Genomic DNA, 57,215 nt, shown 5'->3' on the forward strand with positions numbered 1-57,215 from the left:
CACGCCGTACGCGGCGCACGTAGGGGTCGGGTTCGACGTCGGCGGGCAGGGCCCGGGTGACCATCAGCGGCTGGTGGGCGCGGATCTCACGGGCCGGTCCCCAGCTCCGTTCGAGCAGCGACCACAGCGCGCCGGTGGACTCGGCGGGGCCGACGATGGACGAGCAGCGGCGGCCGGAGCGCAGCGCCCGGTCGGCGAAGGCGCGGACGGCCTCGGGTCCGGCGCAGATGGGGACGAGGTTGGCGCCCGCGTAGCACAGGGCCTCCAGCCGGCCGCCGAAGTACCAGCCCCACAACTCGCCGCCGAGCCGCCAGGGGTCGAGCCCTGCGACGGCGACCCGGGAGGCGACGAAGGCGTTGGCCACCGGGTCCCGGTCGAGCACCGCGAGTACGGCGTCGAGTTCTCCGGGTTCCAGAACCTTGGTCGTCGTGGTCGTCAACACGTGGGCGCCTCACCGTACGGGCAGCGGTGGTCGGGGAAGTCCCAGAACCTTACCCCGCCGCGACGTGTTCCGCCCCTGCCGCCCGGATCCCGGACCGGGAGGGGCGACAGGGGCGGGACGGAACGCGTGTGCGCGGGGGTCAGCTGACGGAGACGGAGGGCTCGCCGGAGGTGATGCCGTCGGCCTCCATCTGCTCGGCGAGCTTCATGGCCTCCTCGATGAGGGTCTCCACGATCTTCGACTCCGGCACGGTCTTGATGACCTCGCCCTTCACGAAGATCTGCCCCTTGCCGTTGCCCGAGGCCACCCCCAGGTCCGCCTCGCGCGCCTCACCCGGACCGTTGACGACACAGCCCATCACCGCGACCCGCAGCGGGACCTCCATGCCCTCCAGACCCGCCGTCACCTGATCGGCCAGCTTGTACACATCCACCTGCGCACGACCGCACGACGGGCACGAGACGATCTCCAGCCGCCGCTGCCGCAGGTTCAGCGACTCCAGGATCTGGATGCCGACCTTGACCTCCTCCGCCGGAGGGGCCGACAGCGACACCCGGATCGTGTCCCCGATACCCTCGCTCAGCAGCGCGCCGAACGCCACCGCCGACTTGATCGTGCCCTGGAACGCCGGACCCGCCTCGGTCACACCCAGGTGCAGCGGGTAGTCGCACTGCGCCGCCAGCTGACGGTAGGCGTTGACCATCACCACCGGGTCGTTGTGCTTCACCGAGATCTTGATGTCCCGGAACCCGTGCTCCTCGAACAGCGAGCACTCCCACAGCGCCGACTCCACCAGCGCCTCGGGCGTCGCCTTGCCGTACTTCTCCAGCAGACGCCGGTCCAAAGACCCGGCGTTCACCCCGATCCGGATCGGCGTACCGGCGTCGGAGGCCGCCTTCGCGATCTCCTTCACCTTGTCGTCGAACTGCCGGATGTTGCCCGGGTTCACCCGCACCGCCGCGCAGCCCGCGTCGATCGCCGCGAACACGTACTTCGGCTGGAAGTGGATGTCGGCGATCACCGGGATCTGCGACTTCTTGGCGATGGTGGCGAGGGCGTCCGCGTCGTCCTGCGAAGGGCAGGCGACCCGCACGATCTGGCAGCCGGAGGCGGTGAGCTCGGCGATCTGCTGCAGCGTCGCGCCGATGTCCGCGGTGACGGTGGTGGTCATGGACTGGACGGAGACCGGTGCGTCGCCGCCGACGGCCACGGATCCGACCTGGATCTGGCGGCTCTTGCGGCGGTCGGCGAGCTTGATCGGAACGGACGGCATCCCGAGCGAAATCGCGGTCATGTGCGTGGCATCCCCAAAGTACGCGGATCGAGGTCCCGGCGGCATGGGCGGGCTCCGTTGAACGAGACTACGTCACCCCACCCATGCCGAGGACATCGCGCTAGGTCAAACGCACCGGATTGATGAGATCCGCGGCCATGACCAGGGCCGTGAAGCAGATGAAGACGCCCGCGATCACGTAGGCGACCGGCATCAGCTTCGCCACGTCGAACGGGCCCGGGTCGGGGCGCCGGAAGACACGGGCGAGGTTGCGCCGCAGGGACTCCCACAGGGCGCCCGCGATGTGGCCGCCGTCCAGCGGGAGCAGCGGCAGCATGTTGAACAGGAACAGGGCCAGGTTGACCCCGGCGAGCAGGTTCACCATCAGGGCGATCTTCTGCGTGGCCGGCAGCGGCAGGGAGAAGACGTCGCCGCCCAGACGGGCCGCGCCGATCATGCCGACCGGGGAGTCGGGCTGGCGTTCGGCGCCGTTGAAGACCGAGTTCCACAGGGCGGGGATCTTGCCGGGGAGCGCGCCGAGCGACCGGACGCCCTCCTCCGCCGTGGTGGCCATGTGGTCGACCGACTGGCCGAAGCCCAGCCGCACGACGCCGGTGGCGGGCGTGAAGCCGAGGAAACCGGCCTGGACGTACTTGCCCTTGACAACGAGGCCGTCGCTGTCGGTCTTGACGACCTTGTTGGCGATCAGGTTCGCGTGCAGGTCGACGGTCTTCCCGTCGCGCAGCACGGTGATGGTGGCGGGGCCGATGGTCTTGCGGATCTGCTGCTGGAGCAGCGACCACTGGGTGTCGTCGACCTTGACGCCGTTGAGCGCCACGATCCGGTCGCGCTTCTGCAGTCCGGCCGCCTTGGCGGGCGCCGCCGGGTACGAGCCCTGGGCGCAGGGGTCCTTGGAGTCCAGGGCCTTGGTGTCGGAGGCGGGGATGACGCAGTCGGAGACCGAGCCGACCGTCGTGGTCTGCGTCTGGAAACCGAAGACCATGAAGAGCATCAGGAAGAGCCCGAACGCCAGGATCAGGTTCATGAAGGGCCCGGCGAACATCACGATCACGCGCTTCCACGGCTTGCGCGTGTAGAACATCCGGGTCTCGTCGCCGGGCTGCAGCTCCTCGTAGGCGGCCGAGCGCGCGTCCTCGATCATGCCCCGGAACGGCGAGGTGGAGCGGGCGGTGACCCGGCCGTCGTCGCCGGGCGGGAACATGCCGATCATGCGGATGTAGCCGCCGAGCGGGACGGCCTTGACGCCGTACTCGGTCTCGCCCTTGTGCCGGGACCAGATGGTCGGCCCGAAGCCGACCATGTACTGGGGCACGCGGATCTTGAAGAGCTTGGCGGTGGAGAGGTGGCCGAGTTCGTGCCAGGCGATGGAGAACAGCAGGCCCACGAAAAACACCGCGAGCCCCAGGACCCACATGAGTGCCGTCATACGCGTGCCGCCTCCGTAGTCGCCTGCTCCGCTTGTTCCGCTGCCAGTTCCCGGGCACGGGACCGTGCCCAGCTCTCCGCCTCGAGGACGTCCTCGACGGTGAGAGAAGTTCCCGCCGTGGGGGTGCCGTGCTCCTCCACCACCCGCGCGACAGTGTCCACGATGCCGGTGAAGGGCAGCGAACCCGCGAGGAACGCGGCCACGCACTCCTCGTTGGCCGCGTTGAACACCGCGGGCGCGGTACCGCCGAGGGTACCGACGTGGCGCGCGAGCGCCACCGCCGGGAACGCCTCGTCGTCGAGCGGGAAGAAGGTCCAGGTGGCCGCCTTCGTCCAGTCGCACCCCGGCGCGGCGCCGGGCACGCGCTCGGGCCAGCCCAGCCCCAGCGAGATCGGCATCCGCATGTCCGGCGGGCTGGCCTGGGCCAGGGTCGAACCGTCCGTGAACTCCACCATCGAGTGGACATACGACTGCGGGTGGACGACGACCTCAATGCGGTCGAAGGGAATGTCGAAGAGCAGGTGGGCCTCGATGACTTCCAGGCCCTTGTTGACCAGGGTGGCGGAGTTGATGGTCACCACCGGTCCCATGTCCCACGTGGGGTGGGCCAGCGCCTGCCGCGGGGTGACCCCGGCCAGTTCCTCCCTCGTCCGCCCGCGGAAGGGGCCGCCGGAGGCGGTGACGACGAGCTTGCGGACCTCGGAGCGGGCGCCGCCCATGAGGGCCTGGAAGAGCGCGGAGTGCTCGGAGTCCACGGGCACGATCTGACCGGGCGCGGCCACGGCCTTCACCAGGGGGCCGCCGACGATCAGCGACTCCTTGTTGGCGAGGATCAGGATCCGGCCCGCCTCCAGGGCGGCCAGCGTCGGGCGCAGCCCGATCGAGCCGGTGATGCCGTTCAGCACCGAGTGGCAGGGCCGCCCGGCCAGCTCGGTCGCCGCGTCCGGGCCGACGAGCACCTCGGGCAGCGGCTCGCTCCCGTACCGCTCGGCCAGGGCCTCGCGGAGCGGGCCCTCGGCCTTCTCGTCGGCGACGGCGACGGCCTCGACGCCCAGCTGCAGGGCCTGGTCGGCGAGCAGCCCGACCCGGCCGCCGGCGGCGGACAGGGCGACCACCCGGAAGCGGTCGGGGTTGCGCAGGACGACGTCGATGGCCTGGGTGCCGATCGAGCCGGTCGAGCCGAGGATCACGATGTCGCGCGGGCCGTCGTGGGCGGCGCTGCCCGTGTCCGGTCCGGTCGGCCGCAGGTGCGGGTCGGCGAGAGAGTCGGTCATCCCCCCATTGTGTCCGGTCGGCGGCAGGCCGAGGGCACCGCCTCCGGGAAGCGGTGCCCTCGGCCGCGGCCTGCCGTTCAGCGGATCGGCCGGTGGACGTTCTCCTTGCCGGAGGGTCCGGGGTCGGTGGCGGCGATCCACGGTCCGTCGCCCGAGGGGTCGACGATGCCGGATTCGAGCCAGGTGTACGCGCCGCCGAGGACGCCGCGGACCACCTTGCGGTCGATGGTGTCGGTATTGGCCCACAGGCGGCCGAACAGCTCCTCCACCCGCAGCCGCGACTGGCGGCAGAAGGCGTCGGCGAGCTGGTAGGCCTCGCGTCCGTTCTCGCCGCGGGTGCGCAGCATCTCGGCGCGGACGCAGGCGGCGCTCATCGCGAACAGCTCGGCGCCGATGTCGACCACACGGCCGAGGAAGCCCTGCTTGGTCTCCATACGGCCCTGCCAGCGGGACATCGCGTAGAAGGTCGAGCGGGCGAGCTTGCGCGCGCTGCGCTCCACGTAGCGCAGGTGCGCCGCGAGGTCCGGATGGCCCGAGGGGTGGAAGGTGCCGTAGGCGGAGGGCAGTTGACCGGGACCGGCGACCAGCTTCGGCAGCCAGCGGGCGTAGAAGCCGCCGGCCTTCATGCCGGCCCTGGCCTTGTCTCCGAGGGCCTTGTCGGGGTCGATGAGGTCGCCGGCCACCGACAGGTGGGCGTCGACGGCCTCGCGGGCGATCAGCAGGTGCATGATCTCCGTCGAACCCTCGAAGATCCGGTTGATGCGCAGGTCGCGCAGCAACTGCTCCGCGGGCACAGCGCGTTCGCCGCGCGCCGCCAGCGACTCCGCGGTCTCGAAGCCGCGGCCGCCGCGGATCTGGACGAGCTCGTCGGCCATCACCCAGCCCATCTCGGACGCGAAGAGCTTGGCGAGCGCGCCCTCGATGCGGATGTCGTTGCGGTTCTCGTCGGCCATCTGGCTGGACAGCTCCATGACGGCCTCGAGGGCGAACGTCGTCGCCGCGATGAAGGCGATCTTCGATCCGACGGCCTCGTGCTCGGCGATCGGCTTGCCCCACTGCTCACGGGCCACCGACCACTCGCGGGCGACCTTCAGGCACCACTTGCCGGCCGCGACGCAGGACGCGGGCAGCGACAGGCGGCCGGTGTTGAGGGTGGTCAGGGCGATCTTCAGACCCGAGCCCTCGGGGCCGATGCGGTTCTCGGCGGGGACCCTCACCCGGTGGAAGCGGGTGACACCGTTCTCGATACCGCGCAGCCCCATGAAGGAGTTGCGGTTCTCGACGGTGATGCCCTCCGAGCCGGCCTCGACCACAAAGGCGGTGATGCCGCCCTTGTGGCCCTCGCTCCTCGGCACCCGGGCCATGACGACCAGCAGATCGGCCACGACACCGTTGGTCGTCCACAGCTTGACGCCGTCGAGGATGTACGAGTCCCCGTCCGGGACGGCCGTGGTGGCCAGGCGCGCCGGGTCGGAGCCCACATCGGGCTCGGTGAGCAGGAAGGCGGAGATGTCGGTGCGGGCGCAGCGCGGCAGGAACCGCTCCTTCTGCTCCGGGGTGCCGAACATCTTCAGCGGCTGGGGCACGCCGATCGACTGGTGCGCGGAGAGCAGCACACCGACGGCGGGGCTGGCGGACCCGACCAGGGCCAGCGCCTTGTTGTAGTAGACCTGTGTGAGACCGAGACCGCCGTACTTGGGGTCGATCTTCATGCCGAGGGCGCCGAGCTCCTTGAGCCCGGTGATGACCTCGTCGGGGATGCGCGCCTCGCGTTCGATCAGCGCGCCGTCCACCTTCGTCTCGACGAAGTCGCGGAGCTTGGCCAGGAACTCCTCGCCACGCTGGACCTGTTCGGTCGACGGGGTGGGGTGGGGGTGGATCAGGTCGAGCCGGAAGCGGCCCAGGAACAGTTCCTTGGCGAAGCTGGGCTTGCGCCATTCCTGTTCGCGGGCCGCCTCGGCGACCTGGCGTGCTTCGCGTTCCGAGACGGTGGGGCGGGCTGAACTTGCGGACATGGGGGCATCACCTCGTGTCGTTACCGACCGGTGCTACGTGTTCGTTAGTACCCCGGTTCCGGCATGGTCACCAGCCCTCGCGCGCCGCCGGCCGGGTCCGCGGTGCCCGGTGCCCCCTCCCGGCGACGCGGGGAGCGGGGCGGGCGCGCACGTCCCGGCGGCCCGGAGGGGGTGCCGCGGCGGGCCGGGCCTGCGGGGCGCCGGTGGCGGGTGATGCGACGTCAGGAGGGTTTCCGCGGTGTGCTCTTCGCATCCCGGGCCGGCGGCGCGGACACGGCCGGGAACCCGTACGGGACGCCGCGGGCCGGGCTCACGCGCGGCTGACGGCCGGGAGGACACGGGGCACCGGAAGCGGCCCGGCGGGATTCGCCGCGGCGTCCGGCTCCACCCGGGTGAACGCCCGGACCGCCGCGCCGGGCGGACGCCAGGGGCCAGCGCTTCACGGAGCGTCGGGTGGGGACAACGCGGCCGGGGCGCACCGCACATGCGCCCCGGCCGCTGGAGAAGGGTGGTCTACAGGGCGAGCCCGGTCAGCACGAGGACGCGCTCGTAGGTGTAGTCCTCCATCGCGTACTTGACGCCCTCACGGCCGACGCCGGAGTCCTTGACGCCGCCGTAGGGCATCTGGTCGGCGCGGTAGGAGGGCGCGTCGCCGATGACGACCCCGCCGACCTCCAGCTCCCGGTGGGCGCGGAACGCCGTCTGCAGGTCGTGCGTGAAGACACCGCTCTGCAGGCCGAACTTGGAGTCGTTGACGACGGCGAACGCCTCGTCGGCGCCGTCGACCCTGTGCAGCGACAGCACCGGGCCGAAGACCTCCTCGGTGGCGATGATCGCGTCGGCCGGCAGGTCGGCCAGCACGGTCGGCTCGTACGCGGCGGCGTCGCGCACCCCGCCGGTCAGCAGCTTCGCGCCCTTGGCCACGGCGTCCTCGACCCAGGACTCGACACGCCGGGCGGCGTTCTCGTCGACCAGCGGGCCGACGTCGGTCGCCTCGTCCGACGGGTCACCGGTGACCTGCGCCCGGACCTTGGCCACGACCTTCTCCGCCAGCCGGTCGTAGACCGCCGTGTCCGCGACGACCCGCTGCACGGAGATGCAGGACTGGCCGCCCTGGTAGTTGGCGAAGGTCGCGATGCGGTTCGCGGCCCACTCCAGGTCCTCCTCGGACGACCAGTCCGCGAGGACGACCGCGGCGGCGTTGCCGCCCAGCTCCAAGGTGATGTGCTTGCGCGGCACCGAGTCCATGATCTGGTAGCCGACCCGGTCCGAGCCGGTGAAGGAGACGACGGGCAGGCGCGTGTCCTGCACCAGCGCGGGCATCCGGTCGTTGGGGACCGTCAGCACGCTCCAGGAACCGGCCGGCAGGCCGGTCTCGGCCAGGATCTCGCCCAGGACGAGGGCCGAGAGCGGGGTGGACGGCGCCGGCTTGAGGACGATCGGGGTGCCGACGGCGATCGCCGGGGCCACCTTGTGCGCCACCAGGTTGAGCGGGAAGTTGAAGGGCGCTATGCCGAGCACGCTGCCGCGCGGGAAGCGGCGGGTCAGCGCGAGACGGCCCACGCCGCCTGCGTCGGTGTCCAGGCGCTGCGCCTCACCGCTGTTGAAGCGGCGAGCCTCCTCCGCCGCCCAGCGGAACACCGAGACGGCACGGCCGACCTCGCCGCGCGCCCACTTGATCGGCTTGCCGTTCTCGGCGGTGATCAGGCGCGCGATCTCCTCGGTGCGCTCGGCCAGCCGCTTGGACACATGGTCCAGGGCGGCGGCGCGCACATGCGCGGGGGTGGCGGCGAACTCGGCCTCGACGGCCTTGGCGGCCGCGACCGCCTCCTCGACCTGCTCCTCGGTCGGCACGGCGACCGAGGCCACGACGCTGCCGTCGTACGGGTTCACGACATCGAAGCTGTCCTCGCCGGTGACCGGGCGGCCGGCGAGCCAGAAGGCGGTGGAGGTGCTCATGCGGACACCGTAGGACGGGCGGCACCCGGACGGGCTTGTCCACAGCGGAGCACGGCCCCGCACCGATGCGCCGTTTCGGCAGATGCCGTCAGCGGCCGGCCGCCTTCAGGGCCAGCCACAACTCCATCCGCACGTCCGGGTCGTCCAGCGAGCGGCCCAGGATCTCCTCCACGCGCCGCATGCGGTAGCGCAGCGTGTGCCGGTGCACCCCCAGCTCGGCCGCGGCCGCGTCCCACTGGCCGTGCCGCGACAGCCACGCCTGGAGCGAGGCGACGAGATCGCCGCGGGCGGTGGCGTCGTGCTCCCGCAGCGGGCGCAGCAGCCCGTCGGAGAACGCCCGCACGGCGTCCTCGCTCAGCAGCGGCAGCACCGAGCCGGAACCCACCTCGTCGTGCTCGACCAGGCCGGCGCCGCGGCGTCGCGCGACCGCCAGCGCGCGCTCCGCCTGCTCGTGGGCGGCCGGGACGGCGGCGGAGCCGACCGCTGCGGACAGCCCCGCCACCAGGTCGTCGTCGCTGTCGAGCGCCGCCAGGCACGCGGCGAGCACCGCGCCCCCGGCCGAGGCCAGGACCGTCAGCCGGTTGCCCTCGCGCACCGCGAGCACCGGCTCCGCCGCGCGCAGCGCCGCCGCCTCCACCCGCTCGGCCAGCAGGCCCACCGCCTCGGCCGCGGACTCCGCGGGCTCGGCCACCAGCACGCGCACGGGCGCCTCCAGCAGCCCGCCGTACAGCCGCCCCGCCACCGTGCGGGCGTGCTCGGCCTCCCCCACGAGCAGCATCCGCAGCAGCGCGCCGCCGAGCCGCTGCTCGGTGTCCTGCAACGTGCGGGACTGCTCCAGGGAGAGCGTCAGCAGGGCCACGGCCGCGTGCACGATCCAGCGGGCGGAGGTGTCCAGGCGCTCCTCCGTCCCCACGGCGAGGAAGCCGCGCGGGCGCCGGCCCGTGCCCAGCGACTGCAACTGCACCCGGTCCTCCGTGCCCGCCGGGCCCGCCACGGCCGCGCTCGCCGGCGCCGGCTTGCCCCGCAGCCGGTCCACCTCCCCGGCCAGCCGTGCGGCACGCCGTCCCGCCCAGTCCGGGGCGGCGGCCACCACCGCGCCGGACGCGTCGTACAGCGCCGCCCAGCCGTCCAGATGCGCCGCCAACCGGGCCAGCAGCGCGGTCGTCCCGTCCGGCGCCAGTGCGGCCCGGGTCAGCTCGCGCTGCGCCTCGAAACCCGCCGTCACCGCCTTGTACTGGTCCGCGGCTATCGCCGCCGACACGGCCTTGCTGATCGCGATGAACGGCGTCTTGCGCGGCACCTCCAGCAGCGGCAGCCCGTGCGCCTCCGCCGCCTCCACGAGGGCCTCCGGCACGGTGTCGTGACTCAGCCCCACGCCGAAGCCCAGCCCCACGACGCCGGCCCGCGCCAGGCGCCCCACGTACGCCGCGAGGGCGTCGGGCGACCCCATGTCCAGCTTCAGGCCCGTCGTCAGCAGCAGTTCCCCGCCCTCCAGGTACGGCGCGGGGTCGTCCAGCTCGCTGGTGTGCACCCAGCGGACCGTTGCCTCGTCCACGTGCTCGCCTGCGGCGAGGACGGTCAGCCTCAGGGTGGGGTTCCGGAGGAGGGAGGTGAGGGTGGGGGGCACGGGCTTTTTCTCCATCGTGGAGTACGGTCTCATCCGATTCTGCCTCACCGTATACCTGCGGCGCCGCCAGGGTTTTTCCCCCGCCCTCCCGCCCGATTGCCCGGCACGATAAGTGCGGGCCCTGCGCCGCGTGCGTTGTGGGGTCGGCGCCGCTCCGGCGCCCGTCCTCGGGGCTCGCGGGTTACCCCTGCAAGTCGTGTACCGCGGTCTCCGCTCGTCGCCTGCGGGCGGACCCCGGCGCACCCCCTCCCGGGCTCGTTGGAGCGACTGACGGCCGGTGGGGGTGCTGTAGGCGGTGACGGCTGCGCACTCGGACAGCTCTGCGCCAACGGGTGCCCGAGCACGGTGCCGTCTCTGACCACCCACCGGGGATCAGGCGCGAGAGCTCACGGAGGGGGCGGGGTCGTAGGGGTGGCGTTCTGGACTGTGGAGCATATTTGGGTGCACAACCCGGAGCGATCAAGCCGGGTACCTGAGGCACCTAAATGTGCTGTCCAGAATGGCAGCCCCGGAGGCCCCGCACCCGGCCCCCCAACAACTGGCGTCGGGGCGCCCTGACTTCACAGGGCACACGGGAGGGCGGGCGGGGAAAAAGAGGCCTACGACCGGAGGTCGACGAGGACCGGGGGTGCGTGCTCACCGTTGACGGCAGTCAACGACAGCACCGCATGCCCCGCAGGCACCACATGCGCCAGGTCCGACGCGGACCACCGCTCCCGCTCGACCTTCCGCACCGTCACGGACTCCGCCGTGACCGCCTTCCCCGTGACAAGCCGCCGCACCGTGTGCAGCACACGCGTGAGCGGCTCGTCCGCGATGATCTGGCGGTTCGTGACGTCCTGGACGTCCACCCACTCCTTGCCCCAGACCTCCGCGAAGCGGGCCCCGTCCCAGGCGGTGACGCCGGAGAGCGCGGCCCGGCAGCCCACCGCGCCGAGGAGGGCGGCGCGCAGGGGCTCGGGGACGTCGTCGAGGGTGCGGAGGGTGAGGACGGCCCCGGCGTTCGCGGAGCGCATCCGCTGGAGGCCGCGCACCGATTCCGCGGTGACCGTGTGGGACGCGTCGTCGAGGACGAGGCAGGCGAAGAGGGAACGGTCCTGCCGGGCCACGGCGCACTCCGCGAACTGGGCGAGGACGAGCCGCGCGAGGATGCGGGAGACCTCGGCGTGGCCGCGTTCGGGGAGGTCGATGCGGACCCGGAGGGGGTGTTCGAGGCCGCGCAGGGAGAAGGGGTGGCTGCCGCCGGTGGTGTCGAAGAAGCCGGCGAACGCGGGACGGTCCAGGAGCGCGATGCGGTCGGCGAGCAGGGGCCCCGCGTCGCCGGGGCGGGCGGACTGGCGCTCGCGGGCGTCGAGTTCGCGCAGCTGGGCCTGGGCGGCGGGGCCGCGCTCCTGGAGGGCGGCGCGGAGCGCGGCCAGGGCCGCGGGCGTGCCGTCGAGGAGTTCGCGCAGTTCGGGGACGGAGGGGAAGCGGCCGTGGCCGGCGTGGAAGGGCCCGAGCAGTTGGGCCAGGGCCGTGGCGGCGCGCCGGCTGTCGCCGCCGGGGAGGGCGGCGGCGAGGTCGCCGACGAGGGCTTCGGCGAGGAAGCCGGCGGCTTCGTCGGGGTCGCCGGCGCCGCCGTACAGGTCGAGGTCGTACGCGGAGTCGGGGCGGCCGATCTTGACGACGACGTCGAAGGACTCGTCGGGGGCGAGCCGTGCCCCGTCCGTGCCGACGGCGACGACCGCCGCCCGCCCGGCGAGGGCCTGGAGGCACAGGAACTCCAGGACCGGCCGCACGATGCGGACGGTCTTGCCCGAGCCGGGCGGGCCCACGGCGAGCAGGGAGGTGCCGAGGACGGAGGTGTCGAGGGCGAAGCCGGCGCCGCGGTGGCTGCGGGGGTTGCGTTCGTCCTCGGAGGCGGTGCCGATGCGGACCTGTCCGGCGGACAGGTCGTGCGCGGCGGCGCGCACCGGCAGGTCGCGGGCGCCGCTGGGGTGGGCGCAGGCGGCGGCGCCGTAGCGGAGCACGGTGTCGGTGAAGGCGGGGAGCCGGCCGGGCTCGGAGCGTACCGACTGCCAGGCGCGGGTGAGCCGCGCGAAGTCGACGTCGTTCATGCGCCCGGCGCGCGCGTCGCCGGCGAGCCGGTCCGCGGCGTCGGCCGCGCCGCCGTCGCGCAGCGCGGGGAATTCGGCCGGGTCCTGCCGCGGGTCGGCGGGCGGGCGGGCGGAGGCGGCCGGGTCCTCCTCGCGGGCCCGCCGGAGCGGGGCGGAGATGTAGCGGCGCCACATCTCGGGCCAGCGGCCGAGCCGGGCGAAGAAGACCAGCAGGGCCCCGCCGACGAGCGCGTAGTACAGGTACGAGGCATAGGCGTAGGCGGTCTGGTTGCCGCCGGCCTGGCGCCAGGAGTCGGGGGTGACGGCGAGCAGGGGCCAGAGCCAGTAGCTGCCGAGGTAGCCGTTCCACAGCAGCGACCACAGCAGCCAGCCGCCGAGGAAGGCGATGACGGCGCCGCTGATCAGCTGGCGGCCCGGCACGGCCTCTGGATCGTCCGCGGGTCGCGCGCGGTGGCCGTGGCGCCACACGCCGGGCTCGGCGGCTGGGCGCGGCGCGCGCAGCCAGGCGATGAACCCGGCGCCGTCGGGGCCGGCGGGCGGGGCGCCCTCCGGGGGCGCGGGCCAGGTGCCGGTGACCGGGCGGGCGCCGGGGGCGGCGGTGGGCGGCGGGGGCGTGCCGGTGCGGCCCTTGTCGCCGGCCGGACCGCGGCCGCCGGGGTCGCCGGGTCCGGGCCGTGCGCCGGGGACCGGGGGCGGTCCCGAGGGCACGGGTGGGACGCCCGGCACCGGCCGGGCGCCCGGAACGGGCGGTGTGCCCGGGCCCGTACCGCCGGGCGGAGGCGCCGCAGGCCTCCCGTGCGTACCGTCGATGTCCATCGCGTGTGCCACCCCTCGCAGGTCCGCACTCAATGTAGTCGAGCGGCCACCCGGGTCCGAAGGATCTTGGCACGCTCATGTCCGTCACGTCGAAGAGAGTTCGTAGAGTGCGCCCCCGCGGCGTGTGCGGGGTACCGCCGTACGGGCTTAGCCTGCGGGAAAGGACACCGGTTCGAAGGAGAACGCCCGCCATGACCGATCTGGCCCAGGAGCGCCGCCTCGTCACCCCGATCCCCGGCCCCAAGTCGCAGGAGCTGCTGGCGCGCAAGGCTGCTGCGGTCGCGAACGGCGTCGGTGTGACCCTGCCCGTCTTCGTCACCCGGGCCGGCGGCGCCGTGCTGGAGGACGTGGACGGCAACTCGCTGATCGACTTCGGTTCCGGTATCGCGGTGACCTCGGTCGGCAACAGCGCGGAGGCGGTCGTGCGCCGTGCCTCGGCGCAGCTCGCCGACTTCACGCACACCTGCTTCATGGTGACGCCGTACGAGGGCTACGTGGAGGTCGCCGAGGCCCTCAACGAGCTGACGCCGGGCGACCACGAGAAGCGCACGGCGCTGTTCAACTCCGGTGCCGAGGCGGTCGAGAACGCGGTGAAGATCGCCCGCGCGTACACCGGGCGCCAGGCCGTCGTGGTCTTCGACCACGGCTACCACGGCCGCACCAACCTGACGATGGCGCTGACGGCGAAGAACATGCCGTACAAGCACTCGTTCGGCCCCTTCGCGCCCGAGGTCTACCGGGTGCCGCTGGCCTACCCCTTCCGCTGGCTGACGGGTGCGGAGAACTGCGCGGAGGAGGCGGCCGCCCAGGCGATCGACATGATCACCAAGCAGGTCGGCCCGGAGAACGTGGCCGCGATCGTGATCGAGCCGATCGCGGGCGAGGGCGGCTTCATCGAGCCGGCCAAGGGCTTCCTGCCGAAGATCGTGGAGTTCGCGCGCGAGAACGGCATCGTCTTCGTCGCGGACGAGATCCAGACCGGTTTCTGCCGCACCGGCCAGTGGTTCGCCTGCGAGGACGAGGGCATCGTCCCGGACCTGATCACCACGGCCAAGGGCATCGCCGGCGGTCTGCCGCTGGCTGCCGTGACGGGCCGCGCGGAGATCATGGACGCCGCGCACTCGGGCGGTCTCGGCGGCACCTACGGCGGCAACCCGGTGGCCTGCGCGGCCGCGCTGGGGGCCATCGAGACAATGAAGGAGCTGGACCTCAACACCAGGGCCCGCCGCATCGGCGAGATCATGCTGGGCCGGCTGCGCGGTATGCAGGAGAAGTTCGACGTCATCGGCGAGGTCCGCGGCCGCGGCGCCATGATCGCGGTGGAGCTGGTGGAGCCCGGGAGCAAGAACCCGAACGCGGCCGCCACGGCCGCCCTGGCGAAGGCCTGCCACGCGGAGGGCCTGGTGGTCCTGACCTGTGGCACCTACGGCAACGTGCTGCGCTTCCTGCCGCCGCTGGTGATCGGCGAGGACCTGCTGAACGAGGGTCTGGACATCATCGAGAGCGCGTTCACCCGCCTGTGACCAGGTATTTCCCTGGTGCTGGGGAACCCCCGGCACCCGCAGTGAAGAAGGTGTGCGGGCCTGATGGCGGGAGGGTGCAACCCCTGTCCGGCCCTCCGCCCGTGACGTACGGTTTCCGCAGATGGAAGAAACACCCCGTCTGCGGAAGTCCGCGGGCGACACTTTGCCGGTGACTCCCCATCACCGGTGCAGCTGTGCCCTCGCGCACACCGCCGAAGCCGCAGGCTCCGGCAATCCTCGCCGATCGGTCGGCCGCTTGTCCCAAACCCCCCGGGGCGGGCGGCACGGCGATCGTTCTGGCCGCCCCGGAACTCTCCCCCCTGTTCCGGGGCGGCCAACTTCTCTGCTGATCGTCGTGTGCACGGCGCTCTTCGGACTGCTGACCTGGCAGGAAGCGGTTCATGGGCGCCTGCTGGCGTGGGACGGTCCCCTTCGCGGCGCGCTCGCAGGTCCCGCCGCGCACCCGGCCGGGGCCGGTTCGCCCGTCGCGCAGTTCTTCGCCGACCTGGGCAACGCGCAGATCGCCGTGCCGGCACTGATGGCAGCAATGGTCTGGACCACCTGGCGGCTACGGCGGGCCGGAAGGCCCCGCTGGTGGCTGCCGGCGCTCGCCTACGCCGCGGCGACGGCCGCGGTCCCCCTGCTGGTGAGCCTGCTCAAGCCGCTGATCGGCCGGGCGGGTCCCGGTTCGCTGACGCTCTCCCCCGGCTACCCGGGGCTCTACCCCTCCGGCCATGCCGCCACCGCCGCCGTCGCGTACGGGGGCGCGGCGCTGCTGCTGGCGCACCTCGTCGTACGCACGGCGGCACGGCGGCTGCTGGGCGCGGCCGCCGTGCTGCTGAACGCCGCGGTGGGGGTCTTCCTCGTCCGGTGCGGCTACCACTGGCCGCTCGACGTCGTGGGGAGCTGGCTGCTGTGCGGCGCCCTGCTGGCGGGCGCCGCCCTCGCGGTCAGTTGTTGGTCGGGAAACCGAGGTTGATGCCGCCGTGGCTCGGGTCGAGCCACCGCTGGGTGACGGCCTTGCCGCGGGTGAAGAAGTGGACGCCGTCGGGGCCGTAGGCGTGGGTGTCGCCGAAGAGCGAGGCCTTCCAGCCGCCGAAGGAGTAGTACGCCACCGGCACCGGGATCGGCACGTTGATGCCGACCATGCCGACCTCGACCTCGTGCTGGAAGCGGCGCGCCGCACCCCCGTCGTTGGTGAAGATGGCCGTGCCGTTGCCGTACGGGTTGGAGTTGATCAGCTCCAGGCCCTCGTCGTAGGAGCCCACCCGGACCACGGACAGGACCGGGCCGAAGATCTCGTCGTTGTAGACCGACATGCCGGGCTTGACGTCGTCGAAGAGGGTCGGGCCGAGCCAGAAGCCGCCCTCGGTGGCGTCGCCGGTGACGGCGTGCTCGCGGCCGTCGACGGCGAGGGTCGCGCCGTCGGCGAGGCCCGCGTCGAGGTAGGACGTCACCTTGTCGCGGTGCGCGCCGGTGACCAGGGGGCCCATCTCGGACGTGGCGCTGCAGCCGGGGCCGACGGTGAGGCCGGCCATCCGCTCCTTGATCTTCCCGACCAGCTCGTCGCCGACGGGGTCGACCGCGACCAGGACGGAGACGGCCATGCAGCGCTCGCCGGCCGCGCCGAAACCGGCGTTGACGGCGGCGTCGGCGGCCAGGTCCAGGTCGGCGTCGGGCAGCACCAGCATGTGGTTCTTGGCGCCGCCGAGTGCCTGGACCCGCTTCCCGTAGCGGGTGCCGGTCTCGTAGACGTAGCGGGCGATCGGGGTGGAGCCGACGAACGAGACGGACTTGATGTCCGGGTGCTCCAGGAGGCGGTCGACGGCGACCTTGTCACCGTGCACGACGTTGAAGACGCCGTCGGGCAGCCCGGCCCGCTTCCACAGCTCCGCGAGGAAGTTGGCGGCGGAGGGGTCCTTCTCGGAGGGCTTGACGACGACGGTGTTGCCCGCGGCGATGGCGATCGGGAAGAACCACATCGGCACCATGGCCGGGAAGTTGAACGGCGAGATGATCGCGACCGGGCCGAGCGGCTGGCGGATGGAGTAGACGTCGATGCCGGTCGAGGCCTGCTCGGTGAAGCCGCCCTTGATCAACTGCGGGATGCCGCAGGCGTACTCGACGACCTCGATGCCGCGGGCGATCTCGCCCAGGGCGTCGGAGTGCACCTTGCCGTGCTCGGAGACAATGATCGCGGCCAGCTCGTCGCGCTGGGCGTTCAGCAGCTCCCGGAAGGCGAAGAGCACCGCGGTGCGCTTGGCGACGGAGGCGTTGCGCCACTCCTTGAACGCGGCGGCGGCCGCGCCGACGGCCTGGTCGACCTCGGCGATCGCCGCGAAGTCCACCCGCCCGGTGACGGCGCCGGTCGCCGGGTCGTACACGTCGCCGTGGCGCTCCGCGGTACCGGCCCACGCCTGCCCGGCGATCCAGTGCGTGATGTGCTTGTCGGTCACGGCTGTTCTCCCTGTCGTCCCGCACGTCCTTCGCTGCCAGTCTCACCAGTGCGGGAGGCGGTTCCAAGCACCAAGGTGTCGGCGACCGCGGCGTTCGCTTTACATGTCGTACAGATCGTCGGGCCGCTCCATGCCCTCCATGAGGTCGAGCCGGATGTCCTGGGCCCAGGCGAAGGCCCAGCGCTTGAGTTCGGCGACCTCTGCGGCCTCCAGGCCGCGGGCGGCGTAGGCGCGGTCGTCGGCCCCGACCAGTTTGTCCAGGCGGTCGGCGAGCGCGCCGGGCTCGAAGTCCTCGTCGCGGCGCACCGCCATGGACAGCAGCTCCCCGGGGGCGAACCACGCGGCCATGGCCCGGACGTCGACGAGGTCGCCGGGCTGGGCCCGGTCGACGAGCGCGGCCACCTTCAGCGCGGCGCAGTCCTCCAGGGCGACGACCGGAACCGGCCGCGACAGCCCCAGGCCGATCGGGACCGGCGGGTGCGACAGCGGCTCCTTGGCGATGTGCACGGTGTACGCGAGCGATCCCGGCAGCGCCGCGGTGAACTGCGCGGACAGCGGGGTGCGGGGCAGGTCGGCGACCTCGTACCCGGCCGCGGTGCACGCGCCCTCCAGCGCCGCGGCGATCCGCCCGACGGAGGTGGAGCTGAAGGTCACCAGGTCCAGGTGGCGGGAGGGGGCGCCGCGCAGCCCGTGGGCGTGCACCGCGTGACCGCCGGCGAGCACCAGGCCGAGCTGCTCGCAGACGGGCAGCACGGTCTCCAGGAACGCGGCGTGGCCCGGCGCGAGCCCCACGTCAGGCCGCCGCCGTCGGGTGTCCGGAACGGATCATGGAACCAGTGTCGCGCACCGGGCCCGCGGCCCCCCGCCTCACTCCTCCGTGTCGCGGGGCCGGTGCACCGCGAGATGGGCGGCGGCCTCGTGCATGGCGAGTTCGAGGACGCCGGGGTCGGTGAGGTGGCCGGTGCCGTCCGGCGGGACGAGCCAGCGCACACCGCCGGTCGCCCGGCCCGGGTAGGGCACGACGATCCACGTGCCGTTGCCCGCGGTGCGCACGCCGGTGCCGATCCAGCGGGCGGCGGTGCCCGGCGGTACGAGGAAGCCCATGCGGGAGTCGCCGAAGTCGGCCAGGACGGGTCCGGTCCGGTCGACGAGCCGGGTCAGCACGTCGAGGGTGGGGTAGCCGAGCTCGCCGGTGAGGATGAGGACGTCCCAGAGCCGCCCGGCGGGCAGGAGCGTCACCCCGAGGGGGTTGCGCTCCCATTCCCACCGGGTGGTCTCGGGGTCGGGTGCCACGGAAACCAGCCATTCGACCGCGCCGCGCGCGCCGGTGCCGACCATGCCGGTTCCTCCGTTCCGTGTGTGTGTTCATGCCTGTCACACGGTGAGAGGGGCGCGGGGGCCGATCATTACGCGAGTTTTCGGATCTTTCGCCGGTGATTCCCGTCACAGGCCGCCGGGAGGGGCCCGCCGGGTGCTCCGGCCTCAGCTGTCGAAGCCGAGCCCGAGCCGGTCCATCGCTTTGAGCCACAGGTTGCGGCGGCCCGCGTTGCGGTCGGCGCGGCCCATCGACCACTTGGTCAGCCCGATCCCGGCCCAGGCCAGCGGCTCGGGCGGGAAGGGCATCGGCTTGCTGCGCACCATCTCCAGCGCCGTGCGCCCGGTGGTCTCCCCCGCCAGCAGGTCGAGCATCACGTCGGCGCCGAAGCGGGTCGCGCCGACGCCGAGGCCGGTGTAGCCGGCGGCGTAGGCCACCCGTCCGCCGTGGGCGGTGCCGAAGAAGGCCGAGAAGCGCGAGCAGGTGTCGATCGCGCCGCCCCAGGCATGGGTGAAGCGGACACCCTCCAGCTGGGGGAAGCAGCGGAAGAAGTGCCCGGCGAGCTTCAGGTAGGTCTCCGGGCGCTCGTCGCGCGCGGCGTCCAGGCGCCCGCCGTAGGGGTAGATGGCGTCGTAGCCGCCCCACAGGATGCGGTGGTCCGCCGTCAGCCGGAAGTAGTGGAACTGGTTGGCGCTGTCGCCGAGTCCCTGGCGCCGCTTCCAGCCGATCGCGCCGAGCTGGCCGGCGTTGAGCGGCTCGGTCATCAGGGCGTAGTCGTAGACCGGGACGACGTAGTGGCGTACGCGCTTGACCAGCGAGGGGAAGACGTTGGTGCCGAGCGCGACGTGCCGGGCGAAGATCCGTCCGTACGGGGTGCGGACGGCCATGCCCGAGCCGTTGCGGGCCAGTCCGGTGGCGCGGGTGTGCTCGTAGACCCGTACGCCCAGTTCCTCGCAGGCGCGTTTGAGGCCCCAGGCCAGTTTGGCGGGATGGAGCATGGCGACGCCGGTGCGGTCCCACAGGCCGCCGACGAAGGTGGGCGAGTCGACCTCGGCGCGCACCTGCTCGCGGTCGAGCACCTCCAGTTCGACGCCGTGCCGGGCCGCCTCCTCGGCGGCGGCGCGCAGGGCGTCGAACTGGTAGGGCTCGGTGGCCACGTCGATCTCGCCGGTCCGCTCGAAGTCGCAGTCGATGGCGTAGCGGGCGACCGCCTCCTCGATGCCGTCGAGGTTGCGGTTGCCGAGCTCGTGCAGTGCGGCGAACTCGCCCGGCCAGCGGGCGAGTCCGTTGGCCAGGCCGTGGGTGAGGCTGGCGGCGCAGAAGCCGCCGTTGCGGCCGGACGCCGCCCAGCCCACCTCCTTGCCCTCGACGAGGACGACATCGCGCCGCGGGTCGCGCTCCTTGGCCAGCAGCGCGGTCCACAGCCCGGTGTAGCCGCCGCCGACCACCAGCAGGTCGCAGTGCTCGTCGCCGACGAGCGCGGATCCGGCCCGCGGCCTGCCGGGGTCCTCCAGCCAGTACGGTGTCGGCTGCGCGTCGGCGAGCGAACGGGCTGGATCCATGGGTTCTCACACCTTTGGGGATGCGGGGGGTCGGGGCCGACACATGTCGTGTCCGGCCTACGTATGGGCCTTCCTGCGGCGCCCCAGCAGCTGTCCGGCGACCACGCAGAGCACGGCCACCACGAACATCAGCGTGCCGATGACGTTGACCTGGACGGGCAGTCCCTTCTGGGCGGCGCCCCAGACGAACATCGGGAAAGTCACCGTGGTGGGGCCCGCGTTGAACTGCGTGATGATGAAGTCGTCGATGGAGATGGCGAAGCTCAGCAGGGCGCCGGCCGCGATGCCGGGCGCGGCGATCGGGAAGGTGATCCGCCAGAACGTGGACCACGGTGTGGCGTACAGGTCCTGGGCGGCCTGCTCCAGCCGGGGGTCCATGCTCATCACGCGCGCCTTGACCGCCGTCACCACGAAGCTGAGGCAGAACATGATGTGCGCGATGAGGATGGTCCAGAAGCCGAACTGGATGCGCATGTTGAGGAAGAGGGTGCCGAGCGAGGCACCCATGACGATCTCGGGCATCGCCATCGGCAGCCAGATCAGCCCGGTGACCGGCGCGCGGCCGCGGAAGCGGTGGCGGGCGAGCGCGAAGGCGACCATGGTGCCCAGCACGGTGGCGCCGATCGTGGCGAGGACGGCGATCTCCAGGGACAGCGACACCGAGTCGCACATGTCGCCGACGCCGCAGGGGTTCTGCCAGGCGTCGAGCGAGAAGTGGTTCCAGGAGTAGTTGAAGCGGCCCTTGGGCTGGTTGAAGGAGAAGATCAGGACGATGACGTTGGGGAGCGTCATGTACGCCAGGGCGGCGACGCCGGCGAAGACGACCAGGTGGCGGCGCACCCAGGTGAGAACGGGCATCAGACCAGCTCCTCCGTTCCCGCCTTGCGGATGTACACCGAGACGATCACCAGGATCACGGCCATGAGCATGAACGACAGCGCGGCGGCCGTCGGGTAGTCGAGCACCGTCAGGAACTTCGACTGGATGACGTTGCCGATCATCTGCTCGCTGGGGCTGCCGAGCAGTTCGGCGTTGATGTAGTCGCCCGAGGCCGGGATGAAGGTGAGCAGCGTGCCGGCCACGACGCCGGGCAGCGAGATCGGGAACGTCACCTTGCGGAAGGTGGTGAACGGGCGGGCGTACAGGTCGCCGGCCGCTTCGTGCAGCCGCGGGTCGATGCGTTCGAGCGAGGTGTACAGCGGAAGGATCATGAAGGGCAGGAAGTTGTAGGTCAGTCCGCACACCACCGCCAGCGGCGTGGCGAGCACGCGGTCGTCGGCGGTGAGGCCGAGCGCGGCGGTCGCGTTGAGTATGTGCAGCTTGTCCAGCACCGAGACCACGACGCCGTCGTCGGCCAGGATCGTCTTCCAGGCCAGGGTCCGGATCAGGAAGCTGGTGAAGAACGGCGCGATGACCATCACCAGCAGCACATTGCGCCAGCGGCCGGCCTTGAAGGCGATGGTGTACGCGAGCGGGTAGCCGACGGCCAGGCACAGCACGGTGGCGATGCCCGCGTAGACCAGCGACCGCAGGTAGAAGACGTCGTACTCCTGGAAGGCGTCCCAGTAGGTCGCGAAGTGCCAGGTGACGCGGTAGCCGGTCTCCAGTGAACCGGTCTGCACGGAGGTCGAGGCCTGGTAGACCATCGGGGCCACGAAGAAGACCAGCAGCCACAGGATGCCGGGCAGCAGCAGCCAGTACGGGACGAGTTTGCGGCGTCCGGCGGCCGCGGCGGGGGGTGCCGGCGGGAGCTGCGCGGGCGCGCCCGCGGGTGCCGGGGAGAGGGCGGCCATTACGCGCTGACCTCCCCCGCCTCGATGTCCTGGGCGGCGTCGAGGCCGAAGGTGTGGGCCGGGCTCCAGTGCAGGACGACGTCGGCGCCGGGCACCAGGCGGCCGTCGCGCTCCACGTTCTGCGCGAAGACGGCGAGTTCGGGGCACCAGGGGCTGTTGACGACGTACTGCGTGGAGACCCCGATGAAGCTCGCGTCCACGATCCGGCCGGTCATGGAGTTGCGTCCGGAGGGGATGCCCTCGGCGTCGTCGGCGTGCACGATGGTGATCTTCTCGGGCCGCACCCCGGCGAGGACCTTGTCGCCGGACTGCGCGCTCCTGGCGGCGCAGCGCGCGGCGGGCATGACCAGCCGCCGGTCGCCGACGCTGAGCAGCAGGTCGTCGCCACTGGTGCCGGAGATCTGGGCCTCGATCAGATTGGACTGGCCGAGGAAGTTCGCGACGAAGGTGGTACGCGGGTTCTCGTACAGGTCGGTGGGGGCGCCGAGTTGCTCGATGCGGCCGGCGTTCATCACCGCGATGGTGTCGGCCATGGTCATGGCCTCTTCCTGGTCGTGCGTGACGTGCACGAAGGTGATGCCGACGTCGGTCTGGATGCGCTTGAGCTCCAGCTGCATCTGGCGCCGGAGCTTGAGGTCCAGGGCGCCCAGCGGCTCGTCGAGCAGCAGCACCTTGGGGTGGTTGATCAGGGCGCGGGCGACGGCGACGCGCTGCTGCTGGCCGCCGGAGAGCTGGTGCGGCTTGCGGCGGGCGAGGTGGCCGAGCTCGACCAGGTCGAGCATGGACTCGACCTGGCTCTTCACGGACTTGATGCCGCGGCGGCGCAGGCCGAAGGCGACGTTCTCGTGGATGTCCAGGTGCGGGAAGAGGGCGTAGTTCTGGAAGACGGTGTTGACCGGGCGCTTGTAGGGCGGCAGTGCGGTGACGTCCTGGTCCCCGATGCGGACGGTGCCGGAGGTCGGGTCCTCCAGTCCGGCGACCATGCGCAAGGTGGTGGTCTTGCCGCAGCCGGAGGCGCCCAGGAGGGCGAAGAAGGAGCCCTCGGGGATGGTCAGGTCGAGCGGGTGCACGGCGGTGAAGTCGCCGTAGGTCTTGCCGAGGCCGGTCAGTGTCACGGCGCCGCCGGCGGGGCCGCCGGGTCCGGCCGGCTTGTCGGTGGGCGATGCGGTCTGCTGGGTCATGTCGTCGAGTCCCTGTCTGCGTGGCCGGTCAGGCGCCGATGAGCTTGGCGAACTTGCCCTCGAAGGCGGTCTCCTCGTCGGCGGTGAGGGACCGGAAGGGATGGGCCTTCGCCTTCATCTCCGCGTTGGGAATGATCAGCGGGTTGTCGGCCACGTCCTTGTCGATCTTGAGCAGCTCCTCGTACACGCCGGCGCAGGGCGTGATGTAGTTGACCCATGCCGACAGTTCGGCGGCGATCGCGGGCCGGTAGTACCAGTCCATGAGCAGCTCGGCGTTCTTGCGGTGCTTGGAGCCCGCCGGGACCAGCATGTTGTCCGTCGAGTACAGGTAGCCGGCGTCGGGGATCACGAACTTGATCTCGGGGTTGTCGGCCTGGAGCTGGACCAGGTCACCGGCCCACGCCACGCAGGCCGCGATGTTCCCCGAGGCCAGGCCGTCGGTGTACTCGTTGCCGGTGAACTGGCGGATCTGCTTGCTGTCCACGGCCTTCTGGACCCGGGCGACGGCGGCGTCGAAGTCGTCGGCGGTGAAGGACTCCGGCTGCTTGCCGAGGTCGAGCAGCGTCATGCCGATGGTGTCGCGCATCTCGCTCAGCATCGCGACCCGGCCCTTGAGGGAGGGGTCGTCGAGCAGCTGGGAGATGCTGGCGACCTTCTTCCCCTTGGTGGCCTTCTCGTTGTACGCGATGACCGTCGCGATGCCCTGCCAGGGGTAGGAGTGGGCGCGCCCGGGGTCCCAGTCCGGGTTGCGGAAGCGCTGCTCCAGGTTGGTGAAGGCGTTCGGCAGGTACGTGGGGTCCAGCGGCTGCGCCCAGCCCAGCCGGATCATCCGGGCCGCCATCCAGTCGGTGAGGACGACCAGGTCGCGCCCGGTGGACTGGCCGGCCGCGAGCTGCGGCTTGATCTTGGCGAAGAACTCGACGTTGTCGGTGATGTCGTCGGTGTACTTGACCTTGATCCCGGTCTTCTTCTCGAAGGCCTCCAGGGTCGGCATGTGCTTCTCGTCGTCGCTCATGTCGATGTAGAGCTGCCAGTTGGAGAAGACCAGCGACTTGTCCTTGTCGGACAGGTCGTCGCTCTTCACTCCGCCCCGGTTGCCGGCGGCGGCCGGGATGCCGCACGCGGTCAGCGCCCCGGCGCCCGCGACACCGAGACCGGCGCCCAGCACCCGGCGCCGGCTGAGGGAGGCCCTCCCGCCGGCCAGGCTGCGTTCCCACGCGGTGCGTACGGGCTCGGACAGGCCCTCGAACATCTCCATGGCGGTGCTGCCTCCAGAGGCGGAATTGCGTGGGACGGACGGGCGTACGGGCCGGTGGGGGCGGTCCTGGGGCCGGCGGCGGGGTCAGCGGTCGCCGAAGACGGTACGGTGCCACTCCTTGCGGGCCACCGCGGTGTTGTCGTACATCACATGCTTGACCTGGGTGTACTCGTCGAAGGAGTACGCGGACATGTCCTTGCCGTAGCCGGAGGCCTTGGAGCCGCCGTGCGGCATCTCGCTGATGATCGGGATGTGGTCGTTCACCCAGACGCAGCCCGCCTTGATCTCGCGGGTGGCGCGTCCGGCGCGGAAGACGTCGCGGGTCCACGCGGACGCCGCCAGGCCGTAGGGCGAGTCGTTGGCCAGATCCAGACCCTCATCATCGCTGTCGAACGGCAGCACGACCAGTACCGGGCCGAAGATCTCCGACTGGACGATCTCGCTGTCCTGGGCGGCGCCGGTGATCAACGTGGGCCGGTAGAACGCGCCCGCCGCCGCGGGGGTCTCGCCGCCGGTGACGACCGTGGCGTAGGACCGGGCGCGGTCCACGAAGCCGGCGACGCGGTCGCGCTGGGCGTGCGAGATCAGCGGCCCGAGGTCGGTCGCGGCGTCGAAGGGGTCGCCCACGCGGATGCCGGCGAAGAGGTCGGCGACCCCGGCGACGAAGGCGTCGTACAGGGGCCGCTGCACATAGGCGCGGGTCGCCGCCGTGCAGTCCTGGCCGGTGTTGATCAGGGCGCCGGCGACGGCGCCGTGCACGGCGGCCTCCAGGTCGGCGTCGTCGAAGACGACGAAGGGCGCCTTGCCGCCGAGTTCCAGGTGCAGGCGCTTGACGGTGGCGGTCGCGATCTCGGCGACGCGCCTGCCGACGGCGGTGGAGCCGGTGAAGGACGTCATCGCGACGTCGGGGTGCCCGACCAGGTGCTCGCCCGCGGGCCGGCCGGCGCCGGTGACGATGTTGACCACGCCGTCCGGGATGCCGGCCTCGCCGGCCGCCTGCGCGAACATCAGCGAGGTCAGCGGCGTCAGTTCGGCGGGCTTGAGCACGATGGTGTTGCCCGCGGCGACGGCCGGGAGGATCTTCCAGGCGGCCATCTGCAGCGGGTAGTTCCACGGCGCGACGGACCCGACGACGCCGACCGGCTCGCGGCGCACATAGGACGTGTGGTCGCCGGAGTACTCGGCCGCGGCCCTGCCCTCCAGATGGCGGGCGGCCCCGGCGAAGAAGGCGGTGTTGTCGATCGTGCCGGGCACGTCGAACTCGGTGGTCAGCCGCAGCGGCTTGCCGCACTGCAGCGACTCCGCCCAGGCGAACTCCGCCGCCCGCTCCGCCAGTACGGCCGCCAAGCGGTGCAGGGCGTCGGAACGGGCCGCGGGGGTGGCGCCCGCCCAGCCGGGCAGGGCGGCCTTCGCGGCGGCGACGGCCGCGTCCACGTCGGCGGTGCCGGCCAGCGCATACTGGTGCACGGCCTTGCCGGTGGCGGGGTCGATCACGGTGTGGTCGTGGCCGGACGTGCCCGGGCGGAGTTCTCCGGCGATGTACTGGGCCCCCTCGGCGAACCGTTCCTGCACATCGAACGCGCCATGCGCACTGAGGGCCATCGTCTTCTCCTCGGATCCGCTCGGGCTGCGTGGCCAAAGCCTGGATTGGTGGACGATCCTGACAGAGTAGGCTCGCCCCAACAAGTGATTCCGTTGTTTCCTTTTGGTTACGCGACGAAATCTGTCTTCATCGGCGACCGCTGACGATCCGGTGGCGCCGCTGACGTGGACAATGCCGAACGCCGGCCGCGCCCGGCAACCGACACATCGCATGCCGTGCCCCGGCCGCCCTTACACCCTGCGGGCTACGGTGGCAGTGGCGCCCGCGGGCGCGCCTCCCCGTCAGCCCGCCGATCCTGTCCTTCCCTCCACCGGAGGTCGCACCGTGTTCCCCACCGTCGCCGAGGTCCTGCAGCTCGACGCGCTCCGGCGCGGGTCGCCGCAGGTCGTCGCGGGCGCCGACGGCCTCGGCCGGCCGGTGCGCTGGGTGCACGTCAGCGAACTCGCCGACATCGCCGGCATGCTGCACGGCGGCGAACTGGTGCTGACCACGGGCGTCATGCTCCCCGAGGACAAGGAACCGCTCGCCCGGTACATCGACGACCTCGCCGACGTCGGCGCCGCGGGCCTGGTCGTCGAACTCGGCCGCCGGTACGCCGACACCCTGCCGCGGCCGCTGGTGCGGGCCGCCGAGCGGCGCGGGCTGACACTCGTCGCGCTCCGCAACGAGGTGCGGTTCGTCGCCGTCACCGAAGCCGTGCACGCGCACGTCGTGGACGCCCAGCTCAGCGAGTTGCGGGCCTCCGAGGCGATCCACCAGACCTTCAACGAGCTGTCCGTGGAGGGCGCCGAGGCCGACGAGATCGTCCGCGAGGTCGCGCGCATCGCGGGCGCGCCCGTCGTCCTGGAGAACCTCTCCCACCAGGTGCTCGCCTTCGACCCGGCGGGCCACGACCCGCAGGCCCTGCTCGACGGCTGGGAGCGGCGCAGCCGCGGCGTCGCCCCGGCCGGGCGCACCGGCCACGACCCCCGCACCGGCTGGCTGGTCACCGGGGTCGGCGCCCGCGGCCGCGACTGGGGGCGGCTGGTCGTCGTGGGGGAACCGCTGCCGGACCCCGCGCCGGCGGCGGACCAGCGCCCGCACCCGCACACCGTGCTGCTGGAACGCGGCGCCGCCACCCTCGCCCTGAACCGCCTGCTGGAACGCGACCGCGAGTCGCTGGAACGCCAGACCCACCGCACGCTGCTGTCCGGAATCCTCACCCACGCCCTCACCGTCTCCGACGTCGCCCTGCGCGCCCGGGCGATCGGCGTGCCCCTGGAAGGGCGCCGCCTCGTCGGCGTCATGCTGCGGCTGCGCGGCGCGGGCGTCGCCGCGGCCCTGGAGGCGCAGGCCAGGTTGCGGGACTTCACCGAGACCGCCGGCCAGGCCGTGCGCGACCGGGGGCTGACCGCGCTCACCGGCACCCTCGACGACGGCGCGGTCGGCGTCCTGGTCTCCCTCGGCCCCGCCGACGACGAGCACAGCGCGCTGGAGGGCTTCGCCGCGGCCCTCACCCGGCTCACCGAGCCCGCCCCCGACGGCGGCCCGGCCTTCGTCATGGCCGCGGGCTCCTCCGTCGGATCGCTGCGCGACGCCCGCCGGACCCTGCTGGAGGCCGCCCAGGTCGCGGACGCCGCACTGCACGGCGCCCGGCAGGAGGGGGGCAGGACGGGCGGCGGACGCGCCTACTACCGGCTGCCCGACGTACGGCTGCGCGGACTGCTGCACCTGCTGCGCGACGACGCCCGCCTCCAGACGTACGTCGAGCGCGAACTCGGCCCGCTGCTGGCGCACGACGCCGAGCACGGCACGGACCTCGTGCGCATCCTCGCCGTCTACCTGGAGAGCGGCCGCAACAAGTCCGCGGCGGCGGACGCCGCGCACCTGTCACGGCCCTCCTTCTACGACCGGTTGCACCGCGTCGAGCGCGTCCTCGGCGTCGACCTGGACCAGGTGGAGTCCTGCCTGTCGCTGCACGTGGCGCTGCTCGCGCTGGAGGCGGTGCGGCGGTAGGCCGGCCGCGGCGGCAGGTCAGGGAAGCGGCAACTCCCAGTAGGTGTAGTCGTAGTCGTAGCCCGGGGCGATCTCGACCTGGAACCTGCCGTCCGGGTCGTCGTCGGGCACGATCACGGTGACGTCGGACGTCACCGTCGCGCCGGAACGCAGTTCGGAGGGCAGCCCGCGTCCCCGCGTGACGTCCTCCAGGGTGTCGTCGTCCTCCTCCTCGGCGTACGCGTTGGCCTCGGAGTCCTCCATGTCGGCGGTCTGGTCGCCGGTGTTCTCCACGGTCACGGTGAACGTCACCGCCGTACCGTCGGAGACCGCGTCCGCGGGCGCGCCGCCGGCCGCGTGGGCGGCGGACACCGTCACCACCACGCCGTCGTCGTACGTCACGGGGCTGCCGGCCGCCATCGGCGTGCCGTACGCGCCCTGGTCCGCGCTGATCAGCTCGTCGTCCATCGTGTCGAACCAGCCGCCGGCGATCCCGCCGACCACCAGCGCGATCATCGCTCCGGAGACCACCACGGACACGATGCCGAGGATCAGGCCGGTCAGCGCCTGGCCGCGGTTGGTCGCCTCGCCGCGGCGCACGATCCGCAGGCCGACGATGCCGAAGACGAGCGCCGCCAGCCCGAGGGGAAGGCCGAGGAACGCCCCGAAGCACGCGATGCCGAGGATCGACCCGATGATGCCGAGCACCATCGCGGTGACCCCGAACCCGTTGCGCGGGGCGGGCTGCCCCCAGGCCCCGTACGGGCCGCCGGGGTAGGCCGGGTGGCCCGGGTAGCCCGGGTAGTCGGCGTACCCCGGGTATCCGGGGTAGCCCGGGTACTGCCCCTGCGGCGGGACGGCTCCCCACGGGCCGTACGGGTACGGCTGCGTCGGAGCCTGCGGCGCGGGCGCGTCGGCGGGCACGGGCCGCTTCGTCATCTCCACGCCGGGCGCCTGCGGTATGGGCGGCGGCGCCCACGGATCCCCCGCCCCCTGCGCCTGCGCCGGTGCGGCGGCCAGGGGGTACCCCCACGGCCCCGACTGCGGCACGGCCGGCTGCCCGGCCCCGGGCACCGGCGGGGCCCACGGGTTGCCGACCTGTGCCGCTGCCTGCGGCTCCCCCGCACCGAACTCCCGCACGGGGACAGCCTCGACGGGACCGGCAGGCCGTCCGGCCCCGGGCACCGGCGGGGCCCACGGGTTGTCAGCCGGGGCCGGGGCCTGCGGCTCCGCCGCGCCGAACCCCTGCGCGGGAACGCCGTCGACCGCACCGGCGGGCGGCACGTTCTCGACGGCCGGGCCGACCGGCTCCGCCGCACCCAACTCACGCGTGGGAACGCCCTCGACCGGACCGGCGGGCGACACGCCCTCGGCCGCCGGGCCGACCGGCTCCGGTGCCGCCGGCTGCGGCTCCGCCGGGGAACGGCGGAAGGCCCGGGTGCGGTCGTCGGGGGTGTCGTCCGGCGGCGGGACGGGGGGCTGGGCGGGGGCGGCGTCGTGGGGCGCCGGGGTCTCGCGGTCGTCGGACATGCGGTGATCCTCCTGGCTACGTCGGGCAATGCTATGGCCTGCGAAGACTGCGGACCGCAACAATTTCGCGTCTACGATGGCCGTTGCCGCCGACCGCTCAGGAGGATCACCGCATGTCCGACACCGTGCCCGCCCTCGACGCCTTCATCGCGGGGCTGCCGAAGGCCGAACTCCACGTCCACCACGTGGGTTCCGCCTCGCCCCGCATCGTCGCCGAGCTGGCCGCGCGGCACCCGGATTCCAAGGTGCCCTCCGACCCCGCCGCACTCGCCGAGTACTTCAGCTTCCGTGACTTCGCCCACTTCATCGAGGTCTACCTGTCCGTCGTGGACCTGATCCGCGACGCGGAGGACGTGCGCCTGCTGACGTACGAGGTCGCCCGCGACATGGTGCGCCAGAACATCCGCTACGCCGAGCTGACGGTGACCCCGTACAGCTCGGTGCGGCGCGGCATCCCGGACCGGGCGTTCGTGGAGGCGATCGAGGACGCGCGCACGGCGGCCGAGAAGGAACTGGGCATCGTGCTGCGCTGGTGCTTCGACATCCCCGGTGAGGCCGGACTCGCCTCCGCGGAGGAGACCGCGCGGATCGCGACCGAACTGCGCCCGGAGGGCCTGGTGAGCTTCGGCCTGGGCGGTCCGGAGATCGGCGTGCCCCGCCCGCAGTTCAAGCCGTACTTCGACCGTGCCCGCGCGGCGGGCCTGCACAGCGTGCCGCACGCGGGCGAGACCACCGGCCCGCAGACGATCTGGGACGCGCTGAACGAGCTGGGCGCCGAGCGCATCGGCCACGGCACCAGCGCCACCCAGGACCCGCGGCTGCTGGAGCACCTGGCCGAGCACCGCATCCCGTTGGAGGTCTGCCCGACCTCCAACATCGCCACCCGCGCGGTGGCCGACCTCGACGAGCACCCGATCAAGCAGATGGTCGCGGCGGGCGTGCTCGTCACGGTCAACAGCGACGACCCGCCGATGTTCGGCACCGACCTCAACTCCGAGTACGCGGTCGCCGCCCGGCTGCTGGAGCTGGACGAGGCGGGCGTGGCCGCGCTGGCCCGGAACGCCGTCGAGGCGTCCTTCCTCGACGCCGGCGGCAAGGCGCGGCTGTCCGCCGAGATCGACGCGTACCTGGCCGGATGGCAGCGCTAGCCGTCGCCCATCGCGGCGACCCGTACCGCCACCGCGAGAACACCCTGCCCTCGCTGCGCAGCGCGCTGCGCGCGGGGGCGTACGCGGTGGAGATGGACGTGCGGGTGACCCGCGACGGCGTGCCGGTGCTGCTGCACGATCCCACCCTCACGCGGCTGTGGGGGGTGGACGCCGCTCTCGCCGGACTGCCCGCGGCCGCCCTGCCGCCGGGGATCCCGACGCTGTACGAGGCGCTGGGCGCGGTCGAGGGGTGCCGGGCGCTGGTCGACATGACGGTGCCGGAGTCGGCGCCCGCGGTCCTGGCCGCGGTGCGGGACGCGGGCGCGGAGGACCGGACGTACTACTGCGGCGAGGCCGCGGTGATGCTCGCCGTCCGGGACCGCGACCCGGCCGCGGAGATCGCGCTCACCTGGAAGACCGCCGCGCCGGTGCCCCCGCTGCTGCTCACGGAGTTGCGGCCGCGCTGGGTCAATCTGCGCTTCGGGCTGGTGCGCAGACCGCTGGTGGCGTGGGCGCGCGGCGAGGGCCTGCTGGTGGGCGCGTGGACGGCGGACCTGCGCCGTACGATGCGCCGGCTGGAGCGGCTCGGCGTGGACGCCGTCACCTCCAACCGCATCGAGGTGCTGCTCGACGAGCTCGGCGGCCGGCCGGACCCTGCCGCCCGCCGGTGACGGCGGGCGGGGCGTCCGGCCGGGTGCTCAGGCCGGGGCGCCCGCGCCCGACAGGGGCCCGGACGGCGCGGCGGGCACCGGAGGCATCGCCTCCAGCCGCTTGATCATGCGGCGCAGGATCAGCAGCGGGACGACACCGAAGACGCCGAACGCCATGTCGACCGGCATCCACCACAGCGGCAGGCCCCGCAGCGGGATGCAGATCGCCGCGAGCGGGACGACCCCGGCGCAGGCGATCATGGCCCACTCCACGATCCAGATGTTCCGCACCGCGTCGCGCCAGACGCCGTAGAAGGCGGTGGCGATCACCAAGTGGGCGAAGGCCAGCCAGTCGGTTCCGTAGAACAGGAACGGGTAGTGGGCGTCGGTGGCGTCCAGCCCCTCCCGCACCCGGGAGATCCAGTCGTCGGCGAAGCCGGGAAGGTCCCAGCCGTCCAGCCACCGCACCTCGTGGACGAGCGGGAACGCGGTCACGCCGCTCAGCACCAGGCACACCACGAAGACAACGAGCCATGCGCGTATGCGCTGTTCAAGAGATCTTCGATCCTCCATGGTCCGGAGCGTACGCGCACGTGCCGCGGCCCCGGACGCGGGGTCGCGCCGGGGCCGTGGCGGAGGCTGGTGCCGGTGGTGTCAGCCGTCGAGCGAGGTCATGACGTGCTTGACGCGGGTGTAGTCCTCGAAGCCGTAGGCGGAGAGGTCCTTGCCGTAGCCGGACTTCTTGAAGCCGCCGTGCGGCATCTCGGCGACGAGCGGGATGTGGGTGTTGATCCACACGCAGCCGAAGTCGAGGCGCTTGGACATGCGCATCGCGCGCGCGTGGTCCTTGGTCCACACCGAGGACGCCAGGGCGTACTCGACGCCGTTCGCCCACTCGACGGCCTGGTCCTCGTCGGTGAAGGACTGGACGGTGATGACCGGGCCGAAGACCTCGTTCTGGATGATCTCGTCGTCCTGCTTGAGGCCGGACACCACGGTCGGGGCGTAGAAGTAGCCCTTGTCGCCGACCCGGTGGCCGCCGGTCTCGACCTTGGCGTGCGCGGGCAGGCGCTCGATGAAGCCGGTGACCTGGGCGAGCTGGTTGGCGTTGTTGAGCGGGCCGTACAGCACGTCCTCGTCGTCCGGGGCGCCGGTCTTGGTGTCGGAGGCGGCCTTGGCGAGCTGGGCGACGAACTCGTCGTGGATGGACTCGTGCACCAGGACGCGGGTGGCGGCGGTGCAGTCCTGGCCGGCGTTGAAGTAGCCGGCGACGGAGATGTCCTCGACGGCCTTGGCGATGTCGGTGTCCTGGAAGACCACGACCGGTGCCTTGCCGCCCAGTTCCAGGTGGACCCGCTTGACGTCCTTGGCGGCGCTGGCGGCGACCTGCATGCCGGCCCGCACCGAGCCGGTGATGGAGGCCATCGCGGGCGTGGCGTGCTCGACCATCAGCCGGCCGGTGTCGCGGTCGCCGCAGACCACGTTGAAGATGCCCTGGGGCAGGTCCAGTTCGGCGAGGACGCCACCGATGATCCCCGCGATCAGCACGGTGGAGGCGGGCGTGGTGTCCGAGGGCTTCAGGACGACCGTGTTGCCCGCGGCGAGCGCCGGGGCGAACTTCCACACGGCCATCATCATCGGGTAGTTCCACGGCGCCACCTGGGCGCAGACGCCGACCGGCTCACGGCGGACGATGGAGGTCATCCCGTCCATGTACTCGCCGGCGGAACGGCCCTCCAGCATGCGGGCGGCGCCCGCGAAGAAGCGGATCTGGTCGACCATCGGCGGGATTTCCTCGCTCGCGGTCAGCCCGATCGGCTTGCCGGTGTTCTCGCTCTCGACGGCCACCAGCTCGTCCGCGCGCGCCTCGAAGGCGTCGGCGATCTTCAGCAGCGCCTTCTGGCGCTCGGAGGGCGTCTTGTCGCGCCAGACCGGGAAGGCGGCCGCGGCCGCCGCCATGGCGGCGTCGACGTCGGCGGCACCGGACAGCGGGGCGGTCGCGTAAGCCTCGCCGGTGACCGGGTTGACCACGTCCGTGGTGCGCCCGTCAGTGGCGTCGCGGAATTCTCCGTTGATGTAGTTGCGCAAGATACGGAGCTCGCTCACTGCACCTCTCCCTGTCCTGTCCGATGTGTGAGACGCCCCCAGAGTACCCACAGCACTGCGGTATTCGACATAGCCGAAACTCCGCGACAATGGATTCCGTGAGTTTGAGGCCTCAAAACTGCGGATTTCATTGATTGGGGCTTGCGCGACTGCTGACCTCTCATGCACAGTGTGTCCGTGGCCACTCGTACTCCGGATCCCAGGGGCGCCAACGGCACCTTTGTGATCGACTCCGTCTCCAAGGCGATCATCGAGCAGCTCCAGGAGGACGGCAGGCGTCCGTACGCCGCCATCGGCAAGGCCGTGGGCCTGTCCGAGGCGGCCGTGCGCCAGCGCGTCCAGAAGCTGCTCGACCAGGGCGTCATGCAGATCGTCGCCGTCACCGACCCGCTCACCGTGGGATTCCGGCGGCAGGCCATGGTCGGCATCACCGTCGACGGCGACATCGACCCCGTCGCCGACGCGCTCGCCGCGATGACGGAGGTCGAGTACGTCGTCGTCACCGCGGGCTCCTTCGATCTGCTGATCGAGATCGTCTGCGAGGACGACGACCACCTCCTGGAGACGATCAACAAGCGAATCCGCACGCTGCCCGGCGTGCGGTCCACCGAGAGCTTCGTCTACCTCAAGCTCCGGAAGCAGACCTACACCTGGGGAACCAGATAGTCATGAGCGCGGACCATTCAAAGACCGCGTACGACCACCTGTGGATGCATTTCACCCGCATGTCGTCGTACGAGAACGCCCCTGTGCCGACCATCGTGCGCGGCGAGGGCACGTACATCTACGACGACAAGGGCAAGCGGTACATCGACGGCCTCGCGGGCCTCTTTGTGGTCAACGCCGGCCACGGACGGGTCGAGCTCGCCGAGACGGCCTACAAGCAGGCGCAGGAACTCGCCTTCTTCCCGGTGTGGAGCTACGCCCACCCCAAGGCCGTGGAGCTCGCCGAACGACTCGCGGACTACGCCCCCGGCGACCTGAACAAGGTCTTCTTCACCACCGGCGGCGGCGAGGCGGTCGAGACCGCGTGGAAGCTGGCCAAGCAGTACTTCAAGCTCAAGGGCAAGCCGAGCAAGTACAAGGTCATCTCGCGCGCCGTCGCCTACCACGGCACCCCGCAGGGCGCCCTGTCCATCACGGGCCTCCCCGGCCTGCGGGCGCCCTTCGAGCCGCTGGTCCCCGGCGCGTTCAAGGTGCCCAACACCAACATCTACCGCGCCCCGATCTTCGGCGACGACCCCGAGGCCTTCGGCCGCTGGGCGGCCGACCAGATCGAGCAGCAGATCCTCTTCGAGGGCCCCGACACCGTGGCGGCCGTCTTCCTGGAGCCGGTGCAGAACGCGGGCGGCTGCTTCCCGCCGCCGCCCGGCTACTTCCAGCGCGTGCGCGAGATCTGCGACCGCTACGACGTGCTGCTCGTCTCCGACGAGGTCATCTGCGCCTTCGGCCGGCTCGGCACCATGTTCGCCTGCGACAAGTTCGGCTACGTCCCGGACATGATCACCTGCGCCAAGGGCATGACCTCGGGCTACTCCCCCATCGGCGCCTGCGTCATCTCCGACCGCATCGCCGAGCCCTTCTACAAGGGCGGCAACACCTTCCTGCACGGCTACACCTTCGGCGGCCACCCCGTGTCGTCCGCGGTCGCCCTCGCCAACTTCGACATCTTCGAGCGCGAGCAGCTCAACCAGCACGTGCTCGACAACGAGGACGCCTTCCGCGCCACCCTGGAGCGGCTCCACGACCTGCCGATCGTCGGCGACGTCCGCGGCAACGGCTTCTTCTACGGCATCGAACTCGTGAAGGACAAGGTCACCAAGGAGACCTTCACCGACGAGGAGACCGAGCGCGTCCTGTACGGCTTCCTCAGCAAGGCGCTCTTCGAGAACGGCCTGTACTGCCGCGCCGACGACCGCGGCGACCCGGTCGTCCAGCTCGCGCCGCCGCTGATCGCCGACCAGTCGACGTTCGACGAGATCGAGGGCGTGCTGCGCACGGTGCTGACGGAGGCCTGGACCAAGCTCTGACGTCTTCTCAGGGCTCGGTTCGCCTCCGGGGCGCTCCAGCCGGTGTCGGGGGCACCCCCAGCCTGACGGCTGGGGGTGCCCCCGCCTTTCGGCACCGCCGGGCCCCTTCGGCCCACTCACCGGCGGCCGGCGTAGGCCGCACGGGTGGCCGCGTGCGGGAACAGCCCTCGGGAAGCGCGGCCCCGGGGGTCCTGGCGCGTAGCGTGCCCGCAGTGACCCGGACTCCCCGCGTTCGTTAGAGGCCAACGTGAACCCACCCGACAACGACGTGCTGTGGGCCCGCGGCCTGCGCCACACGCACGACCGCTCACCCGCCCTGCTCGGTGTGTCCCTGGGCGTGCGGGAGGGCGAGATCCTCGGCATCCTCGGCCCGCACGGCGCCGGGAAGACGACCCTGCTGCGCTGCCTGTCCGGCGAACTGCTGCCGGAGCAGGGCGAGGTGTGGTTCAACAGCGCACCCGTGCACACCCTGGGCAGCGCCGCACGCGAGCGGTTGCGCCGCGAGCGGTTCGGCTGGGTCGAGAGCACCCCGCAACTGCTGCCCGAGCTGACGGTCCGTGAGAACGCGGCGCTGCCGCTGCTGCTGGCCGGCATCCCCTACCGCACGGCCCGCACCGCCGCCCAGGACTGGCTGGACCGCCTCGACATCGGCGGCGCCGCCCGCAAGCGCCCCGGCCAGCTGCTGCAGGCCGAACGGCAGCGCGTCGCGATCGCCAGGGCCCTGGTCAACCGGCCGGCCGTGGTCTTCGCGGACGAGCCGACCGCCCCGCTGCACCGCGCCGACCGCTCCCAGGTGCTGCGCATGCTGACCAGCGCGGCGCGCTCGCACGGCATCACCGTCGTCCTGGCGTCCAACGAACCCGAGGTCGTCTCGCTCGCCGACCGGGTCATCACCCTTGTCGACGGGCGCCCCGTCGCGGGCATGCCGCAGCAGGACCGAGAGGGCGCCGACTCGTGCTCAGCCTCCGTGTAGCGCTCGGCTCGCGGCCGGCCGTCCTCGCCCGCCGGGCCCTTGTCGTCGCGGCGGCCGCCGGCACCGGCTTCCTGCTGCTCGCCACCTTGGGCCACGCCCTCGTCCACCCCGGGGACACCGGCCGCGGGCTGATCCGGCTCGCGTGGTGCGCCGTGCCGTTCGCCGCCACCGTCCACCTGTCGGTGTTCGTCGCGCGCACCGAGCCCAGCGGGCGGCTGCACGCCGGCCTGTCCGCGGCCGGGCTCGGACGGCACGGGCTGCCGCTGCTGGGCGCGGCGAGCACCGCCCTCAGCACCGGGCTCGGGGTCCTGCTCGCGCTGCTGGCCTTCCTGCACCTGCGCGGCGACCTGCCCGGCTCCCCGCTGGGCGGCGCCCTCGCCGGGCCGCTGGGCGCGGACCGCCCGCTGCCGCTGGTGGGGGCGCTCACCCTGATCGCCCTGGTGCCGGTGGTCTGCGCCGTGGCGACCGCGTACTGCCTGCGGGCGGCGCGCACCGCGGCCACCGACGAGACGGTCGTGCGCACGCCGCCCACCGGACTGCCCTGGGGCGCGGCGCTCACCACGATCGGCCTCGCCGTCGAGATCACCGCCGCCCACGACGCGCGCCGGACCCCGGCGGGCACGCTCCTCCCGCTGCCGGGCGGACTCGGCGGGATCGCCCCGGCCGTGGCGGGCGGCTGGATCCTCATCGCCATCGGCCTGGTCCTGGCCATGCCGGGGCTGCTCCACGAGTGCGGCCGCCTGCTGGCCTCCTGCCGGCCGACCGCGCTGCGCCTGCTCGCCGGGCGCGCCCTTCAGGAGGAGGCCCCGCGCGTCGGCCGGCCGCTCGGTGTGCTGTGCGCCGTGTGCGCCGCCGGGCTCGCCACGACGGCCCGGCTCGACGCGGGTGTCCGGCCGCTGGGGCCGCTGACCGTCCTCGGCGCCACGCTCGTCGCCGTCGCGGCCGCCGCCACCGCTCTCACCGCGACGGTCGACGCCCGGCGGGCCCGGCGCCCCTCGACGTCGGCGCTGACCCGCCTCGGCGCCCCCGCCTCCCTGCTGCGTTCCGCCGCCACCCTGCGGACGACCACCGCGCTCGTCCTGGTGGCCCCGGTCACCTGGCTGGTCTCCCACCTCGGCACTCTCCCCCTGCCGTAGTGGGCCCCGGGCCCGGCACCGTCCGGGCCCCATTGGACCGGGGCGCCCGATTCCCCTCCTCGAACCGGGCGCCCCCATCCCCCGCCCCCGACCCGTCCGCGGGCGCTCGCTAGGGTGGCGGGCGTGCAACAGCCGCCCCGCGACACCGAGATCGAGACCCTGGACGAGTTCGACCGCGTCGCCGCGTCGGGCTCCCTGCGCGGACACCGCGTGCAGTCGGTCGATCTGACGACCCGTACCTTCGCCCTGCTCTCCGCGGACACCGCCGAGGCCGTGTTCCTCGGCTGCCCGATGGAGCCCGAGGCCGCCGCCCATGTGCGTTCCACCGGCGCCCTGGTCTTCCCGCCCGTGCCGGAGCTGCCCTTCGACCCGTACCGGGGCTCGCTCTACACCCCGGACGCCCTGTACGAGGGCCTGACCGGCCCCGACGGGTACGACGCGACGCCCGACGCGCACGCGTACCAGTGGTTCCTGCGCACCCGCGGCACGGGCGACATCTTCGCCTCGATGCTCCGCAGCATCCACGACGACGCCGTCTCCGACGCCTTCGACGAACTCCTCGCCGGATCCCGTGTCGTCGGCGTGATGGGCGGCCACGCCATGGCCCGCGGCACCGACGCCTACGCGGGCGCCGCCCGGCTCGGCAGGGCGCTGGCCCGCGAGGGCCTGACCGTGGCGACCGGCGGCGGTCCCGGCGCCATGGAGGCGGCCAACCTCGGCGCGTACGCGGCCCCCTTCGACGACGCGATGCTCAAGGACGCCCTGGACACCCTCGCCCAGGTCCCCTCCTTCCGGCCCTCCATCACCGACTGGGCCCGCGCGGTCTTCGCCGTGCGCGACCGCTACCCCGGAGGGGGCGTCTCCGTCGGCGTGCCGACCTGGTTCTACGGCCACGAGCCGCCGAACGCCTTCGCCGCGCACATCGCCAAGTACTTCGCCAACGCCACCCGCGAGGACGGCCTGCTGGCCCGCTGCACGGCGGGCGTGGTCTTCCTCCCGGGCGCGGCCGGCACCGTGCAGGAGATCTTCGACAACACCACGCCCAACTACTACGAGTCGAACGGCGTCCCGCGCCCCATGGTGCTGGTCGACGAGGAGCACTGGACGACCCGCCTCCCGGCCTGGCCGCTGCTCCAGGCCCTCGCCGAGGGCCGCAGCATGGCGCCGCGCATCGCCCTGGTGGACTCCATCGAGGACGCCCCGAGGGCGCTGGCCCGCCTCTCGGCGGACGGCAACCAGTAGGCCCGCGTCCCGGCCCCCGCGACGCGGGGGCCGGGGCCCTCTCCCGGGTGGGCGCGGCCGTACGGCGGCCGGCGGACGCCATCGAGCCGGGCCTGCCCGGTGAGAGCGGGCCGCCCGGCTTGCGCAAGGCGCTCACAGCCCTGCGGCGCCGGGCACGGGATCCCGACGGCCGGCGGCTCCGTACCGCCACCTCACGGCCCGAAGGGCACGCGCTCGGCCGCCGCCCAACGCACCGCTGCGGCGCCCGCTTCAACACGCCCGTCCCGCACGGCGAACCCGGCGCGCGGGCGCGAGCTGCGCCACCACATCAGGGCTGTCCGACGGGGCACGGCCCCAAGGACACGCGCTCGGCCACCCGCCGAACGCACCGATGCAACGCCCGCTTCAACACGTCCGTCCCGCACGGCGAACCCGGCACCGGTCCTGGCCGCGAGGGCAGTTGCGCCCATGGGCCGCCGGTTCCCGACGAGGACCGGCCCGGGCGCTGGCACGCGCGCGGCGCCGGAGACGAACACCGCCTCGCGCCGACGGCGGCGCACCCGGGATCCGGGTCCCCATCGGGGCCGGCGCCCCGGGCCTCACGTCCCGAGGAGCACGACCTCGTCGGGGGCGAAGGCGATGCCGACCGTCGCGCCCTCGGACGGCGCGTCGCGCAGGGCGCACGAGGCCTCCAGGCGCGGCCCGTCGGCGGGCTCCAGCAGCAGCGTGACCTGGTCGCCGCGGAAGGTGCGGGCGGCCACCGCGCAGGGCAGCCCCTCCTCGACCGGCACGAGCCGCACCCCGGCCGGGCGCACCAGGAGCCGGCCGGGCCCCTGCGGTGATCCGGGCGGTACGGGGATCTTGCCCCAGGGGGTGTCGGCGGCGTCGCCGGTGACGGTCACGGCCGGTACGTTGCCGAAGCCGAGGAAGCGGGCCACGAACTCCGACGCGGGCCGCCGCCACACCTCCAGCGGCGTCCCGGCCTGTTCGACGTGCCCGTCGCGCATGACGACGACCCGGTCGGCGAGCGCGAAGGCCTCGCCCTGGTCATGGGTGACGGCCAGCACGGTCGTGCCGAGCCGGCGGAAGAGCTGGCGCAGTTCGACCACGAGGTGCTCGCGCAGGCCCCGGTCGAGCTGCCCGAGCGGCTCGTCCAGCATCAGCAGCCGCGGCTCCGGCGCGAGCGCGCGGGCCAGCGCGACCCGCTGCTGCTCACCGCCCGACAGGGAGGCCACGGCGCGCCGCTGCGCGCCGGGGAGCCCCACCAGTTCCAGCAACTCCCCTACCATGCGTTCGCGTTCGTCCCGTCCCGTGCCGCGCATCCGCAGGCCGAAGCCGACGTTGCCCGCCACGTCGTGCTGCGGGAAGAGCTGGTGGTCCTGGAACATCAGGCCCACCCCGCGGCGGTGCGCCGGAACGCCCGTCTGGTCCCGGCCGCCGAGCAGGACGCGCCCGGCGTCCAGCGGTTGCAGCCCGGCCACGGCGCGCAGCATCGTGGACTTGCCGCCGCCGCTGGGCCCGAGCACGCACACCGTCTCGTGCTCGGCGACCTCCAGGTCCACGGCGTCCAGGACGGGCCGTCCGCCGAAGCGCACTGTGGCGCCGTCCAGTCGCAGCAGGGCCATCAGAACTCCCCCGGCCTCTCGTCGCCGCGGATCGTGCGGACCCGCAGTCGTTCCAGCGCCAGCAGCGCACCCGCGCACACCAGCATCAGCACGGTGCTCAGCGCCATCGCCTGCCCGTAGTTGAGCTCGCCGGCCCGCCCCAGCAGCCGGGCCACCGCGACCGGCAGCGTGGGGTTGTCGGGCCGCGCGATGAAGACCGTCGCCCCGAACTCGCCGAGGGACACCGCGAAGGCGAAGCCGGCCGCCACCAGCAGGGCCCGCCGCACCAGCGGCAGATCCACCTCGCGCCAGACGCGCGGGGGCGACGCCCCGAGCACCGCGGCGGCCTCGCGCAGCCGCTCGTCCACGGCACGCAGCACCGGCAGCATGGTGCGCACCACGAAGGGCACCCCGACCAGGGCCTGGGCGAGCGGCACGAGGATCCACGAGGACCGCAGGTCCAGCGGGGGTTCGTCGAGGGTGATGAGGAAGCCGAAGCCGATGGTGACGGCGGAGGTGCCCAGCGGCAGCATCAGCAGCGCGTCGAAGCCGCGGACGAACCGCCCGGCGCGCCGGGTGAGCGCGGCCGCCGCCAGACCGCCGACGGCCAGGGCGATCGCGGTGGCCGCGGCCGCGTACTCCAGCGAGTTCCACACGGCGTTCACGGGCGCGACCACGAAGGTGCCGGCGCTGCCGTCCGAGGAGCCGAGCGCGCGGTAGAAGTCCAGGCCGTATCCCGTAGGCCCGTCCAGTGACCGTTCGGCCAGGACGCCGAGCGGCACCAGGATCAGCAGCGCGGCCACCGCGAGCGTCCCGGCCAGCAGCCCCCACTCGCCCGCGCCGCGCGGCCGCCGGGCCGTCCCGGCCGGGTCGACCAGCCGCAGCGCGCTCTCGCGGCGGCGTACCGTCCGTGCGTGCACGGCCAGGATGCCGACGACGGCGGCGAACTGGACGATCGTCAGCACGGCCGCGGTCGGCAGGTCGAGCAGCTGCGCGGTCTCGCGGTAGATCTCCACCTCCAGGGTGGAGTAGGCGGGTCCGCCGAGGATCTGCACGACCCCGAAGGACGTGAAGGTGAAGAGGAACACCATGACCGCGGCCGCCGCCACGGCCGGCGCGAGCGCGGGCAGCGTCACGCGCCGCCACGCGGCGAACCGCCCGGCGCCCAGCACGCGCGCGGCCTCCTCCTGCCGCGGGTCGAGCTGCGCCCACAGGCCGCCCACGGTCCGTACGACCACGGCGTAGTTGAAGAAGACGTGCGCCAGCAGGATCGCCCACACCGTGGTGTCCAGGCGCACCCCCCACAGCTCGTCCAGCAGCCCTCCCCGCCCCAGCAGCGCGAGGAACGCCGACCCGGCGACGACCGTCGGCAGCACGAAGGGCACGGTCACCACCGCCCGCAGCAGATGCCGTCCGGGGAAGTCGAAGCGCGCGAACACATAGGCGCCCGGCAGGGCCACCGCCAGGGTCAGCGCGGTCGAGGCGGCCGCCTGCCAGCAGGTGAACCACAGCACGTGCAGGATGTCGGGATCGCCCAGCACGTCCGCGAAGCGGTCCAGGCGCCAGTGGCCGCCCTCGCGGAGCCCGCGGGTGACGATGGCGGCGACCGGGTAGCCGAAGAACACCGCGAAGAAGGCGGCCGGCACGGCCATCAGGCCGAGCCGCACGGCGTGCGGCCGCAGGGCGGCCGCCCTGCGCCGGGCCGCTCCGGTCACTTCAGCACGAGCGAGGACCACGTCTTGACCCACTGCTCACGGTTCGCGGCGATCTTCTTCGGCTCGACGGTGGCCGAACCGCTGATCACGGGCGCGTACTTGGTGAAGACCTCGGGCAGCTTCGCGTCGTCCCGGGCGGGGTTGACGAACATGCTGAGCGGCATGTCCTCCTGGAAGGCGCGGCTCAGCAGGAAGTCGATCAGCGCCTTGCCGCCCTCGCTGTTCTTCGCGCCGTCCAGCAGCCCGGCGAACTCGATCTGCCGGAAGCAGGTGGCCGTCGCCACGCCGGTCGGGCCCTGCGCGGGCTGCTCCTTCAGCGCGAGCACCTCGGCGGGCGGGCTGGAGGCGTAGGACACGACCAGCGGCTTGTCGCCCTTGCCGCCGCCCGCGCCCGAGAAGTTGTCGTAGTAGGCCTGCTCCCAGCCGTCGACGACCTGGACGCCGTTGGCCTTCAGCTTGGTCCAGTAGTCCTGCCAGCCCCCGTCGCCGTACTTGGCGGTGGTCGCGAGCAGGAAGGCCAGGCCCGGGGAGGAGGTCGCGGCGTTCTCCGTGACCAGCAGGTCCTTGTACTCCGGCTTGACCAGGTCGTCGAAGGTCTCGGGAACGGGCACCTTGTGCGCGGTGAACCAGGCGCGGTCGTAGTTGACGCACACGTCGCCGAAGTCGACGGGCGTGACACGGTGCTGCGCGGCGTCGAGCTGCAGGGCGGCGGGCACCTTGTCCAGGTCCTTCGCCTCGTACGGGGTGAACAGGCCGTTGTCCAGGGCGCGGGAGAGCAGGGTGTTGTCGACGCCGAAGAAGACGTCGCCCTGCGGGTTGCCCTTGGACAGCACGGCCTGGTTGACCGCCGCGCCCGCGTCGCCGCCGCGCAGGACCTTGACCGTGTAGCCGGTCTGCCGCGTGAACTCCTTCAGCACGGCCTTCGAGGCGGCGAAGGAGTCGTGGCTGACGAGGGTGACGGTCTTGGAACCGCCGCCGGCGGAATCGCCGCCTTCGCCGCAGGCCGCGAGGGACGCCGCGCCGAGCGCGACAACGAGGGCGGTGCCGGCGGCACGCCGACGGATGGTGCTCATCAAGTGACTCCCTACGCCGGTATGACCCGGATCAGGTTCGAGGGTCTGCGGCCGTGCCGCACTCTCAGCGCTGTGTGCGCTCCCCTGTCGGATGTTCTGTTGTCGATCGTTCAGGCCGTTCAGGGCAAACGGCCGCAAACGACCGCCACCCTAGCAAGCGCCGCTCAGCGCTCGGAAGCCGCCAGCTGCCCGCAGGCCCCGTCGATCTCCTGGCCGCGGGTGTCCCGCACGGTCACCGGGACGCCGTGCGCCTCCAGCGCCGCGACGAACGCCCGCTCGTCCTCGGGCCGCGACGCCGTCCACTTCGAGCCCGGCGTCGGGTTGAGCGGGATCAGGTTGACGTGCACGCGCTTGCCCTTGAGCAGCCGCCCCAGCAGATCGGCGCGCCACGCCTGGTCGTTGATGTCCCGGATCAGGGCGTACTCGATCGACACGCGGCGCCCGGACACGTCCGCGTAGTGCCACGCGGCGTCCAGCACCTCGCGCACCTTCCAGCGCGTGTTGACCGGCACCAGGGTGTCGCGGAGCTCGTCGTCGGGCGCGTGCAGCGACACCGCGAGGCGGCACTTGAAGCCCTCGTCCGCGAAACGCAGCATCGCCGGCACGAGGCCGACCGTGGAGACGGTAATGCCCCGCTGCGACAGCCCCAGCCCGTCCGGCTCGGGGTCGGTCAGCCGGCGGATGGCGCCGACCACACGCTTGTAGTTGGCCAGCGGCTCGCCCATGCCCATGAAGACGATGTTCGACAGGCGCGCCGGGCCGCCCGGGATCTCCCCGTCACGCAGCGCGCGCATGCCCGCGACGATCTGGTGCACGATCTCGCCGGTGGACAGGTTCCGGTCCAGGCCGGCCTGCCCGGTCGCACAGAAGGGGCAGTTCATGCCGCAGCCCGCCTGCGAGCTGATGCACATCGTCACGCGGTCCGGGTAGCGCATCAGCACCGACTCGACCAGCGTCCCGTCGAACAGCCGCCACAGCGTCTTGCGCGTCGTGTCGTTGTCCGTGCTGCTGTGCCGCACGACCGACATCAGATCCGGCAGCAGCCCCTCGGCCAGCTTCCCGCGCGACGCCGCCGGGATGTCCGTCCACGCGGCCGGGTCGTCGGCGTACCGCGCGAAGTAGTGCTGCGACAGCTGCTTGGCCCGGAACGGCTTCTCCCCCAGCTCCGCGACCACCTCCCGCCGCTCGTCGGGCGTGAGGTCGGCAAGGTGCCGCGGCGGCTTCTTGGCGGCGCGCGGCGCGACGAAAGTGAGTTCTCCGGGTGCAGGCATGGTCCGTCCAGTGTCGCAGATCGTTTGGGGCGGCCCAGGTCAGATGGGTGAGGCTCCCGTCACCCTCAGGTGTCCCCTGTCAGCACCAGCCGATTCTGCACGGCCGAGGGACGGCGTCTGGTGCTCGGGCACATGGGCTTGAGTGAAAAGCGGGGCCCCAGCGTCCTCTGCCATCGCTGGTAGCCGTGGGCCGGCCCTGGCTCGGCGTGCTGGATGATTCACGGCACCCGCCACTGGAGACAACCCTCCTGGAGAGATTCTTCCCAGGGGGGCGGCATGTCCGATTCGGGTTCCCGATTTTCGCGGACCGTACGCAGCGTGATGCACAGTCTCGACCTCTACGTGACGCTGGTCGCAGCCGTCGCATTCGGCGTTCTAGGACTGGTCGGGAAGACTTCGCAGGAAGTCATTACTTCCGGTGTTCTGGCGGTGCTGGCTCTCGTGGGTTTCTCACTTCTCAGAATTCGCTCACAGGGCGACAGGATCAACGAGTCTCTCGCAGGGCTCGCTCGATCGAACGCTGACCGCTTCTTCAGTGAGGTGGACGACGCCGACGAGATCAAGGAGATGATCTCGTCCTCCCGTGAATTGTGGCTCCACGGCTGGACACTTGAACTGCACTTGGCGTCGTACGAACAGGAACTGAGGAGAGCCGTCACCGCGGGCCTGAACGTCAGGATCCTCGTCATCGCGCCGAACAGCCCAGCCATGGCCATCGCGGCCAGTGAAGCCGCCAACCGGAGCGCCGGCGATCTCAGTGCCAACCTGGAAGGCAATCTCAGGAGGCTCGTGGAACCGCCGGCCAGTCCCGTTTCCGGAAGGCTGGAAATCAGGACCCTGACCCATGTGCCGCACTACACGGTGATCGCCTCAGATCCCTCGACAGACCGGGGGAAAATCATCATGCGCCTCGCCACCTTCCGGGCCAATCATTGGCAACGCCCCACCTTCACTGTGACTCGGCGCAACGACGGTGATTGGTACACATTCTTCAGGGACCAGTTCGAAAAGAAATGGGAATCCGCAAGCACCTACGATTCGATCCCGTAGAAGAGGAGACTCGGGCGATTTATCGCGCCAGGGAGCTCAAGCCGCGCCCGGTGCCTACAAAGTACGGGCGGTTGATCGATGAGCGCCCCCGCGGAATGGCTGCCGGGCCAAGCAGGTTCCTGCCGGCCTCTTCGTCTCGCGGCAGCGGAACGGCGGTGTGCACAGGGGTGCTCCAAGGGAAGGCCGCCTCTCACGTCGGTCGCGCGATTCTCCAGCGCCCAGAACCGGCTCGGCGACCCGAGGCCCCGCTGCACCCGTGTGCATCAGGCACGCATGCGGCACGTCAACCGCCGCGAACCGGACCGCGGTTGCCCGCGTCCATCGCGCGGCTTCGCAGGGCGGCATCGTCGTCACCCACTGAGAAAATGTTGCCGTGCAATCATTCCGTGCAGCGGGCTGTGTCGCGTTGCTCCTCACCGTGGTCGGGTGCGGGGCCGCCATGAGTAAGTCGAGTGCTCCACCCCATCCCGCCAACGACACGGCGAACTCAGTGGTGAGACCGTCGGTGGACCCCAGCTCCGTCTATGTCCTTGTCACGTTCGTCGGGGGACCTACTGATGGGCAGACACAACAACTCCCCTTGTCCCGGCTGGGCGAAGGGATAACCGTGTCCGGCGTCACCTACCGCACCGCTCTGGGTCTGGCGCCAGAGATAAGAGACACTGCCCAAGGATTGGCGCAGGTCTTTCGACCCGAGTAGGAACCGCTCAGCCAACGCTGTCCGCGCATCGGGCTGACTCGCCGTTGCCTTGCCCGCGACAGCCCGACGTGAGCCCGGATCTCGGAGGCTCGCGCCGTGGCGGCGGCCCAGAGCATCGGAACACCGGTGCCCCCTGGCCTACCCCCTGCGGGGCACGGACGGGGGCGTGAGCGACGCCGGGTGCGTCCAAAAAATAAGGGCGATGATCGCGACATCGTGCACCCCGCTCACTGGACGTCGAGCGCCCACCGCACGGACCGCTCCTTGGGCGCGAACCCGGCCTTCTCGTAGATGCCGAACGCCCCGCTGGGATTCGCCGAGTCCACGCTCAGGCCCGCCTTTCCGTAGCCCTGGTCGGCGGCGTTGCGCAGCGCGTGCGCGATCAGCCCGCCGGCGACTCCGCGCTTGCGGTATTCCCGGAGCGTCCCGATGAGCATGAAGTAGGCCTCGCGCACGCCGGTGGCCGCCGTGTCGGCGTCCCACGACATGGTCACCAGCATGCCCGCCGGGGCTCCGTTCGCCACGTCCCGGAGCAGGAAGCTGACCTCGGGCCGGAAGCTGTGGTTGGTGATCTTGTTCTTCCAGGCGTCCGCGGGCACCGGGACGGTGCCCCAGTGGTCCTTGAACGCCTCGTTCCGGATCATCCGGAACTCCTCGTCGTTCTGCTCCGACCACGGCTCGACCCGCAACCCGTCCGGGATCGCCGTGTCCGGGATCGCGTCGCGCAGCGGGTGCTCCATGGACTGGTAGTAGCGGGCCGGCGCGAACCCCTGGGAGCGGAAGAGCTGGGCCGCGCCGGGGATGTGCTCGCACTGCTGGGCCTCGACCACGAGCTTCAGTGTCGGGTGATGCTGCGCATGCAACGCCTTCGCGCCCGCTGTCCCAGCCTTGAGCAACGCGGTGCCGACGCCCTGGCGGCGGTAGTCCGGGTGCACCCCGCCGTCGACCATGACCCGGTGTATGTCCTCGGCGGTCGGCTTGTAGGCGGCCTTCACGTAGCCGACCATCAGGCCGCCGTCGAAGGCGGCGAGGCTCGCACGCTGCAGGTCCGCGTAGGGATCCACCAGTTCCTGGAGGGTGTCCTCCTCCTCGTAGTGCTCGCCGGTCCTGTCCTCGGCCTCCATGGCCTTGAGGAGGTCGGCCGACGCCTTCGCGTCCCCGATGGTGAGCGGTCGCCACGTCAGGTCGGCGGAGTCTGCGTCCATGCGGCCGACGGTACTGAAGCCCGCCGCACGGTGTCGCTCGGATTTTCGTGACGCGGACCAGAAGCACGGTGGGGCACTCCCGGGACCCTGCTCCCCCAATACAACCCGGCTGCGGGGCTGGGGGGTTACCACCCCGATCTCCGTGCGCGCGGCAGTGGGGTCACGCTGAACCCGTTCCCAATCCCCTGGCCCAACGGCGGCGATCGTTCGGCACGATCCGGCAGGCACGCCGGGGACGGTCCGGGGCAGCGGCCCCACACCGCTGCGCGGCCGCTGTCAGGGGCCGTCCATCTCGTGCCGCTATCGTGCGCCGGTACGGCAATCCTGACCGGTTCGGGCACCGGTGGACTGGGGAGTGAGTGATGAGCACGTCGGCCGCCACGGGCAGCGGGGAGCTGAAGCGGCACCTTGGGGTGTCGGACGCCGTGCTGATCGGGCTCGGGTCGATGATCGGCGCCGGGATCTTCGCGGCACTCGCCCCGGCCGCCGCCGCGGCCGGCTCCGGGTTGCTGCTCGGCCTCGCCCTCGCGGCCGTGGTGGCGTACTGCAACGCCACCTCCTCGGCCAGGCTCGCGGCCCGCTACCCGCAGTCGGGCGGCACCTACGTGTACGGCCGCGAGAGGCTCGGGGAGTTCTGGGGCTATCTGGCCGGGTGGGGGTTCGTCGTCGGCAAGACCGCCTCCTGCGCGGCGATGGCCCTGACCGTGGGCTCCTACGTGTGGCCGGGCCAGGCCCACGCCGTCGCGGTCGCCGCGGTGGTCGCCCTCACCGCGGTGAACTACGCCGGGGTGCAGAAGTCCGCGCTCCTGACCAGGGCCATCGTCGCCGTGGTCCTCGCGGTGCTCGCCATCGTGGTCACCGCCTGCCTGACCTCCGGCGCCATGGACACGGCCCGCCTCGACGTCGGCGCCGACGCCTCCTTCGGCGGGGTCCTCCAGGCGGCCGGGCTGCTGTTCTTCGCCTTCGCCGGGTACGCGCGCATCGCCACCCTCGGCGAGGAGGTTCGCGACCCCCAAAGGACGATCCCGCGGGCGATCCCGCTGGCACTCGGCATCACCCTGGTCGTCTACGCGGCCGTCGCCGTGTGCGTCCTGCTGGTCCTGGGCCCCGGCGGCCTCGCCCGCACCGCCGCGCCCCTGGTCGAGGCCGTCCACGCGGCCGGTGTGCCCGCGCTGGCGCCCGTCGTGCGGGCCGGCGCGTCGGTGGCCGCCCTCGGCTCGCTGCTCGCCCTGATCCTGGGCGTCTCGCGCACCACGCTGGCGATGGCCCGCGACCGGCACCTGCCGCACGCGCTCGCCGCCGTCCACCCCCGCTTCCAGGTCCCGCACCGTGCCGAACTCGCCGTCGGCGCGGTCGTCGCCGTCCTGGCCGCGACCACGGACGTGCGCGGCGCGATCGGCTTCTCGTCCTTCGGGGTGCTGGTCTACTACGCCGTCGCCAACGCCTCCGCCTGGACGCTGAGCCCCGCCGAGGGCCGTCCTGTCCGCGCCGTGCCGATCGTCGGCGCGGCGGGCTGCCTCGTGCTGGCCTTCGCGCTCCCCGTGGCCTCGGTCCTCACGGGCGCCGCCGTGATCGCCGCCGGCGCTGCCGTCCACGGCCTGCGCAAGGCCGCCGTCCGCCGTACCTGACAGACCCGGTCCAGCCCCCAACACCGCCCCACGCGGGGACCGTTCAGGACCGCGCACACCGTGACAGCCCTGTTGCCGGAACTGTGGGCTCCGTCACAGCCGTCCGGCTCCCGCGCTGATGGACTCGCCCGATGGTCCTCCTGCTGCTCGTCCCCGCCGGCCTCATCGCCGTCCTCGGCCTGGCCGGCTACGGCCTCGGCACCCTCGGCCGGTCCGGGGTGCGCGGCGCCGGGCGGGAGGTACGGCTCAAGAGCGGCGCGGCACTGCTCGGCGCCTGCGCGGTCGCAATGTACACCTGGGGCCTGATGCACGTCGCGGGAGCCGTCATCGAGGCGGAGGACGGCGGCACCGATTCAGCGCCGCTGCGACCCTGCAGGTCGCCGGGTCCGTGGGACCGGGCGCTCCACGTCGTGGGCTACCGCGTGGAGTACGTGCCGCTCGGCTTCGTCTGCGAGACGAAGGACGGGGGCAGTTACACGGCCGCGTCCGTGCCGGGCTACGTCAACCCGGCCGCCGTGGGCTTCGCCCTGGGCGCGGTCGTGTGCGCCGGCGCCGCGGCGGTCGAGTCGGAGCGCCGCGCCCGGAAGGCGCAGGGCGCGCAGCACCCCGTCAGGACCTGAGGGCGCCGCGGTCCGGACGACAGATCCCGCACACGCCGACCTCGGGCATGCCGAGCGCGATCTCGAACTCCTTGGCGCTGAGCCGCCCCCCGCCGGGGACGCGGCAGTCGTCGCGGTGGACGACGCCGCGGCCGGGGCCGCCCTGGGGATCGGGAACGCTCTGGAGGCGCCAGGCCCGGGCGGGGGCGGGTCGCCGTCGGGGGCGGACGCCGGCCTCCGCCTTCCGGATCCTGGCGTCCACGGCGTCGATCTGCAGCTGGAGGTACAGCCGGATCACCCGCAGACGTTCCAGATCCGATGGCAACTCGTACACATGTTCGAGATTAGCCGGACGAGGATCGCAGGGCCAGCACGGGTCCGCCACGGGCGTGCCCCAGGCGCACCGCACACGTGCCGCGGCACGGTCCGCGCGGCTCAGAACCCCAGGTCCGACAGGCTCGGGTGGTCGTCGGGGCGGCGTCCGAGCGGCCAGTGGTAGGCCCGCTCCGACTCGTCGATGCGCAGGTCGTTGATGCAGGCGTGGCGGACACAGTTCAGGCCCTGGTCGTCGAACTCCCAGTTCTCGTTGCCGTAGGAGCGGTACCAGTTGCCGGAGTCGTCGTGGGACTCGTAGGCGAAACGGACGGCGATCCGGTTGCCGTCGAAGGCCCACAGCTCCTTGATCAGGCGGTAGTCCAGCTCGCGGTTCCACTTCCGGGTGAGGAACGCGACGATCTCGTCCCGCCCGTTGACGAACTCCGCGCGATTGCGCCAGCGGCTGTCCGGCGAGTAGGCGAGCGAGGTCTTCACGGGGTCGCGGGAGTTCCAGGCGTCCTCGGCCATGCGGACCTTCTGGATGGCGGTCTCCCGCGTGAAGGGCGGTACCAAGGGCTTCGCGGCCATGCTCGCTCCAGTGGCTCGGCGTCCAGGGGGGTTGATCAAGTCCACCCCAGGACGCCGTTGATCGCATCCCCGCGCGGCGGATTTCAGCCGGAGCCGACGAAGATCACCAGGAGCAGCCACACCACGGGCGCGGTGGGCAGGAGCGAGTCCAGGCGGTCCATGATGCCGCCGTGGCCCGGCAGCAGCTTGCCCATGTCCTTGATGCCGAGATCGCGCTTGATCATCGACTCGCCGAGGTCGCCGAGGGTGGCACTGGCCGCAACGGCGAGGCCCAGCAGCAGACCCTGCCACCAGCGACCGCCGTCGATCAGGTACTGCATGGACAGCGCGCCTGCCGCCATCGCGAAGGTGACGGCCCCGACCAGGCCTTCGCGGGTCTTGCCGGGGCTGATGCGCGGCGCCAGCTTGTGCGTGCCGAAGCGCCACCCCACCGCGTACGCGCCGGTGTCGCTGACGACCGTCAGCAGCAGGAAGACGAAGACCCGCCACGGACCGTCGTGCGAGGCGAGCATCATCACCACGAAGGTGGCCAGGAACGGTACGTAGAAGGCGGCGAAGACGCCGGCCGTGACGTCGCGGAGGTAGTTCTCCGGGGGTTCGACCATCCGCCAGACCAGGACGGCGAGCGCGGTGAGGGCCATCGCCACCCACGCGCCCTCCGCGCCGCGCGCGTACCCGGCGACGACCATCGCCGCGCCGCCGACGGCCAGCGGGATCAGCGGTGCCTTGATCCCCTTGCGCTCCGCGAGCCGCGAGGTCAGCTCCCACAGCCCCACCACCACCGCCGCCGCGACGACCGCGACGAACACGGCCTTGACGATGAAGAGCGAGGCGAGGATGACAACACCGAGGCCGACGCCGACCCCTATCGCGGCGCGCAGGTTGCGCCCGGCGCTCTTCTTCGCGGGGCCGCCCGGGGCCGCCTGATGCGGCGCGGGGCGATCGGGCCGCGCGGAGTGGTCCGCCGGTTCGGGGGCATCGTCGCGGAACAAGGGGCCGCTCATACGAGTGGCCCCTTCGTCCTCGCCTCCCCAGGAGCCGGCGCGTGGCGAAGCCCCCCAGGAAGAGTCGTTCACGGAGATTCGCCTCGCGTTTTCGTCCGGTCCGGGTCGGTCGGAGGTGGGGTGAGTGGGCGGAGGAGCAGGGCCGGGGCTCGGCGGCCCGGCGCGGCCGGTTCCGGCCCGGGGGCCGGAACCAGATGCCGGGGATCAGACCTCGAGCAGCTCGGATTCCTTGTGCTTGAGCAGCTCGTCGATCTGCGCCACGTACTTGTGCGTGGTGTCGTCGAGCTCCTTCTCCGCCCGGCGCACCTCGTCCTCGCCGGTCTCGCCGTCCTTGACCAGCTTGTCGAGGGTCTCCTTGGCCTTGCGGCGCACGCTGCGGACCGAGATCCGCGCGTCCTCCGCCTTGCCGCGGGCGACCTTGATGTAGTCCTTGCGGCGTTCCTCGGTCAGCTGCGGGAAGACCACCCGGATGATCCGGCCGTCGTTCGTCGGGTTGACGCCGAGGTCGGAGTCCCGGATCGCCTGCTCGATGTTGCGCAGCGCCGAGTTGTCGAAGGGGGTGATCACGGCCATCCGCGCCTCGGGCACCGCGAAGGAGGCCAGCTGGTTGATCGGGGTCGCGGCACCGTAGTAGTCCGCCACGATCTTGTTGAACATCGCCGGGTGGGCACGGCCGGTACGGATCGCGGCGAAGTCCTCCTTGGCGACCACGACGGCCTTCTCCATCTTCTCCTCGGCCTCGAGGAGGGTCTCTTCAATCACCATGTGCTCCTGGTCTTCAGAAGGCGGAGCCATCCAATCCGGGCCCCTGCGCGCGTCTTCCCTGCACGGTGTCCGACCGGCAGCCTGTTGTCCATCCCCGTTCCGGGCGGATCGCCGGCCGGGTTGCGGCCGGCGTCGTCCGTCAGCGGGCGCCCGTGTCGTTGACGAGCGTGCCGATCTTCTCACCCTTCACGGCCCGCGCGATGTTGCCCTCCGCGAGCAGCTCGAAGACGAGGATCGGAAGCTTGTTGTCCTGGCAGAGCGTGATCGCCGTCAGGTCCGCGACGCGCAGGTCGCGGGCGATGACGTCGGAGTACTCCAGGACGTCGAACATCACGGCGTCGGGGTTCTTGCGCGGGTCGGAGTCGTAGACCCCGTCGACGCCGTTCTTGCCCATCAGCAGCGCCTGGGCGTCGATCTCCAAGGCGCGCTGCGCGGCAGTGGTGTCGGTGGAGAAATAGGGCATGCCCATGCCGGCGCCGAAGATGACGACGCGGCCCTTCTCCAGGTGGCGCACGGCCCGCAGCGGGATGTAGGGCTCGGCGACCTGCCCCATGGTGATCGCGGTCTGCACGCGCGACTGGATGCCCTCCTTCTCCAGGAAGTCCTGGAGGGCAAGGCAGTTCATCACGGTTCCGAGCATGCCCATGTAGTCGGAGCGTGCCCGGTCCATACCGCGCTGCTGGAGTTCTGCGCCGCGGAAGAAGTTGCCGCCGCCGATGACGACGGCGATCTCGTAGCCCTCGCGGACGACCGCCGCGATCTCGCGGGCCATCTTGTGCACGACGTCGGGGTCGACACCCAGTCCCCCGCCGCCGGCGAAAGCCTCTCCGGAGAGCTTGAGCAGGTACCGGCGCTGGGCGTTGGAGCCGTCGCCGTTGGTGTTGTGGGCCTTGTCGGCGCCCTGATCCATGGAGATCTCCTCGTGCACGTACGAAGAAGGCCATTGCCGAGGGTTCGTGATCGTTCCCTGTAGCAATGGCCTCCTCGTCACAACTGCGGCCGGCCGCCGGTGAACGGCAGGCTGCGTACGACCCTAGCGGGGTCGCCGGTCAATCGCTTGCGCGGCTAGGACGCTCAGACACCGACGCGGAAGCGGGCGAAGCGCTTCAGCGTGACGCCGGCCTCGTCGAGGACCTTCTGAACGCTCTTCTTGTTGTCCTTGGCGAAGGCCTGCTCGAGAACGACGTTCTCCTTGAAGAAGCCGTTGACGCGACCCTCGACGATCTTCGAGAGGGCGGCCTCGGGCTTGCCCTCCTCGCGGGCCGTGGCCTCGGCGACGCGGCGCTCGTTCTCGACGGTCTCCGCCGGGACGTCCTCACGGGACAGGAAGGTCGGGGCGAAGGCGGCGATGTGCTGCGCGACGTCCTTGGCGACCTCGGCGTTGGCCTTGTCCAGCTCGACCAGGACACCGACCTGCGGGGGCAGGTCCGGGCTGGTGCGGTGCAGGTAGGAGGCGACGAAGCCGTCGGTGAACTGCGCGAAGCGGTCCAGGACGATCTTCTCACCGAGGGTGGCGTTCGCCTCGTCGACGAAGGCCTGGACGGACTGGCCGTCCTTGATCTCGGAGGAGAGCAGGGTCTCCAGGTCGGCCGGCTTGGTGGCGGCGACGTGCGCGGCGATCGCGTCGGCGGCGGCCACGAACTTGTCACCCTTGGCGACGAAGTCGGTCTCGCACTTGAGCTCGACGAGGACACCCTCGCTGTTGTCACCGGCGATCAGGGAGACCACGGCGCCGTTGGACGCGGAGCGGCCCTCGCGCTTGGTGACACCCTTCTGGCCCTTGACCCGGAGGATCTCGACGGCCTTGTCCAGGTCGCCCTCGGCCTCCTCGAGCGCCTTCTTGCAGTCCATCATGCCCGCGGCGGTGAGCTCGCGGAGCTTCTTGACGTCGGCGGCGGTGAAGTTCGCCATGTCTGTCAGTCTCTTCTCGGAAGTCGGTGAATCCGGTGAGTCCGGCGGTTCTATGTGCGGACGGCGGGGGCCGGAGCCCCCGCCGTCCGCACACGCATCGGAAGGCGAGCGAGGCTCAGGCCTGCTCGGCGTCGGCGGCCGGCGCCTCGGCGGTCTCGGCAGCGGCCTCGGCCGGAGCGGCCTCAACCGGAGCGGCCTCGGCGACGGGCGCCTCGGTGGCGGCCTCGGCCGGAGCGGCCTCAGCGGCGGCCGGCTCGGCGGCGGACTCGTCGGCCTTGGCCTTGTCGCCCTCGAGGAGCTCGCGCTCCCAGGCGGCGAGCGGCTCGCCCTCGGCCTTGTCACCGGTGGCGGCACCGGCGCCGGAGCGGGCGATGAGGCCCTCGGCGACGGCGTCGGCGATCACGCGGGTGAGCAGGGTGACCGAGCGGATCGCGTCGTCGTTGCCCGGGATCTTGTAGTCGACCTCGTCGGGGTCGCAGTTGGTGTCCAGGATCGCGACGACCGGGATGCGGAGCTTGCGCGCCTCACCGACGGCAATGTGCTCCTTCTTGGTGTCCACGATCCAGACGGCGCTGGGCACCTTCTGCATCTCGCGGATACCGCCGAGGGTCTTCTCCAGCTTCTCCTTCTCACGGGAGAGGACCAGGAGCTCCTTCTTGGTGAGGCCGGAGGCGGCCACGTCCTCGAAGTCGATCTCCTCGAGCTCCTTCAGGCGCTGCAGGCGCTTGTAGACCGTGGAGAAGTTGGTGAGCATGCCGCCCAGCCAGCGCTGGTTGACGTAGGGCATGCCGACGCGGGACGCCTGCTCGGCGATGGCCTCCTGCGCCTGCTTCTTGGTGCCGACGAACATGATGGAGCCGCCGTGCGCGACGGTCTCCTTGACGAACTCGTAGGCGCGGTCGATGTACGACAGCGACTGGAGCAGGTCGATGATGTAGATGCCGTTGCGCTCGGTGAAGATGAAACGCTTCATCTTCGGGTTCCAGCGACGGGTCTGGTGCCCGAAGTGGACGCCGCTCTCCAGCAGCTCCCGCATCGTGACGACGGCCATGGCCGTACTCCTAGAGATACTCGGTTCTGAGCGGCCGCCGGACGGCGGCCGCGCCTGACGCCCCGAACGCGCCGTGCCACAAGGGACCGAGGGACGCGTCCACCGCTCACGAGGAGGACGGTGGCGGGGCGTGCGAAGTCGACCCGGTGACCCGGATCGCCATGGAAAGTGTACGGGACCGCCGGAGCGGCGGGCGACATCGCGCCTGCGGGGTGCGGGCTCCGTGCGGTTGTCCACAGGTCGCGACCATGATCATCTCTTCCCGGCCGGGTCCGTCACCGTTGAGGCATGACGAGATCGACGGTGTTCGTGATGACGGTGTACCTCGCGGTGGTGGCGTGGCTCGGTGGGCCCACGGGGCCCGCGAACGCGACCGCTCGGTGGGGTGACCAGGGTGGCGGCCCGGCTGACCGCGCCTGGCCGGTGGCGGGGGCCGGCGGGGCGCGGCGGCCGGTGGTGGAGCGGGGCTTCGACCCGCCGCTCGTGCGATGGGGTGCCGGGCACCGCGGGGTGGATCTCCGGGCGGGCCCCGGCGCACCGGTGCGCGCGGCGGCGCAGGGCCGCGTGACGTACGCCGGGTCGGTGGCGGGGCGCGGAGTGGTGGTGATCGGACTGGCGGAAGGGCTGCGGATCACGTACCAGCCGGTGCGGGCGACGGTCGCGGCGGGTGACGAGGTGCGCGCGGGCCAGGTGGTCGGGGAGCTCGCGGACGGGCCGTGGCACTGCCCGGGCGGCTGTCTGCACTGGGGGCTGCTGCGCGGGGACACCTACCTCGATCCGCTGTCGCTGCTGCCGGACGGCATGTTGCGCGACGGACCGTCACGGCTGCTGCCGGTGTTCGGCGTGCCGCTGCCCGACGCGACGACGGCACGGCGGGTGCCCGAGGGGAGGGCCGTGCCCGCTCTCAGCCGAGGACCCCGCGCAGGGCCGTGGTGACGGCGGCGTCGGCGATGGCGTCCGGCTCCTCGGCCGCGCCCAGTTCGATGCGGCGCACCGCGGCGTCCACGACGCCCTGCACCAGCATGGCGATGAGCCGGGGTTCACGGTGGCCGAGGGCGCCCAGGGCATCGACGACCATGGCGATCAGGCCGCCGTGGGCGGCGCGGATCCTCTCGCGGGCGCCCGCGTCGAGCTCACCGGCGGAGATGGCGACCACGGCGCGGTGCCTGCGGTCCCCGACGAGGGCGAGTTGGCTGCGCACATACGCCTCGATCTTGCGCTCGGGACCGTCGGCCGCCTCCATCGCGGCCTCGACCTCCGCCGCCCAGACGGGGAAGTCGACCGCGCACAGCTCCTCGACCACGGCCGCGCGCGAGCGGAAGTACTCGTAGACCGAGGACCTGGCCAGTCCTGTGCGCTCGGCCAGGGCGGGGAAGGTCAGGGCTTCCGTACCGCCCTCGGAGAGCAGGGTTCGCGCGGCGTCCAGCAGGGCGTCGCGCTGCATCGACCTGTGCTCGGCCACCGAGGCCGCTCGAATCTTGGGCACGCCACCACTGTACGGAAGCCGCGCGGGGGCCGGGCCCTCCCGTCGGCAACGCGCGTCATCGGCCGACGTCGGCCAGTTTCGCGCGCAATTGGAGCACGGACTTGGTGTGGATCTGGCTGACCCTGCTCTCGGTCACCCCGAGCACCTGCCCGATCTCCGCGAGTGTGAGCCCTTCGTAGTAGTAGAGGGTGACCACGGTCTTCTCGCGCTCGGGAAGGGTGTTGATCGCCCTGGCCAGCAGCCGGCGCAGTTCGCGGTCCTCGGCGACCTCGACGGGGTTGTCGGCGCCGGTGTCCTCCAGGGTGTCGACGAGGCTCAGCCGGTCGCCGCCCTCGACGCCGCCGTGCAGCAGGTCCTCCAAGGCGACGACGTTGGCGAGCGAGAGCTGGCTGAAGACCGCGTGCAGTTCCTCCAGCGCGATGCCCATTTCGGCGGCGACCTCGGGTTCGCTGGGGGTGCGCCGCAGCGAGGCCTCCAGCGTGGCGTAGGCGCGCTCGACGGCGCGGGCCTTCTGGCGCACCGAGCGGGGGATCCAGTCCAGGGCACGAAGTTCGTCGATCATGGCGCCGCGGATGCGGGTGATCGCGTAGGTCTCGAACTTGATCGCGCGCTCGGGATCGAATTTCTCGATGGCGTCGATGAGCCCGAAGACCCCGGACGAGACGAAGTCCGCCTGCTCGACATTGGCCGGCAGACCCACGCTGACGCGCCCGGCCACGTACTTCACCAGGGGCGAGTAGTGCAGGATCAACTGCTCACGCAGGCGCGTGTCCCCCGTGGACTTGTAGGTCCGCCACAGCGCGTCGAGCGAGGTGGGGGCGGGAGGCCGGGGGGAACCGGTG

At 72.2% G+C, this 57,215-nt stretch carries 48 protein-coding genes and 1 riboswitch (2 of these 49 only partly in view); of the genes, 14 read left to right on the top strand and 34 right to left on the bottom strand.

All coding sequences use genetic code 11. From position 1 onward, the window contains the following. The 8 genes from ACIP64_RS25935 to ACIP64_RS25970 form a co-directional block, all read right to left on the bottom strand. Positions 1–442: the 5' portion of a GNAT family N-acetyltransferase gene (locus tag ACIP64_RS25935; RefSeq protein ID WP_401591249.1), read on the bottom strand. The gene continues 404 nt to the left of window position 1, outside the view; the window shows 442 of its 846 coding nt (coding positions 1–442); it begins with the start codon at positions 440–442; the stop codon falls past the left edge of the window. A 139-nt stretch (positions 443–581) separates the two neighbouring features. Beyond that, positions 582–1,736, bottom strand: a complete 1,155-nt coding sequence (gene ispG, locus ACIP64_RS25940; protein ID WP_401591251.1) for a flavodoxin-dependent (E)-4-hydroxy-3-methylbut-2-enyl-diphosphate synthase — start codon at positions 1,734–1,736, stop codon at positions 582–584. A 100-nt stretch (positions 1,737–1,836) separates the two neighbouring features. Continuing rightward, positions 1,837–3,162, bottom strand: coding sequence for a M50 family metallopeptidase (locus ACIP64_RS25945; protein ID WP_401591253.1), 1,326 nt, complete (start codon positions 3,160–3,162; stop codon positions 1,837–1,839). Next, entirely contained in the window at positions 3,159–4,436 is a 1,278-nt protein-coding gene (gene dxr, locus ACIP64_RS25950) for a 1-deoxy-D-xylulose-5-phosphate reductoisomerase (protein ID WP_401591255.1), read from the bottom strand. Before dxr ends, ACIP64_RS25945 begins: the two co-directional genes overlap by 4 nt. Before the next feature lie 77 nt (positions 4,437–4,513). Continuing rightward, the gene (locus tag ACIP64_RS25955) at positions 4,514–6,451 is read right to left on the bottom strand and encodes an acyl-CoA dehydrogenase family protein (RefSeq protein ID WP_401591257.1); all 1,938 of its coding nucleotides are present in this window, start codon (positions 6,449–6,451) and stop codon (positions 4,514–4,516) included. A 513-nt stretch (positions 6,452–6,964) separates the two neighbouring features. Continuing rightward, positions 6,965–8,410 carry an aldehyde dehydrogenase family protein gene (locus tag ACIP64_RS25960; RefSeq protein ID WP_401591260.1) on the bottom strand — a complete coding sequence of 482 codons (1,446 nt, stop codon included), beginning with the start codon at positions 8,408–8,410 and terminating at the stop codon, positions 6,965–6,967. A gap of 88 nt (positions 8,411–8,498) precedes the next feature. After that, entirely contained in the window at positions 8,499–10,037 is a 1,539-nt protein-coding gene (locus tag ACIP64_RS25965; RefSeq protein ID WP_401591263.1) for a PucR family transcriptional regulator, read from the bottom strand. Positions 10,038–10,636: 599 nt separating this feature from the next. Further along, entirely contained in the window at positions 10,637–12,949 is a 2,313-nt protein-coding gene (locus ACIP64_RS25970) for an ATP-binding protein (protein WP_401591265.1), read from the bottom strand. Between the two features lie 191 nt (positions 12,950–13,140). Here ACIP64_RS25970 and gabT point away from each other — a divergent pair, with 191 nt between their 5' ends. Then, positions 13,141–14,472, top strand: a complete 1,332-nt coding sequence (gene gabT, locus ACIP64_RS25975; RefSeq protein ID WP_401591268.1) for a 4-aminobutyrate--2-oxoglutarate transaminase — start codon at positions 13,141–13,143, stop codon at positions 14,470–14,472. 355 nt (positions 14,473–14,827) lie between these two features. Next, positions 14,828–15,451, top strand: coding sequence for a phosphatase PAP2 family protein (locus ACIP64_RS25980; protein ID WP_401591271.1), 624 nt, complete (start codon positions 14,828–14,830; stop codon positions 15,449–15,451). Here ACIP64_RS25980 and ACIP64_RS25985 read toward each other — a convergent pair. The 9 genes from ACIP64_RS25985 to ACIP64_RS26025 form a co-directional block, all read right to left on the bottom strand. Then, complete coding sequence (locus tag ACIP64_RS25985; RefSeq protein WP_360911275.1) at positions 15,423–16,928, bottom strand: CoA-acylating methylmalonate-semialdehyde dehydrogenase; 1,506 nt, start codon at positions 16,926–16,928, stop codon at positions 15,423–15,425. The two genes, ACIP64_RS25980 and ACIP64_RS25985, sit on opposite strands and share 29 nt — an antisense overlap. A gap of 99 nt (positions 16,929–17,027) precedes the next feature. Beyond that, positions 17,028–17,720, bottom strand: a complete 693-nt coding sequence (locus tag ACIP64_RS25990; RefSeq protein WP_401591274.1) for a nucleotidyl transferase AbiEii/AbiGii toxin family protein — start codon at positions 17,718–17,720, stop codon at positions 17,028–17,030. Between the two features lie 75 nt (positions 17,721–17,795). Further along, positions 17,796–18,266, bottom strand: a complete 471-nt coding sequence (locus ACIP64_RS25995; protein ID WP_401591276.1) for a hypothetical protein — start codon at positions 18,264–18,266, stop codon at positions 17,796–17,798. A gap of 144 nt (positions 18,267–18,410) precedes the next feature. Continuing rightward, a complete protein-coding gene (locus ACIP64_RS26000; protein ID WP_401591279.1) occupies positions 18,411–19,805 on the bottom strand; it encodes an NAD(P)/FAD-dependent oxidoreductase in 1,395 nt (464 codons plus the stop codon). A 57-nt stretch (positions 19,806–19,862) separates the two neighbouring features. Next, positions 19,863–20,663: an ABC transporter permease gene (locus ACIP64_RS26005; protein ID WP_401591282.1), complete on the bottom strand. Its 801-nt coding sequence runs from the start codon at positions 20,661–20,663 to the stop codon at positions 19,863–19,865. After that, positions 20,663–21,598, bottom strand: coding sequence for an ABC transporter permease (locus ACIP64_RS26010; protein ID WP_401591285.1), 936 nt, complete (start codon positions 21,596–21,598; stop codon positions 20,663–20,665). Before ACIP64_RS26010 ends, ACIP64_RS26005 begins: the two co-directional genes overlap by 1 nt. Then, entirely contained in the window at positions 21,598–22,779 is a 1,182-nt protein-coding gene (locus tag ACIP64_RS26015) for an ABC transporter ATP-binding protein (protein WP_401591289.1), read from the bottom strand. The genes ACIP64_RS26010 and ACIP64_RS26015 overlap by 1 nt, the downstream gene beginning before the upstream one ends. Positions 22,780–22,807: 28 nt before the next feature. Beyond that, positions 22,808–24,037: a spermidine/putrescine ABC transporter substrate-binding protein gene (locus ACIP64_RS26020; protein ID WP_401591292.1), complete on the bottom strand. Its 1,230-nt coding sequence runs from the start codon at positions 24,035–24,037 to the stop codon at positions 22,808–22,810. An 84-nt stretch (positions 24,038–24,121) separates the two neighbouring features. Then, on the bottom strand, positions 24,122–25,639 hold the full coding sequence (locus ACIP64_RS26025; protein WP_401591295.1) for a gamma-aminobutyraldehyde dehydrogenase: 1,518 nt from the start codon (positions 25,637–25,639) through the stop codon (positions 24,122–24,124). Between the two features lie 325 nt (positions 25,640–25,964). Here ACIP64_RS26025 and ACIP64_RS26030 point away from each other — a divergent pair, with 325 nt between their 5' ends. After that, positions 25,965–27,635 (top strand): PucR family transcriptional regulator, encoded by a 1,671-nt coding sequence (locus ACIP64_RS26030; protein WP_401591298.1) that lies wholly within the window; start codon positions 25,965–25,967, stop codon positions 27,633–27,635. An 18-nt stretch (positions 27,636–27,653) separates the two neighbouring features. Here the strand turns inward: ACIP64_RS26030 and ACIP64_RS26035 are convergent, their stop codons facing one another. Further along, entirely contained in the window at positions 27,654–29,144 is a 1,491-nt protein-coding gene (locus ACIP64_RS26035; protein ID WP_401591301.1) for a hypothetical protein, read from the bottom strand. 113 nt (positions 29,145–29,257) lie between these two features. Between ACIP64_RS26035 and ACIP64_RS26040 the strand changes: the two genes are divergently transcribed. Then, positions 29,258–30,292, top strand: coding sequence for an adenosine deaminase (locus tag ACIP64_RS26040; RefSeq protein ID WP_401591304.1), 1,035 nt, complete (start codon positions 29,258–29,260; stop codon positions 30,290–30,292). Next, the gene (locus ACIP64_RS26045; protein ID WP_401591306.1) at positions 30,280–30,963 is read left to right on the top strand and encodes a glycerophosphodiester phosphodiesterase; all 684 of its coding nucleotides are present in this window, start codon (positions 30,280–30,282) and stop codon (positions 30,961–30,963) included. Before ACIP64_RS26040 ends, ACIP64_RS26045 begins: the two co-directional genes overlap by 13 nt. Before the next feature lie 27 nt (positions 30,964–30,990). Here ACIP64_RS26045 and ACIP64_RS26050 read toward each other — a convergent pair whose 3' ends face one another. Both ACIP64_RS26050 and ACIP64_RS26055 read right to left on the bottom strand, forming a co-directional pair. Then, positions 30,991–31,515: a hypothetical protein gene (locus tag ACIP64_RS26050; protein ID WP_401591309.1), complete on the bottom strand. Its 525-nt coding sequence runs from the start codon at positions 31,513–31,515 to the stop codon at positions 30,991–30,993. Between the two features lie 81 nt (positions 31,516–31,596). After that, positions 31,597–33,048, bottom strand: a complete 1,452-nt coding sequence (locus tag ACIP64_RS26055; RefSeq protein ID WP_401591312.1) for a gamma-aminobutyraldehyde dehydrogenase — start codon at positions 33,046–33,048, stop codon at positions 31,597–31,599. A gap of 162 nt (positions 33,049–33,210) precedes the next feature. Here ACIP64_RS26055 and ACIP64_RS26060 point away from each other — a divergent pair, with 162 nt between their 5' ends. The 5 genes from ACIP64_RS26060 to ACIP64_RS26080 all read left to right on the top strand — a co-directional run bounded on the left by ACIP64_RS26060 (position 33,211) and on the right by ACIP64_RS26080 (position 38,429). Beyond that, a complete protein-coding gene (locus ACIP64_RS26060; RefSeq protein ID WP_401591315.1) occupies positions 33,211–33,714 on the top strand; it encodes an Lrp/AsnC family transcriptional regulator in 504 nt (167 codons plus the stop codon). Between the two features lie 2 nt (positions 33,715–33,716). Next, entirely contained in the window at positions 33,717–35,078 is a 1,362-nt protein-coding gene (locus tag ACIP64_RS26065; RefSeq protein WP_360911247.1) for an aspartate aminotransferase family protein, read from the top strand. Positions 35,079–35,325: 247 nt separating this feature from the next. Further along, positions 35,326–36,051, top strand: coding sequence for an ATP-binding cassette domain-containing protein (locus tag ACIP64_RS26070; protein ID WP_360911245.1), 726 nt, complete (start codon positions 35,326–35,328; stop codon positions 36,049–36,051). Beyond that, complete coding sequence (locus ACIP64_RS26075; RefSeq protein WP_401591320.1) at positions 36,033–37,187, top strand: hypothetical protein; 1,155 nt, start codon at positions 36,033–36,035, stop codon at positions 37,185–37,187. The genes ACIP64_RS26070 and ACIP64_RS26075 overlap by 19 nt, the downstream gene beginning before the upstream one ends. 114 nt (positions 37,188–37,301) lie before the next feature. Beyond that, positions 37,302–38,429 (top strand): LOG family protein, encoded by a 1,128-nt coding sequence (locus ACIP64_RS26080; RefSeq protein WP_401591322.1) that lies wholly within the window; start codon positions 37,302–37,304, stop codon positions 38,427–38,429. Between the two features lie 578 nt (positions 38,430–39,007). Here ACIP64_RS26080 and ACIP64_RS26085 read toward each other — a convergent pair. From ACIP64_RS26085 to rlmN, 4 genes are all read right to left on the bottom strand, one after another. Further along, the gene (locus tag ACIP64_RS26085; protein WP_401591325.1) at positions 39,008–40,033 is read right to left on the bottom strand and encodes an ABC transporter ATP-binding protein; all 1,026 of its coding nucleotides are present in this window, start codon (positions 40,031–40,033) and stop codon (positions 39,008–39,010) included. Continuing rightward, a complete protein-coding gene (locus ACIP64_RS26090) occupies positions 40,033–41,748 on the bottom strand; it encodes an ABC transporter permease (protein WP_401591327.1) in 1,716 nt (571 codons plus the stop codon). The genes ACIP64_RS26085 and ACIP64_RS26090 overlap by 1 nt, the downstream gene beginning before the upstream one ends. Next, positions 41,724–42,800 carry a thiamine ABC transporter substrate binding subunit gene (locus ACIP64_RS26095; protein WP_401591329.1) on the bottom strand — a complete coding sequence of 359 codons (1,077 nt, stop codon included), beginning with the start codon at positions 42,798–42,800 and terminating at the stop codon, positions 41,724–41,726. Before ACIP64_RS26095 ends, ACIP64_RS26090 begins: the two co-directional genes overlap by 25 nt. Next, a riboswitch (TPP riboswitch) is annotated at positions 42,792–42,896 on the bottom strand. Its footprint overlaps the gene before it by 9 nt. Positions 42,897–42,964: 68 nt before the next feature. Further along, positions 42,965–44,071 (bottom strand): 23S rRNA (adenine(2503)-C(2))-methyltransferase RlmN, encoded by a 1,107-nt coding sequence (gene rlmN / locus ACIP64_RS26100; protein ID WP_401591331.1) that lies wholly within the window; start codon positions 44,069–44,071, stop codon positions 42,965–42,967. A 318-nt stretch (positions 44,072–44,389) separates the two neighbouring features. Between rlmN and ACIP64_RS26105 the strand changes: the two genes are divergently transcribed. Next, entirely contained in the window at positions 44,390–45,121 is a 732-nt protein-coding gene (locus ACIP64_RS26105; RefSeq protein WP_401591333.1) for a hypothetical protein, read from the top strand. Positions 45,122–46,048: 927 nt separating this feature from the next. On the opposite strand, the gene ACIP64_RS26110 is transcribed toward ACIP64_RS26105, so the two are convergent. Further along, positions 46,049–47,026, bottom strand: coding sequence for a GNAT family N-acetyltransferase (locus ACIP64_RS26110; protein WP_401591336.1), 978 nt, complete (start codon positions 47,024–47,026; stop codon positions 46,049–46,051). A 362-nt stretch (positions 47,027–47,388) separates the two neighbouring features. Between ACIP64_RS26110 and ACIP64_RS26115 the strand changes: the two genes are divergently transcribed. Both ACIP64_RS26115 and ACIP64_RS26120 read left to right on the top strand, forming a co-directional pair. Next, positions 47,389–48,654 carry an APC family permease gene (locus tag ACIP64_RS26115; RefSeq protein ID WP_401591339.1) on the top strand — a complete coding sequence of 422 codons (1,266 nt, stop codon included), beginning with the start codon at positions 47,389–47,391 and terminating at the stop codon, positions 48,652–48,654. Positions 48,655–48,785: 131 nt separating this feature from the next. After that, positions 48,786–49,274 (top strand): hypothetical protein, encoded by a 489-nt coding sequence (locus tag ACIP64_RS26120; protein ID WP_401591341.1) that lies wholly within the window; start codon positions 48,786–48,788, stop codon positions 49,272–49,274. On the opposite strand, the gene ACIP64_RS26125 is transcribed toward ACIP64_RS26120, so the two are convergent. The 7 genes from ACIP64_RS26125 to rpsB form a co-directional block, all read right to left on the bottom strand. Then, entirely contained in the window at positions 49,264–49,587 is a 324-nt protein-coding gene (locus ACIP64_RS26125; protein WP_401591344.1) for a DUF6233 domain-containing protein, read from the bottom strand. The genes ACIP64_RS26120 and ACIP64_RS26125 overlap by 11 nt on opposite strands. 101 nt (positions 49,588–49,688) lie before the next feature. Then, positions 49,689–50,156: a DUF1348 family protein gene (locus ACIP64_RS26130; protein WP_401591347.1), complete on the bottom strand. Its 468-nt coding sequence runs from the start codon at positions 50,154–50,156 to the stop codon at positions 49,689–49,691. 83 nt (positions 50,157–50,239) lie between these two features. Continuing rightward, positions 50,240–51,232: a phosphatidate cytidylyltransferase gene (locus ACIP64_RS26135; RefSeq protein ID WP_401591350.1), complete on the bottom strand. Its 993-nt coding sequence runs from the start codon at positions 51,230–51,232 to the stop codon at positions 50,240–50,242. A 132-nt stretch (positions 51,233–51,364) separates the two neighbouring features. Then, positions 51,365–51,922 (bottom strand): ribosome recycling factor, encoded by a 558-nt coding sequence (frr, locus tag ACIP64_RS26140; RefSeq protein ID WP_401591525.1) that lies wholly within the window; start codon positions 51,920–51,922, stop codon positions 51,365–51,367. 142 nt (positions 51,923–52,064) lie between these two features. After that, complete coding sequence (pyrH, locus tag ACIP64_RS26145) at positions 52,065–52,835, bottom strand: UMP kinase (protein ID WP_401591353.1); 771 nt, start codon at positions 52,833–52,835, stop codon at positions 52,065–52,067. Between the two features lie 164 nt (positions 52,836–52,999). Continuing rightward, complete coding sequence (gene tsf, locus ACIP64_RS26150) at positions 53,000–53,836, bottom strand: translation elongation factor Ts (protein ID WP_401591355.1); 837 nt, start codon at positions 53,834–53,836, stop codon at positions 53,000–53,002. A gap of 115 nt (positions 53,837–53,951) precedes the next feature. Then, entirely contained in the window at positions 53,952–54,887 is a 936-nt protein-coding gene (gene rpsB, locus ACIP64_RS26155; protein WP_401591358.1) for a 30S ribosomal protein S2, read from the bottom strand. Between the two features lie 288 nt (positions 54,888–55,175). Between rpsB and ACIP64_RS26160 the strand changes: the two genes are divergently transcribed. Further along, the gene (locus ACIP64_RS26160) at positions 55,176–55,823 is read left to right on the top strand and encodes a murein hydrolase activator EnvC family protein (RefSeq protein WP_401591361.1); all 648 of its coding nucleotides are present in this window, start codon (positions 55,176–55,178) and stop codon (positions 55,821–55,823) included. Here the strand turns inward: ACIP64_RS26160 and ACIP64_RS26165 are convergent. Then, a complete protein-coding gene (locus ACIP64_RS26165; RefSeq protein ID WP_401591527.1) occupies positions 55,792–56,349 on the bottom strand; it encodes a TetR/AcrR family transcriptional regulator in 558 nt (185 codons plus the stop codon). The two genes, ACIP64_RS26160 and ACIP64_RS26165, sit on opposite strands and share 32 nt — an antisense overlap. A 79-nt stretch (positions 56,350–56,428) precedes the next feature. Further along, positions 56,429–57,215, bottom strand: the 3' portion of a protein-coding gene (whiG, locus tag ACIP64_RS26170; protein WP_360911209.1) for an RNA polymerase sigma factor WhiG. The gene runs 50 nt beyond the window's last position; only the last 787 of its 837 coding nucleotides appear in the window; its start codon lies beyond the right edge, outside the window; it ends in the stop codon at positions 56,429–56,431.

The sequence above is a fragment of the Streptomyces sp. NPDC088733 genome (genome assembly GCF_044751185.1).
Taxonomy (GTDB): domain Bacteria; phylum Actinomycetota; class Actinomycetes; order Streptomycetales; family Streptomycetaceae; genus Actinacidiphila.

Coding starts and splice junctions, on each gene's coding strand:
- ACIP64_RS26115 (WP_401591339.1), top strand. CDS start 47,389: ATGAGCACGTCGGCCGCCACGGGCAGCGGGGAGCTGAAGCGGCACCTT.
- rlmN (WP_401591331.1), bottom strand. CDS start 44,071: ATGCCTGCACCCGGAGAACTCACTTTCGTCGCGCCGCGCGCCGCCAAG.
- ACIP64_RS25970 (WP_401591265.1), bottom strand. CDS start 12,949: ATGGACATCGACGGTACGCACGGGAGGCCTGCGGCGCCTCCGCCCGGC.
- ACIP64_RS26040 (WP_401591304.1), top strand. CDS start 29,258: ATGTCCGACACCGTGCCCGCCCTCGACGCCTTCATCGCGGGGCTGCCG.
- ACIP64_RS26060 (WP_401591315.1), top strand. CDS start 33,211: ATGCACAGTGTGTCCGTGGCCACTCGTACTCCGGATCCCAGGGGCGCC.
- ACIP64_RS25945 (WP_401591253.1), bottom strand. CDS start 3,162: ATGACGGCACTCATGTGGGTCCTGGGGCTCGCGGTGTTTTTCGTGGGC.
- ACIP64_RS25995 (WP_401591276.1), bottom strand. CDS start 18,266: ATGGTCGGCACCGGCGCGCGCGGCGCGGTCGAATGGCTGGTTTCCGTG.
- ACIP64_RS26085 (WP_401591325.1), bottom strand. CDS start 40,033: ATGGCCCTGCTGCGACTGGACGGCGCCACAGTGCGCTTCGGCGGACGG.
- ACIP64_RS26160 (WP_401591361.1), top strand. CDS start 55,176: ATGACGAGATCGACGGTGTTCGTGATGACGGTGTACCTCGCGGTGGTG.
- ACIP64_RS26045 (WP_401591306.1), top strand. CDS start 30,280: ATGGCAGCGCTAGCCGTCGCCCATCGCGGCGACCCGTACCGCCACCGC.
- ACIP64_RS26065 (WP_360911247.1), top strand. CDS start 33,717: ATGAGCGCGGACCATTCAAAGACCGCGTACGACCACCTGTGGATGCAT.
- ACIP64_RS25955 (WP_401591257.1), bottom strand. CDS start 6,451: ATGTCCGCAAGTTCAGCCCGCCCCACCGTCTCGGAACGCGAAGCACGC.
- ACIP64_RS26005 (WP_401591282.1), bottom strand. CDS start 20,663: ATGCCCGTTCTCACCTGGGTGCGCCGCCACCTGGTCGTCTTCGCCGGC.
- ACIP64_RS26035 (WP_401591301.1), bottom strand. CDS start 29,144: ATGTCCGACGACCGCGAGACCCCGGCGCCCCACGACGCCGCCCCCGCC.
- rpsB (WP_401591358.1), bottom strand. CDS start 54,887: ATGGCCGTCGTCACGATGCGGGAGCTGCTGGAGAGCGGCGTCCACTTC.
- gabT (WP_401591268.1), top strand. CDS start 13,141: ATGACCGATCTGGCCCAGGAGCGCCGCCTCGTCACCCCGATCCCCGGC.
- ACIP64_RS26010 (WP_401591285.1), bottom strand. CDS start 21,598: ATGGCCGCCCTCTCCCCGGCACCCGCGGGCGCGCCCGCGCAGCTCCCG.
- ACIP64_RS25960 (WP_401591260.1), bottom strand. CDS start 8,410: ATGAGCACCTCCACCGCCTTCTGGCTCGCCGGCCGCCCGGTCACCGGC.
- dxr (WP_401591255.1), bottom strand. CDS start 4,436: ATGACCGACTCTCTCGCCGACCCGCACCTGCGGCCGACCGGACCGGAC.
- ACIP64_RS26025 (WP_401591295.1), bottom strand. CDS start 25,639: ATGGCCCTCAGTGCGCATGGCGCGTTCGATGTGCAGGAACGGTTCGCC.
- ACIP64_RS26110 (WP_401591336.1), bottom strand. CDS start 47,026: ATGGACGCAGACTCCGCCGACCTGACGTGGCGACCGCTCACCATCGGG.
- tsf (WP_401591355.1), bottom strand. CDS start 53,836: ATGGCGAACTTCACCGCCGCCGACGTCAAGAAGCTCCGCGAGCTCACC.
- ispG (WP_401591251.1), bottom strand. CDS start 1,736: ATGACCGCGATTTCGCTCGGGATGCCGTCCGTTCCGATCAAGCTCGCC.
- ACIP64_RS26130 (WP_401591347.1), bottom strand. CDS start 50,156: ATGGCCGCGAAGCCCTTGGTACCGCCCTTCACGCGGGAGACCGCCATC.
- pyrH (WP_401591353.1), bottom strand. CDS start 52,835: ATGGATCAGGGCGCCGACAAGGCCCACAACACCAACGGCGACGGCTCC.
- ACIP64_RS26000 (WP_401591279.1), bottom strand. CDS start 19,805: ATGGATCCAGCCCGTTCGCTCGCCGACGCGCAGCCGACACCGTACTGG.
- ACIP64_RS26020 (WP_401591292.1), bottom strand. CDS start 24,037: ATGGAGATGTTCGAGGGCCTGTCCGAGCCCGTACGCACCGCGTGGGAA.
- ACIP64_RS26120 (WP_401591341.1), top strand. CDS start 48,786: ATGGTCCTCCTGCTGCTCGTCCCCGCCGGCCTCATCGCCGTCCTCGGC.
- ACIP64_RS26095 (WP_401591329.1), bottom strand. CDS start 42,800: ATGAGCACCATCCGTCGGCGTGCCGCCGGCACCGCCCTCGTTGTCGCG.
- ACIP64_RS26015 (WP_401591289.1), bottom strand. CDS start 22,779: ATGACCCAGCAGACCGCATCGCCCACCGACAAGCCGGCCGGACCCGGC.
- ACIP64_RS26050 (WP_401591309.1), bottom strand. CDS start 31,515: ATGGAGGATCGAAGATCTCTTGAACAGCGCATACGCGCATGGCTCGTT.